Annotated in this window: 36 protein-coding genes (1 of these 36 running past the window's edge); 18 read left to right on the top strand and 18 right to left on the bottom strand. The window is 68.6% G+C overall.

From position 1 onward, the window contains the following. Positions 1-140: 140 nt before the first annotated feature. The 5 genes from J7495_RS02560 to J7495_RS02540 form a co-directional block, all read right to left on the bottom strand. Positions 141-1790 carry a carboxylesterase family protein gene (locus J7495_RS02560; protein WP_294054497.1) on the bottom strand — a complete coding sequence of 550 codons (1650 nt, stop codon included), beginning with the start codon at positions 1788-1790 and terminating at the stop codon, positions 141-143. Then, complete coding sequence (locus tag J7495_RS02555) at positions 1787-3061, bottom strand: MFS transporter (protein WP_294054496.1); 1275 nt, start codon at positions 3059-3061, stop codon at positions 1787-1789. The genes J7495_RS02560 and J7495_RS02555 overlap by 4 nt, the downstream gene beginning before the upstream one ends. Position 3062: 1 nt before the next feature. Further along, complete coding sequence (locus tag J7495_RS02550) at positions 3063-4661, bottom strand: AMP-binding protein (protein ID WP_294054495.1); 1599 nt, start codon at positions 4659-4661, stop codon at positions 3063-3065. Between the two features lie 75 nt (positions 4662-4736). Continuing rightward, the gene (locus J7495_RS02545; RefSeq protein ID WP_294054494.1) at positions 4737-7427 is read right to left on the bottom strand and encodes a TonB-dependent receptor; all 2691 of its coding nucleotides are present in this window, start codon (positions 7425-7427) and stop codon (positions 4737-4739) included. 121 nt (positions 7428-7548) lie between these two features. Further along, entirely contained in the window at positions 7549-8676 is a 1128-nt protein-coding gene (locus J7495_RS02540; RefSeq protein WP_294054493.1) for an AraC family transcriptional regulator, read from the bottom strand. A gap of 185 nt (positions 8677-8861) precedes the next feature. On the opposite strand from J7495_RS02540, the gene J7495_RS02535 reads away from it, so the two are divergent. After that, on the top strand, positions 8862-9308 hold the full coding sequence (locus tag J7495_RS02535; protein WP_294054492.1) for a hypothetical protein: 447 nt from the start codon (positions 8862-8864) through the stop codon (positions 9306-9308). A 68-nt stretch (positions 9309-9376) separates the two neighbouring features. Here J7495_RS02535 and J7495_RS02530 read toward each other — a convergent pair whose 3' ends face one another. The 6 genes from J7495_RS02530 to J7495_RS02505 form a co-directional block, all read right to left on the bottom strand. After that, a complete protein-coding gene (locus J7495_RS02530) occupies positions 9377-11524 on the bottom strand; it encodes a TonB-dependent receptor (RefSeq protein ID WP_294054491.1) in 2148 nt (715 codons plus the stop codon). 163 nt (positions 11525-11687) lie between these two features. Continuing rightward, positions 11688-12623 (bottom strand): fumarylacetoacetate hydrolase family protein, encoded by a 936-nt coding sequence (locus J7495_RS02525; RefSeq protein WP_294054490.1) that lies wholly within the window; start codon positions 12621-12623, stop codon positions 11688-11690. 21 nt (positions 12624-12644) lie between these two features. Then, a complete protein-coding gene (locus J7495_RS02520; RefSeq protein WP_294054489.1) occupies positions 12645-13652 on the bottom strand; it encodes an MBL fold metallo-hydrolase in 1008 nt (335 codons plus the stop codon). Positions 13653-13733: 81 nt separating this feature from the next. After that, positions 13734-14390 (bottom strand): TetR/AcrR family transcriptional regulator, encoded by a 657-nt coding sequence (locus J7495_RS02515; protein ID WP_294054488.1) that lies wholly within the window; start codon positions 14388-14390, stop codon positions 13734-13736. Between the two features lie 65 nt (positions 14391-14455). Beyond that, positions 14456-15004 carry a carboxymuconolactone decarboxylase family protein gene (locus tag J7495_RS02510; RefSeq protein ID WP_294054487.1) on the bottom strand — a complete coding sequence of 183 codons (549 nt, stop codon included), beginning with the start codon at positions 15002-15004 and terminating at the stop codon, positions 14456-14458. A gap of 13 nt (positions 15005-15017) precedes the next feature. Further along, complete coding sequence (locus tag J7495_RS02505; RefSeq protein WP_294054486.1) at positions 15018-16562, bottom strand: AMP-binding protein; 1545 nt, start codon at positions 16560-16562, stop codon at positions 15018-15020. 186 nt (positions 16563-16748) lie between these two features. Between J7495_RS02505 and J7495_RS02500 the strand changes: the two genes are divergently transcribed. Further along, complete coding sequence (locus tag J7495_RS02500; RefSeq protein WP_294054485.1) at positions 16749-18095, top strand: MFS transporter; 1347 nt, start codon at positions 16749-16751, stop codon at positions 18093-18095. Beyond that, the gene (locus J7495_RS02495) at positions 18092-19261 is read left to right on the top strand and encodes an acetyl-CoA acetyltransferase (RefSeq protein WP_294054484.1); all 1170 of its coding nucleotides are present in this window, start codon (positions 18092-18094) and stop codon (positions 19259-19261) included. Before J7495_RS02500 ends, J7495_RS02495 begins: the two co-directional genes overlap by 4 nt. A 409-nt stretch (positions 19262-19670) precedes the next feature. Here the strand turns inward: J7495_RS02495 and J7495_RS02490 are convergent, their stop codons facing one another. Then, complete coding sequence (locus tag J7495_RS02490) at positions 19671-19835, bottom strand: hypothetical protein (RefSeq protein WP_294054483.1); 165 nt, start codon at positions 19833-19835, stop codon at positions 19671-19673. 61 nt (positions 19836-19896) lie between these two features. Between J7495_RS02490 and J7495_RS02485 the strand changes: the two genes are divergently transcribed. Genes J7495_RS02485 through J7495_RS02470 form a run of 4 tightly spaced genes read left to right on the top strand, consistent with a single transcriptional unit; the run spans position 19897 to position 25713 of the window. Continuing rightward, the gene (locus J7495_RS02485; RefSeq protein WP_294054508.1) at positions 19897-23181 is read left to right on the top strand and encodes a response regulator; all 3285 of its coding nucleotides are present in this window, start codon (positions 19897-19899) and stop codon (positions 23179-23181) included. A gap of 2 nt (positions 23182-23183) precedes the next feature. Continuing rightward, entirely contained in the window at positions 23184-24008 is an 825-nt protein-coding gene (locus J7495_RS02480) for a protein-glutamate O-methyltransferase CheR (RefSeq protein ID WP_294054482.1), read from the top strand. Beyond that, a complete protein-coding gene (locus J7495_RS02475; protein ID WP_294054481.1) occupies positions 24005-24577 on the top strand; it encodes a chemotaxis protein CheB in 573 nt (190 codons plus the stop codon). The genes J7495_RS02480 and J7495_RS02475 overlap by 4 nt, the downstream gene beginning before the upstream one ends. Continuing rightward, complete coding sequence (locus J7495_RS02470) at positions 24574-25713, top strand: hybrid sensor histidine kinase/response regulator (protein WP_294054480.1); 1140 nt, start codon at positions 24574-24576, stop codon at positions 25711-25713. Before J7495_RS02475 ends, J7495_RS02470 begins: the two co-directional genes overlap by 4 nt. Positions 25714-25956: 243 nt before the next feature. Here the strand turns inward: J7495_RS02470 and J7495_RS02465 are convergent, their stop codons facing one another. After that, complete coding sequence (locus tag J7495_RS02465; protein WP_294054479.1) at positions 25957-27099, bottom strand: hypothetical protein; 1143 nt, start codon at positions 27097-27099, stop codon at positions 25957-25959. Positions 27100-27506: 407 nt separating this feature from the next. Between J7495_RS02465 and J7495_RS02460 the strand changes: the two genes are divergently transcribed. The 5 genes from J7495_RS02460 (at position 27507) to J7495_RS02440 (ending at position 34304) form a co-directional block, all read left to right on the top strand. Next, entirely contained in the window at positions 27507-29750 is a 2244-nt protein-coding gene (locus J7495_RS02460) for a TonB-dependent receptor (RefSeq protein ID WP_294054478.1), read from the top strand. An 11-nt stretch (positions 29751-29761) separates the two neighbouring features. Further along, a complete protein-coding gene (locus J7495_RS02455; protein ID WP_294054477.1) occupies positions 29762-30763 on the top strand; it encodes a 4Fe-4S dicluster domain-containing protein in 1002 nt (333 codons plus the stop codon). Beyond that, complete coding sequence (locus J7495_RS02450; protein WP_294054476.1) at positions 30760-31974, top strand: MFS transporter; 1215 nt, start codon at positions 30760-30762, stop codon at positions 31972-31974. The genes J7495_RS02455 and J7495_RS02450 overlap by 4 nt, the downstream gene beginning before the upstream one ends. A gap of 167 nt (positions 31975-32141) precedes the next feature. Next, the gene (locus J7495_RS02445) at positions 32142-32312 is read left to right on the top strand and encodes a hypothetical protein (protein WP_294054475.1); all 171 of its coding nucleotides are present in this window, start codon (positions 32142-32144) and stop codon (positions 32310-32312) included. An 81-nt stretch (positions 32313-32393) separates the two neighbouring features. Beyond that, the gene (locus tag J7495_RS02440; protein WP_294054474.1) at positions 32394-34304 is read left to right on the top strand and encodes an asparagine synthase-related protein; all 1911 of its coding nucleotides are present in this window, start codon (positions 32394-32396) and stop codon (positions 34302-34304) included. 7 nt (positions 34305-34311) lie between these two features. On the opposite strand, the gene J7495_RS02435 is transcribed toward J7495_RS02440, so the two are convergent. The 3 genes from J7495_RS02435 to J7495_RS02425 are packed head-to-tail and all read right to left on the bottom strand — an operon-like array spanning position 34312 to position 36910. Further along, positions 34312-35151: a sulfotransferase domain-containing protein gene (locus J7495_RS02435; RefSeq protein WP_294054473.1), complete on the bottom strand. Its 840-nt coding sequence runs from the start codon at positions 35149-35151 to the stop codon at positions 34312-34314. Further along, the gene (locus tag J7495_RS02430) at positions 35148-36086 is read right to left on the bottom strand and encodes a hypothetical protein (RefSeq protein ID WP_294054472.1); all 939 of its coding nucleotides are present in this window, start codon (positions 36084-36086) and stop codon (positions 35148-35150) included. The genes J7495_RS02435 and J7495_RS02430 overlap by 4 nt, the downstream gene beginning before the upstream one ends. Continuing rightward, positions 36086-36910 carry a hypothetical protein gene (locus J7495_RS02425; protein ID WP_294054471.1) on the bottom strand — a complete coding sequence of 275 codons (825 nt, stop codon included), beginning with the start codon at positions 36908-36910 and terminating at the stop codon, positions 36086-36088. Before J7495_RS02425 ends, J7495_RS02430 begins: the two co-directional genes overlap by 1 nt. Positions 36911-36970: 60 nt before the next feature. Between J7495_RS02425 and J7495_RS02420 the strand changes: the two genes are divergently transcribed. Next, a complete protein-coding gene (locus J7495_RS02420; RefSeq protein ID WP_294054470.1) occupies positions 36971-37240 on the top strand; it encodes a PqqD family protein in 270 nt (89 codons plus the stop codon). Between the two features lie 74 nt (positions 37241-37314). Here the strand turns inward: J7495_RS02420 and J7495_RS02415 are convergent, their stop codons facing one another. Further along, positions 37315-39333 (bottom strand): alkaline phosphatase D family protein, encoded by a 2019-nt coding sequence (locus J7495_RS02415; RefSeq protein WP_294054469.1) that lies wholly within the window; start codon positions 39331-39333, stop codon positions 37315-37317. A gap of 356 nt (positions 39334-39689) precedes the next feature. Between J7495_RS02415 and J7495_RS02410 the strand changes: the two genes are divergently transcribed. The 3 genes from J7495_RS02410 (at position 39690) to J7495_RS02400 (ending at position 43571) form a co-directional block, all read left to right on the top strand. After that, complete coding sequence (locus J7495_RS02410) at positions 39690-40733, top strand: ATP-dependent DNA ligase (protein ID WP_294054468.1); 1044 nt, start codon at positions 39690-39692, stop codon at positions 40731-40733. Positions 40734-40815: 82 nt separating this feature from the next. Further along, complete coding sequence (locus J7495_RS02405) at positions 40816-41328, top strand: hemerythrin domain-containing protein (protein WP_294054467.1); 513 nt, start codon at positions 40816-40818, stop codon at positions 41326-41328. A 2-nt stretch (positions 41329-41330) separates the two neighbouring features. Continuing rightward, a complete protein-coding gene (locus tag J7495_RS02400; protein WP_294054466.1) occupies positions 41331-43571 on the top strand; it encodes a hypothetical protein in 2241 nt (746 codons plus the stop codon). Between the two features lie 6 nt (positions 43572-43577). Here J7495_RS02400 and J7495_RS02395 read toward each other — a convergent pair whose 3' ends face one another. Then, the gene (locus J7495_RS02395) at positions 43578-43874 is read right to left on the bottom strand and encodes a plasmid stabilization protein (RefSeq protein ID WP_294054465.1); all 297 of its coding nucleotides are present in this window, start codon (positions 43872-43874) and stop codon (positions 43578-43580) included. Between the two features lie 127 nt (positions 43875-44001). Here J7495_RS02395 and J7495_RS02390 point away from each other — a divergent pair, with 127 nt between their 5' ends. Continuing rightward, positions 44002-44784 (top strand): SDR family oxidoreductase, encoded by a 783-nt coding sequence (locus J7495_RS02390; RefSeq protein WP_294054464.1) that lies wholly within the window; start codon positions 44002-44004, stop codon positions 44782-44784. Next, on the top strand, positions 44781-45380 hold the 5' portion of the coding sequence (locus J7495_RS02385; protein WP_294054463.1) for a glycosidase. 525 nt of this gene lie beyond the right edge of the window; the window shows 600 of its 1125 coding nt (coding positions 1-600); its start codon is at positions 44781-44783; its stop codon lies off the right edge, out of view. The genes J7495_RS02390 and J7495_RS02385 overlap by 4 nt, the downstream gene beginning before the upstream one ends.

Raw genomic sequence — 45380 nt, 5'->3', positions numbered from 1 at the left:
GTATCGCTCGACGGACTGCCTCAGTCGTGCGGGCGCTCCCGTGTAGAACCTGACCCATAGCTCCTCCCACCATGCGTGATGGTCAAACGTACCACCACACTGCGGGATCAAACACCTAGTCGCCCGAAACCCCGGTGCGGTCAGCGCCCGGCTGCGCACTGCGGCACCGCCGTGGGAAGGACAGGCGCGGTGCTGCCCGAGCGCCAGGTCCACGACTGCGTCCCGCTCGCCCGGCGCCGGCACATCGCTTCCTCGTGGAGCGCGTACATGCCGGGCATGAAGTGCCGCGCCAGCTCCGGGGCGTCGGCGAAGCGCATCGCCGTCTCGTTCGGCGCAAAGGCTTCCCAATCGGGCCCGCCGGCGCTCTTCGGCGAGCCGGTGCGCGCGAAGCTGGTCCAATAGTCGAGCATCGCGCCGGAAAGCCCGCGCTGCTCGGGCGTGCGGGGGATCGCCGGCCAGTAAGCGGGCGTGCCGTCGAGCGTCCCGAAGACGAAGGGCACTTCGCTGGCGTGGAAGCCGGTGAGGTTCGCCGCATCGGCGCTCGGATAGCTGTGGTCGAAATAATAAAGGTAGGACCGCTGGCCGATCGCCGCCTGCTTGCGCACGAGCCGCTCCGAGGCCCAGCCGAACACCACGTCGCGCGTGGTGGCGAGCAGGGTCCGCTCGAAGTCCTGTGCAGGGTAGAGGCGGAGATACGCGTCGGCCAGGTCGCCGTAGCGCGCGCGGACCTCGCGAGTGTAGGCGTCAGCGTCGGCCGGCATCGGCGGCAGCAGGAAGCGCAGGCTGCGGATCTCGCCGCTGTTGAACCCCGCGACCAAGGGAACAGGCGCCTGTTCGCCGCGATCGAAGGTGTCGACCAGCTGGCGCTTCAGGATCTTGCCGTCGATCGTGCCATAGGGCGCGTAGCCGGCCGCCGCGACGGCATCGACCAGCTTGCCCGCGTCCATCGCCCGCAGCGCCGCGATGTCCGGCGCCCCCAGCTTGGTCGCCAGTGCCGCCCCGATGCCTTCGGCGGACTGTTCCTCATAATGCGCGGTCCGCAGCTCGGGCATGGTGAAGGCGTAGCCGCTTTGGATGATCGCCTTGTCGAAGGTCCCGCGCGCGACCGGCGAAGCGAGCAGATATTCGACGCTGAGCGCACCAGCCGATTCGCCGAAGATCGTGACGTTGCGGGCGTTGCCGCCGAACGACGCGATGTTCCGCCGCACCCAGCGCAGCGCCGCGATCTGGTCGAGCAGGCCGTAGTTGCCCGAGACGCCGTCCTTCGATTCGCGGCTGAGCTCGGGATGCGCGAGATAGCCGAGCACGCCCAGCCGGTAGTTGATCGAGACGAGGATGATGCCGCGCTTCGCGAATTCGCGCCCGTCGTACATCTTGGAATGGCCGGTGCCCCAGATCAGCGTGCCGCCGTGAATCCACACCATCACCGGCGCGTTGCGGGCATGCGCGGGCATGGTAACGTCGAGCGTGAGGCAATCCTCGCTCATCGCCTGCTTGCCGCGGTCATAGGGTCCCGCGGCCATCACGGGCTGCATGCAGGCGACACCCGGCGCCTGCGCCGCGCGCACGCCGGTCCAGCGCGGCATCGGCTGCGGCGGCTGCCAGCGGTGCGGGCCGATCGGCGGCGCGGCATAGGGGATGTTGCGGAACACTTCGGCGGCGTCCTCGCGCACGCCCCTCACGGCGCCCGCCGGCGCGCGCACGACGGGGCCAGCGTCCTGTGCCGCCGCGGCACCGGCCGAAGCGAGGAGCAGCGCCAGGGCGCCGGCGAGGCTGATCGGGAATTTCATCGCGGGGTTCCTTGTTCGTGGCGTCGGATCATGCGGGCGAGTGCGAAGAAGAGCAGGGCGGCAATGAGGTACATCGGCGCGAGCGCATACAGCGCGGTCTGGAGCGCATGGGCGCCGTGCGCAGGCCGGAAGAAGTCGCTCGCCATGCCGACATAGGTCGGCCCCAGCCCTAGCCCGATGAGGTTCATCACCAGAAGGAGCAGTGCGCCCGAGATCACGCGCTGGTCGGGCCGGACCTCGTTCTGGACGAAGGCGACCGTGGCGGGCAGGAAGAAGGAGTTGAGGAAGGTGGGGCCGATCAGGAAGAGGATCGCCAGTTTCCAGCCCGGCGCCCAGACAAAGGCGACGAAGAAGGGCAGCGCGAGCAGCAGCGACAGCGCCGGGATGCTGGCATGCGCGGCCTTGCTGCGCGCGGCGAACCGATCGATCAGCCGGCCCGATGCGTAGATGCCCGCGCTCATCCCGATGCCGACGACAAGGGCGTACCAGATCGCGACTTCGCCAAGCGCCATGCCCTTTTCGCGCATCAGGAACAGCGTCGCGAAGTTGCTCAGGCCATAAGTGATGAAGTTCGCGGCCCCGCTCGCCAGCGCGGCGAGGCTCAGGATCGGATTGGCGAAGAAGCGGGCGATCACCGCGAAGAAGCCAACCCTCGGCGCCTCTGCGGCCGGCTCCTGATCGCGCCCGCCGCGCTCGGGCTCGTCGACCAGCAGGTAGACGATCAGCGCGGTCGCCACGCCGACGCCGCCGATGACGTAGAAGGGGACGCGCCAGTTGAACGCCGCCGCGAGCGACGCGCCCATCGCTACGCCCAGCGCCGAGCCGAGCGGCGGACCCAGGTTGAAGATCGCCAGCGCGGTGCCGCGCCGCTCGCGCGGGAAATAGTCCGAGATGATCGCATAGGAGGGCGGCACCCCGCCCGCCTCGCCTACGCCCACTGCCATGCGCGCGACGACGAGCTGCGCGTAATTGTTCGCCAGCCCGCACGCCGCGGTCGCGCCGCTCCAAAGCGCGCAGGCGACCGAAAGCACCGTCACGCGGTTGGTGCGGTCGGCCAGCCAACCGACGGGGATCGCGATGAAGCAATAGAAGAGCGCGAAATAGAGGCCGGTGATCCGCCCGAGCTGGCTGTCCGAGATGTGCAGCGTGTCCTGGATCGGCTTTGCGAGAATCGAGATCAGCTGGCGGTCGAGGAAGTTGAGCACATAGACGAAGCACAGCATGCCGAGCACGAGCCCGCCGCGCGCGGGGGAGGCGGAGTTGCGCACCATCTCAGCCCCGCGCCGTCACATGCGCGGCGAGCGCGCCGCTCTCATAGTCCGCGCGCAGGCGGACCTTGTCGATCTTGCCGGTCGCGGCGAGCGGCATGCGCGGGAGGGCGACGATCTCGTCGGGCAGCCACCAGTCGGCGATCCGCCCCTTCAGCGCCTTGATCAACGCCCGTCCGTCGGCATCTTCGTCGCGGCGCAGCTCGACGACGAGCACCGGCCGCTCGCCCCATTTGGGATGCGGCTTACCGATCACCGCGACCTGCGCCACGCGCGGATCGCGGCCGACGATTTCCTCGATCTCCGCGGGGTTGATCCATTCGCCGCCCGATTTGATCAGGTCCTTCGAGCGGCCGCAGATCGTGAGCGAGCCGCTTTCGTCGATCGTGGCGAGGTCGCCGGTGTCGAAATAGCCTTCGCCGTCAAGCGCGCTCGCCTCGGCGTTGTAATAGCGGTCGATCACCGAGGCGCCCTTGACCTTGAGATGGCCGACGGTGCCGCGCTGCTCGGGGAGCCTCGTGCCCTCGGCATCGGTGAGCTTGAGGTCGACACCAATCGGCGGGCGGCCCGAGGCGCGCTCGGCGGCGGGCGGAAGCAGCGGCGATTCGACGGTCCCGATCGGCGACATCTCGGTCATCCCCCAGCTCGTCTGGACGCGGACGCCCAGGCGCGTCTCAAGGCGCTGGATCAGCGCGTCAGGGCATTTCGATCCGCCGATGATCACCCTCTCGAGGCTGGGCACTTCGCCGCCGGTAGCGTCGAGGTGGTCGAGCAGGCCCAGCCAGACGGTCTGGACGCCACAGGCCACGGTCACCTGCTCGTCGCGGATCAGCGCGGCGAGGCTGGCGCCGTCGAGGTCGCGGCCGGGAAGGATCAGGCTGGCACCGACCGCGGGCGCCGAAAAGGGCAACCCCCAGGCGTTGGCATGGAACATCGGGATCGCGACGAGGATCCGCTCACGCGCCGAGAGGCAATAGACGTCGGGCTGGATCGACATCAGCGTGTGGAGATAGTTCGAGCGGTGCGTGAAGGTCACGCCCTTGGGCCGCCCCGTCGTTCCCGAAGTGAAGCAGAGGCCTGCGGGCGCGTCCTCGGGGAAGCCACCCCATTCCACCGCCGCGCCGTGCTTCGCGACGAGCGCGTCCAGGCCATCGACCGGCACCGCCAGCGCGGCGGTATCGACGGCCTCGTCGAGCACGATCACGCGCTCGATTGTCGGGCAGAGCGGCAGCAGTTCGGCGAGCATCCCGGTGAGGCTTGCGGCAATCGCGAGCACACGGTCGGAGGCTTCGTTGACGATCGCGGCGAGGTGCGCGGGCGTCAGCCGCGGGTTGAGCGTGTGGCAGACCAGGCCCGCGTTCATCGTGGCGTAGTAGAGCTCGAGATGGTGCTGGGTGTTCCATGCCAGCGTGCCCACCCGGTCGCCCGTGCGCAGTCCGAGCGCGAGCAGGGCGCCCGACAAGCGGTTGCTGCGCGCGCGCACGTCGGCATAACCGATCCGCCCGGTGACCGTCCCGCGCGCGGCAGTGACGATCTCGGCGGCGCCATGCCACTTGGCGGCATGGTCGAGGAATTTGTCGAGTGTCAGCGGGTAAGCCTGCATCTGGGAAACACTAACCAGTCGTTGGAGGGGTGCTGCGGGAGAAGCGCCTCTCCCGCAGCGATTGCATTGGCGAGATCAGAAGTTGGTCCGCAGGCCGACTGCCACGTACCGGCCGAGATTGTAGCTTCCGCCGATGCCGTCCGTCGCCGGGAAGAACGGCGGCCTCTGATCGAACACGTCGTTCACCTGGAACGACAGCTCGGTTCCCTTGGCGGGGCCGGTATCCGGCAGCTTCACCGACAGGCGCAGGTCGACCGTCGTGTAGGAACCGGCGCTGTAGGTGGCGGTGCCGGTGGGCGTGGCGTAGAGGCCCGTGACGCCGTGACGGTAGTTGACGAAGCCGACGGCCGTCACCCGGCCGACCTGCGTGCCCAGCGTTCCGCGCATCGTCGCCTTCGGGACGCCGAGGTCGAGCTGGTTCGACACCGCGGAGGTCGACGAAAGCTGCGTATCGTATTTGAGGATGTAGTTGCCGGCCAGATCGGCGAAGACCCAGCCGAAGCTGGTCGGCTGGCGATAATTGATGTCGAAATCCAGGCCGTTGGTGTTGCGCACCCCGAAATTGCCCTGGCGGAAGTCGAGCAGGTTTCCGATCGGGGGAAGCGCGCCCGCGGCGAAATTCACCGGCACCGCGATCGACAGAAGGCCGTTGAGCTGGGCAGTGGTGGGATTGCGGAACACGACCGAGGCGAAGGTCGGGTCGGTGAACGCGACGCTGCCCCCCGGCGTGCCGATCACGTCGGTATAGTGGATGTCGTAGAAGGTCAGGCTCGCGCGCAGGTTCGGTGCGAAGACCGGGTGGAGATCGGCGCCGATCGACCAGGTCCGGGCCTTTTCGGGCTGCAGGCCGCGATTGCCGCCGTAGAGCACGACGGTGTCGACCTGCGCTGCGCCGCGCGTCGGATCGCGCAGGACGCTGCCGGCGATCGCGGCCGCGTTGAAATAATAGGCCCCGACCGTGGCCCCAACGTCGCGCAACCCCGGGGCGCGGAACGAAGTGCCGTAGGTGCCGCGGAGCGTGAACCCGCGCACCGGCTCCCAATTGACCCCGACCTTCGGATTGGTCGTCGAGCCGAAGTCGCTGTAATCGTCGTAGCGGGCCGAGAGCGACACGGCGAGGCTGCGCATCAGCGGCGCCGAATTGCCATCGCCGAAGATCGGCACGAACAGCTCGCCATAAGCCGACTTGATGCTGCGATCGAGGCTCTCGGGCACCTGGCTGCCGCCATAGATTCCGCGCTGCCGGAAGGCTTCGTGCCGATATTCGCCGCCCACTGCGATCTTGAGCTGCCCGCCGGGCAGATCGGCGAGCGGGCCGTCGATCTTGGCGGCGCCCAGATAGGTGCGCTGGTGGATGGTCAGGTCGCCGGCATAGTCGAGGATCTTGGCCACGACCGCGGGCGCAGTGCCGTTGCCGAACGGATCGAGCGCCGTCGCGGCGGTGCTGGCCGAGGCGGCCGCGTCGAGCGCGGCGGGGTTGATCGCGGGCAGATAGGCGTCGTTACGCGCCCAATCCATCGTGCCGTAGACGCTCAGCTTCAGGTCGCCGGTCAGCCTGGCGTCAACTCCGGCGGATGAATTGCCCGCCCTTACCCGGAACCGGTTGTCGATATGGTCGGCACCATAGAGATTGTCGGTGCGGAACTGGACGAACTCGATCGTGGCGCCGCTGCCCGGCGGCGTCTTGAAGAACGGGTTCGTCGAGTAGCCGGGGATATTGTAGAGGATCACGCCGCCGGAAGCGCCCGCGCCCGGTGGAGGCGGCGCCCGGTCGACTTCCTTGCGGTCCGAATAGAGCAGCTCGCCCCACAAGGTGACGCGGTCGCTCAGGTCCTGATGGGCCGTGAGATAGCCGCTGTGCAGCCGCGCTTTCGGAACGATGTCCGTCACCGCGCCATTGTCGCAAAGGTTGCGCGTGTTGGGCGCGAGCGTTGGCGCGGCGTAGTAGATGGCATAGGCGGTCGTGTTCACCGCCACGTTCGCCGCCGGGCAGACCGTGCTGCGCGAATCGACGCCGCCATAGGGCCGGAAATCCACGACGCGGAAGTCGCGATCGCCACCGGTGATGTTGCCGTTCTCGGCGTATTGATAGGCCGCGACGATCGATCCGCTGCCCCAGTCCTTGCCGAACAGGCCGCTCGCGCTGAAGGTGTGGTAATCGTCGGCGACGCCATAGCGTACCGAAGTCTCCAGCCCGGAGGCCCGCTGGCGGGTGATGAAGTTGATCACCCCCGCGACCGCGTCCGATCCATAGATCGCCGATGCGCCGTCCGCGACGATCTCGAGACGCTCGATCGCAAGGTCGGGAATCGCCGGATAATCGGGGTTGGTCTCCTTGGTGCTCGCCGCGACGAGCCGGTGTCCGTTCATCAGCGGCAAGGTCGCCGTCGCCGGCAGGCTGCGCAGGCCGGGCGCGAACGAACCTGCGCCGCCGCTGCTGGCCCGGGGCGTGGTGTTGAAGCTGTTGAGCTGGGGCACGGTGGCCAGCAGCCCGGCGGTGGTGTTCGCACCGATCGTCTTGGCGTCCTCGCGCGTGACGCTGATCAGGTTCGAGCCCGTTGGCGGCACGCCGCGGATGCTCGATCCGGTGACGACGATCTCGTTGCTGTCCGTCGTATCGGGACTGTCGGCTTGCGACTGGGACGGCGCCTCGCCCTGCCCGCTCGCGTCCTGCGCCCAGGCCGGTGCCGCCGCGCACAGCATCGCGGCCGCCAGCGACACGCCGGACAAAGCGAATTGCTTCCTGAGCTTCCAAGGCTCGATCATGACATCCTCCCACAACTGTTTTTCGTTGTTGGGAGCTGGATGATCCAGGCGGAGGCGCTTTGCCCATGGCGCGTCTGACGGCAAGATTTAACCCAAGTGACCAACCCTCACACCATTGCGGTCAGGAATTGGTCCGTTCGGTCAAAAGCATGGTGGCTGCGGTCACCCGCGCATTCTCGGACTTGTACCGTGCGCGATAGTCGGAGGGCGTCATGCCCGCCCATTCGACGAAGTTGCGCGTGAAGCTGCCGGGCTCGCTGAACCCCACGCGATAGCCGACCATGGTGATCGGCAGGTCGGTGACGAGCAGATAAGCTGCGGCAAGCTCGCCGCGCAGCCGCGTCCGGATCTGCTGGAAGCTCTCGCCTTCGCGCGCCAGGTCGCGCCGTAGCCGGCGGGGCTGGCTGCGGAGCCGCCCGGCAATGGTTTCGATCGAAGGCGACCAGGTTTCGGACCGCTGGAAATCGACGAGAGCATGCTCGGTCCGCGCGCGCCAGGTCAGCCCGCCGCTCGGCGTCGCGAACCAGTCGGGGTTGCTCGCCTCATGATCCCTGTATTCGGCGAGCGTGCCATGGACCAAGCGCGCACCCAGGTCCTTGCGGTCGTAGCACAGCGCGTCGATCGGCGCGTTATAGTGGATGGGGCAGCCGAACAGCGCGAACCGGTCGAACCCGTTGGCCTGCACCGGCCGCGGGCCGCGCACGTAGACGCCGCGCAGCCGTAGCGGTCGCCCGATCAGCCAGCTGAACAGATGGAAGATCCATACGAAGCGCAGCCAGACGAAGATGTCGCGATCCACGCCGTCGATCGTGTGGTAGACGCAGACGTGCTTCACGACCGCGCGATCCTCGACGAGCTGCGGTCCGATCTCCGCGGACAGCGCCTGGGTGAAGCGGATGCTGACGCGAAGCGATTCGCCGAAGGTCTCGCAGTGCAGATGGGCAAGCGTCCGCTCCATCTCGAGCGCCAGCCGGCATCGCTCGGCGAGGAAGCCGATATAGGCATCGTCGAGCGCGAGCTGGATCTGCTGGACCAGCCGGAAGAGCTCGCGGCCGTCGATGGATCGGTGCGGATCGCCATGGACCGAGGGATCGATCGCCGCCTTGCGAAGGAGATCGTGCGGATCCTGGCGCTTCAACGCTGCGCCGCGAAGCAACGCCGCGACCGCCACGCCGTCCAATCCCGCCGGCCGCTCGGGCTCAGCCGCAGCATTCGAAGCCGGATCCAGCGGGTCGGTACTATCAGCCATGGCCGGGTGGGACTTCGCACGATCGCCGGTACCGCGTCAAAGCCGGGACGCTTCGGAAATCGGCAGGGGTCCTGCTTCCCGGTTACGTCGCGCGCCCGCGAAGGCACGGCGTGCCCGTGCGGAAAGTCGGGAACTTCCTTGCACCGCCGGGCGTCGACGTCCGCCACTTCGACCTCGGGGGAACCATGTTCGATCCTTTCACCGCATGGGCAAGATTTTCGGCCATCGGCTTCTCGATGATCGACACGGCGTTTCGGACCGCGGAGACGCTCGGAGCCGCACCGGGCGTCATCCGGGCTCGCACCGGGATGATGCGCGCGGATGCGAGCCGCGCCGAACGCGCCGAGCTGGCGCGGATGGCCCCGGAGAAGCTCGACGCCTTCTCCCGGTCCGCGGTGGCGGCGGCGAGCGAATGGGTGAAGATGCAATCGGCGTTCCTTGCCGAGGCGCAGCAGCTGTACGCGCAATCGCTTCGCGGCCGTCCGCCCACCCCGGCCGAGCTGGCGGCCTTGTCGGCGCGACAGGGGGCCTATCTGCTCGGCGTGATGGAAGCGTCGGCCCGTCTCGGGAGCGCGGCACTGGCGCCGGTCCACCGTACCGCGACCAGGAACGCCCGGCGGCTCGCGCGCTGATCGCGAGCCGCGTTCGACGGCGACGGGTGACCCGGGGCCGGCCCCCGGGCTCCCGTGCCGGTATCCGGCTACATCCCCCAGTGAAGCGAAATCCCGTAGGTGGCGGGATCGCCGGGAACGGCCAGGCCGGTCGTCCCGGAGACCGTGATGTTGCGGAAATAATGTTCGCCGGTGATGTTCTTCGCCCAGAGCGAGACGTCCCAGCCCTGCCGTTCCGAGCCGAACGAGATCCGGCCGTTCAGCAAGCCGTAGCCGGGCTGGTACAGCCCCGCGGTCTCGGTGTTGGCCGCATCGAAGAAGCTCTTCGACTGATAGGTATATTCGGCACGGAGCGTCAGCGCATGATCGTCGTCGACCGCGATCGGATATTCGGCGCTGTACGACCCGGCGAAGTCCGGCGAGCGCAGCTGGGCCTTGCCCGCATAGCTGGTGACGCCGGTGATGTACTGGCGGAACCGGGCATGCTGGTAGGTGGTCGCCGCATCGATCCTGAGCTTGCCCAGCGCGACGTTGAAGATCGTGTCGAGGCCGGTGGTGCGGGTCTGGCCGGCATTGTCGATCACGTTGGTCGAATTGCCGAGCACGCGCAGGATCTGCTGGTCGGTCACGTCGGAGCGGAACAGCGCGAAATTGGCACGCAGGTGGCGATCGAACCATTCGCTCTTCAGGCCGAGCTCGTAGGAGCGCACCGTTTCCGGCGCGAACGGTGTCGCCGCGAGCGTCGCCGAGGCGGGGAGCAGCGTCTGGAAGCCGCCGCTCTTGAACCCCTGGCGATAGGAGGCATAGGCCATCACGCGCGTGCTCGGCTGCCAAGAGAGCGTTGCGGCGGGATCGAACGAGCGCCACGTCGCCTCGGGGCTCACGCTATAGGCCGGGGTGGTGAAGCGCTGGACGAAGCGGTCGTCGCTCTTCTTGTCCTGCGTCCAGCGCCCGCCGGCGGTGAGGCTGAGCTGCGGCGTGAAGAAATAGCTGGCCTGGCCGAAGAAGGCGATGCTCTCCACGGTCAGGTGGCTGCGATCGATGCTGGTCAGGTTGCGCGAGGCGACCGGCGCATAGTCGGGACCGGTGATGACCGTGTCCTGCCGATCGGTCTTGTCGTGATAATAATAGGCGCCGGCCACCCAGTTGAAGGACGCGCTCTGGTCGGACAGGCGAAGCTCCTGGCTGATCGAGCGATCGCGCTCGAACGAGTCGAGCTCATAGGCCTGGGCGATCGTGCCGTCCTGGTCCTGCGCGCGGTTGAACTTGTTGAAGCGATAGGCGCTCACCGAAGTCAGCGTGCCGATCGGGGTCTTCAGCTCGATCCGGCTCGTGAGCCCGGCCGCGTCCTGGTCCTCGAAACCGTCGACATTGTAGTAATGCGTGTAGAAATCCTCGCCCGCTGGAAGCGCCGCGATCGCGGCGGGGCTGAGGAACGCCGCCTTCACCGTGGTGGCGAGGAACTGGTTGGTCATGCCGTTGCGCGCGCGATAGTAATTGCCGGTGAGCAGCCAGCTCAGGTCGCCCTTCACATATTCGAGCTGCGCTCGGCCGCCAGCGCTCTTCACCGTGCCCGGATCGTCGCCCGCGAGGTTCTCGGTGAAGGCGCTGCGATCCTGGATCACCCCCGAAACGCGGAAGCGCAGCGCGTCGTCCGCGGTCAGCGGGCCCGAGATCGCGCCGCGCGCCACGCGCAGGTCGTAGTTGCCGACGTCCACCGAGGCGTCGGCGCTGAACGTCGCGGTCGGCCGCCGCGTGGTGATGCTGATCGCGCCCGCGGCGGCGTTGCGGCCGAACAGCGTGCCCTGCGGGCCCTTCAGCACTTCGACCCGGTCGACGTCGAACAGGTTGAACTGCGCGCCCGCGGTGCCGGTCACATAGACTTCGTCGACGAAGAAGGCGACGCTGGGATCGGAGCCCGAATCGATCTGGTTGGTGCCGCTGCCGCGCAGATAGGTGTAGCTGACGAAGCCGCTGCCCACCGTCGCCATCTGCAGGCCGGGCGCGTATTTCTGCACCGCGTCCAGGCTCGCCACGCCGGACTTTTCGAGCGTGTCCGAATCGAGCGCGCTGATCGAGATCGGCACGTCCTGGGCGTCCTGCTTGTACTTCTGCGCGGTGACGACGATCTCGCCGATCGGCGAATCCTGGTCCGCCGCGGCGTCCTGCGCAAAGGCGGGGGTGGCGATGGCAAGCGCGGCGATACTGGCCGCTGAGAGCAGATAACGGGCAGTCATGCGGTTTTCCTCTCCTGAGGCGCGGCGTCTCTGTGGACGGCTCGGGCCGGTGCGACAACCGCCGGTTGTTCCGGCTTCATCGTGGATTTGATGGGGCCGGGCGGCCCCGCCCGGGAAGGGCTCCTCCATGGACGCCCGTCCACGGAGGCGTGCGCCTGACGGCTCAGGCCTCCGCCGCGATGACGACGCGGTTCACGAGCCGCCCCAGCCCCGAGACCTCGAGATCGACCAGGTCGCCGTGGCGCAGCCGTTCGCCATGTTCCAGCCCGCAGCCGCCGCCCACGGTGCCCGAGGCGAAGAACTCGCCCGCGTGCAGCGTCTCGTCGACCGAGGCATAGGCGATGATCTCGGCGAAGCTGTGCAGCATGTCCGCGCTCGTCCCCACCGATCGGACCTCGCCGTTGATCCGCGTGGTCATGGTCAGCGTCTGGTCGTCGGGGATCTCGTCCTTGGTCACCAGCCAGGGGCCCATCGCGTTGCCGGTGTCGAAGTCCTTGCCCTTGCTCGGCCCGAGCATCGCCGGCATTTCGCGATATTGCTGATCTCGCGCGCTGAAGTCGTTGAAGATGCAATAGCCGAAGATGCGGTCGGCGGCTTCGTCGACGCTCAGGTCCTTGCCCGAGCGCGACAGGAACACGCCGAACTCGAGCTCATAGTCGAACCATTCGGAGTAGCGCGGGCAGATCACCTCGGTGCCGGTGCCGACCACCGAGAAGCGGTTCGGCTTGTAGTAGACCGGCCGCTCCTTGAACACCGGCGAAAGCGGCGAGAGCGGCGCGGCGCCGACTTCGCCGACCACCAGATGGCGGTTGGCGCGGGCCTGCATCAGATGCTTCTCGAACGTCAGGCAATCGTACATCTGGCGCGGCACGGGCACCGGGGCGAGCAGCCGGACGCCGTCCAGCGATCGCTCGACGGCGGGCCTCGCCACGAGCGCGCGGGCTGCGTCGAGCGCGGGTTCGCCGCCGTCGATCAGCGCGAGCATATCGGCGAAGTGGGCCGCGCCGCTCGCCGCGGTGAAGTCGGAGAGGCTGGTCTCGCCCGGCAGCAGCGCGCCGACGTGAGCCGTGCCGTCGACGGCGAAGGTGATGAGCTTCATGGGTGGATATCCCTTGTCGGATCAGTGGATGTGGCTCGGATCGGTGCAGCCGGGGCAGCCCTGCGCGTCGGCCCGGCGCGCGCGGCGGCGCTTGTAGTAGCGGCCCATCTGCGCCCAGAGCTGCTCGCGCGGCAGCACCGGGCGCGTGCCGCTCAGCTCGCCGTAGATCGTCATGACGTTGGGGACCATGCGCTCGGCGTCGCCCCAGTCGTCGAACTCGCCCAAGGCGATGTCGAAGGCGCAGTCGAGGAAGTCCATGCCCGCCTCGTAGCGCTTGCGCGTCTCGTCCCAGACATAGTTGAGATAGGCCTTGAACGCGCGGACCTCGTCCTTGCCGACGATCGGGCCATGGCCCGGCACGATCACGTCGACGTCCCAGCCGAGCATCAGGTCGCACGCCTTGATCCAGTTGGCGACGGGGCCGGACCAGATCGCGGGATGCGCGCCGGCGAACAGGATGTCGCCGGTGTAGACGACCCTGTCCTCGGGCACATGGACCAGGATGTCGCTCCGCGTGTGCGCGGGCCCCACGTCGACCAGCCGGACGTGCTTGTTGCCGACCTGCAGGCCCATCGACCCCTCGAAGGTCTCGGTGGCGTGGGTGATGGTGATGCCGCGGAAATCGAACGCGCCGAACACCTGGTGCATGAAGTCGCCGCCTTCCCACTCGCGCCAGCGGCCGAGCATGTCGACCAGCGTGTCGGGCATGACATGCTCCATGTCGGCATCGACCGAACTGGTGGTGAGGATACGCGCGCCGGTCACCAGCTCGTTGCCGAAGGTGTGGTCGCCGTTCGAATGGGTGTTGATCAGCGTGCCGATCTGCGCGGCGGCGGGCACGGCGTCCTTCATGATCGCCAGCATCTCGGCGGTGATCTTCAGATCGAACAGCGTGTCGACGAGCAGCGTCTCGCCGCTGTCCTCGATCAGCCCGGCATTGCTCCAGCCCCAGCTGCCGTCGGGCAGGATATAGCCCCAGCAGCCGTTGCCGATATCATGCAAACCCTTGGTGAATTGCCATGCGGCCATCGCCGAACCCTCTCCATCTTGCCCCGTTTTCGGGGGAGGGCTGCAATGGATAGGTGGGCCGGACCGCGCGACAACAAGCGGCTATGGACGCTTGTCCAAGCCGGGCGCGCCGCCGATGCCCTGCATCCCGGCGACCGCGAAGTTGACCAGATATTCGGCCACCGTGTCCGGGTCGTCGGTGCCGGGATCGAGGATCTCGTCGTAGCGATTGTCCATCATCTCATAGGAATAGAGCGCGCCGACGATGAACGAGAAGCCCCAGACCGCCTGGGCGGTGGAAAGGCCGGGACTGGCCGCGCGCACCGACTCGATCCAGGTGCGCAGCGAGGCGTTGCTGAAGTTCTGCCGCCGCATTGCCTCGCGCACTTCGAACGGCGCGGTGAACCATTGGCGCATCAGCCGCGGCGCGCGGCGAGTCGCCGGATCGCTGCTCCGCGCGCGCGCCACCAGGGGCTTGGTCAGCGCGGTGACGAGATCGCGCAGGTCGGGCACCAGCACGCCGCGCATCGCCAGCCGCTCGGCGAGCATCGCGCGGCGCTCGGCCTCGATCTCGCGCCAGATGCCCTGCATCACCGCCACGAACAGATCGGCCTTGGTGCCGAAATAGGCGTTGATCGTGCTGAGCGGCAGGCCGGCGCCCGCCGCGATGTCCCGCAGCGAGGCGCCTTCGTAGCCGTGATGCGAGAACACCGTCGTCGCGCTGTCCATCAGCGCCGTGATCGCATCCGCCTTCGCCATCGAGCCCGACCATAGGCCGCGGCTGTCGCGCGGCCAAGCGGCATGGTGCGCTTTCGGCCCGGTGCTCAAGCCGCGACCGGCGTCTCGAACTCGATCCCCAGCCCCACCAGCACGCGCGAGACCATGTTGTACGAGGCGACCACCATCATCAGCTCGAAATAGGCGGCGGGATCGGGGAAATGCGCCTGCATCGCCGCCACGGTCGCGGGGCTGACCCGCACGTCGCGCGTGCTCTCCAGCGTGAAGGCGAGGACAGTGCGCTCGGCCTCGTCGAACAGCGCTTCGTTCCGCGCCGCCGCCTCGACGTCGTCCAGCGCGTCGAGCTGTTCCTGCGTCCCGCCGTCGCGCAGCCAGGGGCCGGTGTGGTGGCGGAACTCGTAATCGGCGCCGTTGAGCTTCGCGACGGCGCAGATCGCCAGCTCGCGGTGGCGCGGCGAGACGTGCGGGCTGGCGCGGACCGGCGCCATCAGCGCGCTCCAGCCGGCGGCGATGCGGGGGCTGTGGAGCAGCATGCGATCGAGGTTCAGCAGCCGGCCGCCGCGGCGCTCGCGCAGCGCCGCGACCACGTCGAGCGCATCCTCGGCATAATCGTCCTTGTAGGGAATGGGGGGCATCGCCTTCTCTCCTTCAGCCGACCGCGCGCTCGCGGCCGTTCCAATATCGATCGCGGATCTCGCGCTTGAGCACCTTGCCGACCGGACTGCGCGGCAGCTCGGCCCAGAAGGTCACGGTCTTGGGCGCATGGACGCTGCCGAGACGGGCCTTGACCAGCGCGATGATCTCCTCGGGCTCGGCGCGAGCATCCTCCTTGAGCTCGACGGCGGCATTCACCGCCTCGCCCCACTTCGGATCGGGCACGCCGAACACCGCGCAGTCGCGGACCGCCGGGTGCGACAGGATCACTTGCTCGACCTCGACCGAATAGACGTTGAAGCCGCCTGTGATGATCATGTCGCGCGCGCGGTCGACGATGTGGAGGAAGCCCATCTCGTCGCGCACGCCGATGTCGCCGGTGCGGTGCCAGCCCTCGTGGCGCGCCGCAGCGGTCGCTTCCGGATCGCGGTAATAGCCGCGCGTGACAAGGTTGCCGCGCGCGACGATCTCGCCGCGCTCGCCGTCGGGCAGCATCGCGCCGGCGGCGTCCATGATCTCCAGCCGCGTCGCCAGCGTGCTGCGCCCGCAGCTCGACCAGCGCGACTCCGGCCCGGCGACGAGATCGCGGCTGGGCAGGAAGGTCATGAACATCGGCGCCTCGGCCTGGCCATAGGACTGGCAGACCACGGGCCCGAACACCTCCACGGCCTCCTTGAGCCTGGCCGGAGAGATCGGCGCCGCGGCGATCACCAGATAGTGCAGCGAGCCATAGTCGCGCTCCCGCACGCCCGGCTGGTCGAGCAGGCTGTAGACCAGCGTGGGCGGCAGGTAGAGGTGGGTGACGCGGTAGCGCTCGATCGCGTCGAGGATCGCCGCCGGATCGGCCTTGGGCAGGATCACGTTGGTGGCGCCCCCCGGCAGGCAGCAGAAGGCGAGCACCCCGGCGGCGTGAGTCATCGGTCCGGCGACGAGATGCACCGGTGTCGTCTCGCACGGCATGCACTGCCAGAAAGTGGCGAGCATCGTCTCCCAGGTCTGCAGCGTCCATTCGGCGGCCTTGGACAGGCCGGTGGTGCCACCGGTGGGGAAGACGCTGGCGAGCGTGTCGGGCGCGTGCGGGGGCAGCGGCGCGGGCCCCTGCGCCTCGGCCTCGAACGCCTCGAGCCGGTCGAGCCGGACCAGCAGCGCGTCCTCGGGGAGCGCCGGGCGCAGCCGCTCGGTCTCCGCTTCCAGCGCGGGGTGGAAGAACAGGCAGCGGCATTCCATCAGCGCGAGCCAGTGGCGGTTCGCCTTCTCGCTGTTGCGCGCGTTGATCGGCACCCATACCGCGCCCAGCCGGAAGGCGGCGAGGATGGCGAAGAAGGCGTCGATGTCGTTGGGGCTGTACACGCCGACCCGCATGCCCGCCGCGATCCCGCGTGCCGCCATCGCCGCCGCGACGCGCTCGACCCGGGCCTGGGCGGCTTCCCAGGACACGCGCTGCTCCCCGGCGATGAAGGCCGGCGCGCCGACCCGGCGGCGAAAGCCTTGGTCGAAATAGTCCATCATCCGCATCGCGCGCAGCCCCTCCCCCGCCATGGTTTCCGCGTGGCTGGCGCACCGCCGCCGCCCCAGGCAACCGCAAAGGCTGGACAACTGTCCGAACGCGCATTCGGACGAGCGTCCAAATCGAGTGCTGGACCGGAACCCACGGTGCCCGGATAGGCAGTCGCAAGTCGCAAGAAGGCAGAGGCGCGATCCCGCGCGGGACGACAGGGAGAGAAGATGCGAATCGAGGCCGCGGCGAGCCCGCCCTATCCCTCGCGCCGGTCGGCCTGGTACGTCTGCGGGCTGGTGTTCCTGGCGACGATGTTCGGCTTCCTCGACCGCCAGATCCTCGCGATCCTGGTCGGGCCGATCAAGCACGACCTGGGCGTCAGCGATTCGGGGATGAGCCTGCTCTACGGCTTCGCCTTCGTCTTCCTCTACAGCACGCTGGGGCTACCGATCGGGCGCTGGGTCGATCGCGGGCGGCGCAAATATGTCCTCGCCGCGGGCGTCGGCACATGGAGCGTGATGACGATGCTCTGCGGCACGGCGCCCGACTATTGGTGGCTGTTCGTTGCGCGGATGGGCGTTGGCGTGAGCGAGGCGTGCCTGACGCCGGCCGCTTGCTCGCTGATCGCCGATTGCTTCCGCCCGCGCGAACGCGGCCGGGCGATGAGCTTCTACCTGCTCGGCGTCTACGTCGGCATCGGCCTGTCGCTGGTCGCGGGCGGGCTGCTGCCCGGCTGGCTGGCCGCTGGCCCAGCGCTTCCGCTGATCGGCGGGCTGGCGCCCTGGCGCACGGTGTTCGTGGTGGTCGGAGCCCCCGGGCTGGCGATCGCGGCGCTGGTGCTGACGATGCGCGAGCCCGCGCGGCAGGATATGCCGATGCCGGCAGTCGAGACGGAGGCATCGGCGCTGGTCGAGCCCGGCTTCCTCGCCTATGTCCGCGCGCATGCCCGGGTGATGGCCGGGGTGTTCCTCGCGCACGGGCTCCTCGCCTTCACCTCCTATTCGGTGATGGCCTGGGCGCCGAGCATGCTCATCCGCCAGTTCGCCCAGCCCGCTGCGAGCGTGGGCGTGATGCTGGGAACGATCTCGGCGCTGGGCGGCATCGCCGGTGCGCTGCTCGGCGCCTTCGCAGCCGATCACTGGACCCTGCGCGGGGTGACCGCTGCCAAGTTCCGGATCTGCGCGGCAGGCGCGGCGGGCGCGGCGCTCGGGCTGGCGCTGCTGCCCTTTGCCGGCAGCGCGGTCCTTGCGATCGCCTGCGTCGCGCTATGCCTGACCGCGCTGCCCTTCGCCTCGGCGAGCGGACAGGTGATGGTGCAGGAGATGTTTCCCAACCGGCTGCGCGGCCAGGGGTCGGCGCTGATGGTGCTGCTCCTCGGCCTCGGCGGGGCGGGCTGCGGGCCGCTCGTCGTGGGGCTGGCCAGCGACCATCTGTTCGGCCCGAAGCAGCTCTCGTTCGCCGTGCCCTTCGCCGCGTTGCCCGCCGCGCTGGCGGTGATCCTGCTCTATTTCGCCAACCGCGACGGTTTCGAGGCGTTGCGTCGCAGCCGGCTCGCGCCTGGGGGCGCCGCATGAGCGAGGCCTGCATCGTCGGCTGGGCGCATAGCCCGTTCGGCAAGCTCGAGGACATCGACGTCGAGCAGCTCATCGCGCGTGTCGCCCGCCCGGCGATCGACGATGCCGGGATCGCCGCAGGCGAGGTCGACGGCGTTTTCGTGAGCAATTTCAACTCAGGCTTCAGCCGCCAGGGCTTCCCGAGCTCGCTGCCGATGCAGTCGGTGCCCGAGCTGCGGATGAAGCCGGCCGTGCATTGCGAGAATGCCTGCGCCTCGGGCTCGGCGGCGATCCATGCGGCGCGCGACTTCATCGCGGCGGGGCGCGGCCGGCTGGCGCTGGTGGTGGGGGCGGAGAAGATGACCTCGGCCTCCAGCGCGCAGGCCGGCGACCATCTGCTGAGCGCTTCCTACCGCGCCGAGGAAGGCGATACGCCCGCCGGGTTCGCCGGCCTGTTCGGCCGCGTCGCCGAGGCCTATTTCGAGCGCTATGGCGACCAGTCCGACGCGCTGGCGCGGATCGCCGCGAAGAACCACCGCAACGCGCTCGACAACCCCTATGCCCAGCTCCGCCGCGACCTGGGTTTCGACTTCTGCCGGACGCCCTCGGACGGGAATCCCTTTGTCGCGGGGCCGCTCAAGCGCACCGACTGCTCGCCGATCAGCGACGGCGCCGCGGCACTGGTGCTCGCCGACGTCGAGACCGCACGGACGCTGCGCCGCGCGATCCGCTTCCGCGCCGCAAGCCAGGCGAGCGACTTCCTGCCGATGTCGCGGCGCGATCCGACTTGGTTCGAGGCCGGCGCGCTCGCCTGGCGCCGCGCGCTCGACACGGCGGGCGCGGCGCTTTCCGACCTCTCCTTCGTCGAGACGCATGACTGTTTCACCATCGCCGAGCTCATCGAATATGAGGCGATGGGGCTCGCGCCCCGCGGCCAGGGCGCCCGTGCCGCGCTGGAAGGCTGGACCGAGGCCGGCGGCGCGCTTCCGGTGAACCGCTCGGGCGGCCTCAAGGCCAAGGGCCACCCGGTCGGCGCTACCGGCGTCTCGATGCATGTGGTCGCGGCGATGCAGCTCGCGGGGGAAGCGGACGCGATGCAGCTGCCCTCGCCGACGCTCGGCGCGGTGTTCAACATGGGCGGCGTGGCCGTCGCCAACTATTGCTCGATCCTCGAGCGGTATCGTTGAGCGCGGGCCTGCGACCCGATCTCGCGATTGCAAGCCGGGCCTGGAACAGCGGCGTATCGTGCTCCGCGCGCGCTTGAAGCCCCACGATCGCGGACCCATATTCCGTCGATCGTCAACAATCGAAAGGAGGTGGTCAGATGTCTCATTGTCCCATGCCGCTCGCGGCAGATCGTCTGAGCATGGCCTCCCCCGCGGAGGCCTGGCTCGGCTGAGCCCGCCGCTTCGGCGAAGACAATGGAAAGGCCGTCCCGCAAGGGGCGGCCTTTCGCGCAATGGCGCTCAGGCGTTCGGGAAGATCCGCTCCCGGCCGATGGTCGCCTCGAGCGGCATCCCCGACTTTCGGCAGCCCCATTCTAACCTGGGATAACCTATCCCACGCCAAAAGCGGCGAGGCTGCGTCGTACCACCATCAGCCACGCGAATAGTTTTGATTTTGCGGGCAAATCGCCGATATGCGCGCCCGGGAATATCCAAGAAACGGGATGGGATCGATGTCGCCTTCAGTCGCGCGCAGCGCTGCCGCGCCAAGCTCTGGCGTGAATCTTCGGGCGGGCCTCGGCTTGGCGGCCGTCATCCTGTTCTTCCTCGTGAGCGGCGTGGTCGCCTACCAGAACATCCAGACGCTTCGCGACGACATGCACAAGATCCTGCATTCGCACGAAGTGATCGCGTCGCTGGATGAGCTGCTTTCCACGCTCCAGGACGCCGAGACCGGCCAGCGCGGCTATCTGCTGACCGGCAACGACCAGTATCTCGCGCCCTATGAGGAGGCGCGCGCGCAAGCCGGCCCCAGGCTCGACGCCATCGCGACGCTGACCCGCGACAACGCCACCCAGCAATCGCGCCTCGCGACGCTGCGCCGCCACGCCGACGCCAAGCTCGGGGAACTGAAGGACACCATCGACCTGCGCCGTAGCGGCGGCGCCGCGGCGGCGCTCGCGCTCGTGGCCAGCGACCGCGGCAGGGTCGAGATGGACGCGATCCGAAACCAGCTCGACCTGATGCAGCAGGAGGAGGCGCGGCTGCGCCAGATGCGCATCGACGAGATGGAGGGGGCATATCGCACTGCCTGGGCCGCGGGCATCCTCACCGGCGTGCTCGGCGTCGGCCTGACGCTCCTGATCGGCTTCCTCATCCGCCGCGCGACGATCGTGCGCGAGCGCCAGCAATGGCTCCAGGCAGGCGAGGCGCAGCTCGCCGCGGCGATGCTCGGCGACAAGGCCAAGCCCGAGCTGGGCGAGAACATCCTCGCCTTCCTGGCCAAGTTCCTTGGCGCGCAGGGCGGCGCGATCTTCGCGGGCGACGGACAGCGTTATCGCCGCATCGCCGCGCACGGCTTGGCCGCGGACGCCAAGATCGTCGACACCTTCGACGTCAAGCAGGGCCTGCTCGGCCAGGTCGCCGCCGATCGCACCTCGATGCTGCTCGGCGACATCCCCGAGGGTTATCTGACGATCGGCTCGGCGCTCGGTCACGACAAACCGCGCCACCTGTTGATCGTACCCGCGCTCGCCGACGGGGTCGTCACCAGCGTGATCGAGATCGGCTTCCTCCAGCCGGTGGGCGAGGACGTCCTGGCCTTCCTCGAGCGCGCGTCCGCGTCGATCGGCATCGCGATCCGCTCGGCTCGCCTGCGGGCCGAGCTGCAGAACCTGCTCGAGGAGACCCAGCGCCAGGCCGAGGAACTGCAGGTCCAGAGCGAGGAGCTCCGCGTCTCGAACGAGGAGCTCGAGGAGCAGGGCCGAGCGCTCAAGGAATCGCAGGCGCGGCTCGAACAGCAGCAGGTCGAGCTCGAACAGACCAATGCCCAGCTCGAGGAGCAGGCGCAGCAGCTGGAAGTGCAACGCGACGACCTGACCCGCTCCAACGCCGCCGTCGAGCTGAAGGCGCGCGAGCTGGAACAGGCGAGCCGCTACAAGAGCGACTTCCTCGCCAACATGTCGCACGAGCTGCGCACCCCGCTCAATTCGCTGCTGATCCTGTCCAAGCTGCTCGGCGACAATCCCGACGGCAGCCTTTCGGACGAGCAGGTCAAGTACGCGCAGACGATCCAGTCCTCGGGCAACGACCTGCTCGCGCTGATCAACGACATCCTCGACCTGTCCAAGATCGAGGCCGGCCAGGTCGAGGTGCGCCCCGAGACCGTGGCGGTCGAGCGTCTCACCGCCGACCTCCGCCAGGTCTTCCAGCCGATCGCCGGAGAGCGGAAGCTCGATTTCGAGATCGCAGTCGCCGAGGATTGCCCGGAGACGATCGAGACCGACCGCCAGCGTCTCGACCAGATTCTCAAGAACCTGCTGTCCAACGCCTTCAAGTTCACCGAAACCGGCAGCGTCCGCCTCTCGATGGAGCGCGCGGGCAAGGAGCAGGTCGCGCTGACCGTCGCCGACACCGGCATCGGCATCGCCGAAGACCAACAGCGCGAGATCTTCGAGGCGTTCCGCCAGGCCGACGGCACGATCAGCCGACGCTATGGCGGAACGGGCCTCGGGCTCTCGATTTCGCGCGAGCTGGCTCGCCTGCTGGGCGGCGGCATCACGCTGGCAAGCGAGCCCGGCAAGGGCAGCCGGTTCACGCTGACGCTGCCGGTCGCGTACGATCCCGCGCGGGTCGCGCCGCGCGAGGAGCCCACCGCCCGGCCGCGGGGAACCGAGGCGCCGACTCAAGCCGGAACCCCGCCCTCCCCGCTTCCGCGCCGCGTGGACGATGATCGCGACGATCTCGGCGCGGGCGAACGCATTCTCCTCGTGGTCGAGGACGACACCAGCTTCGCCGCGATCATCCGCGATCTCGCGCGCGAGATGGGCTTCCAATGCCTGGTCGCCGGCACGGCCGAGGAAGCCATCGAGCTGGCGCGCCGCCACCGCCCCAGCGCAGTTGTGCTCGACGTCGGACTGCCCGACCAGTCCGGTCTTTCGGTGCTCGACCGCCTTAAGCGCGATACCGAAACGCGGCATATCCCGGTCCATGTCGTCTCCGCGCACGACCATATCCAGACCGCCATGTCGCTCGGCGCGATCGGCTATCTGGTGAAGCCGGTGAAGCGCGAGGAGCTGGCGGGCGTGCTCGAGACGTTCGCCGCCCGGCTGGCGCGCACGATGCGTCGCGTGCTGATCGTCGAGGACGACGAGATCCAGCGCAACGCGGTCGCCGCCCTGCTGGCGTCGGACGAGGTCGAGACGGTCGAAGTCGGCACCGCCGCCGAATGCATCGAGCGGCTGCAGAACGAGACGTTCGACTGCATCGTGCTCGACCTGTCGCTGCCCGACGCCTCGGGCTTCGCGCTGCTCGAACAGCTCCATGCCGAGGGCGACAACGGCTTCCCGCCGGTTATCGTCTACACCGGGCACGATCTGTCGCCCGACGACGAGCAGAAGCTCCGGCGCTATTCGGACTCGATCATCATCAAGGGCGCGCGCTCGCCCGAGCGGCTGCTCGACGAAGTCTCGCTGTTCCTCCATCGGGTCGTGACCGACATGCCGCCCGAGCAGCAGAGGATGATCCAGCAGGCGCGCAACCGCGATGCGATCCTGGAGGGCCGGCGTATCCTCGTGGTCGAGGACGACGTGCGCAACGTCTATTCGCTGACCGGGATCCTGGAGCCGCGCGGCGCCGAGATCGAAATCGCTCGCAACGGTCGTGAAGCGATCGACGCGCTCGCGCGTTCAGCCGAGGACGGAGGCAAGAAGATCGATCTGGTGCTGATGGACGTGATGATGCCGGTGATGGACGGCCTGACCGCCACGCGCGCGATCCGCGAGGACGCGCGCTGGAAGAAGCTGCCGATTCTCGCGCTCACCGCCAAGGCGATGCCCGACGACCAGCAGCGCTGCCTCGACGCGGGCGCGAGCGACTATATGGCGAAGCCGCTCGACGTCGACCGGCTGCTGTCGCTCGTCCGGGTCTGGATGCCGCGCTAGGAATGACCGACGCGATCGAGGACATCGAGATCCGGCTGCTGCTGGAGGCGCTGCACCAGCGCTACCATTATGATTTCCGCAACTACGCCCAGGCTTCGATCCGCCGGCGGCTGCGCCAGGCGCTCGGGCAGCTCGGCTTCGCCAATTTCTCGGCGATGCATGAACGGCTGCTTCACGACGAGGCGCTGTTGCCGCGGCTGCTGGGCTACCTTACCGTCCAGGTCAGCGAGATGTTCCGCGACCCCGGCTATTTCCGGGCGCTACGCGAAAAGGTCGTGCCCCGCCTCAAGACCTATCCGTCCCTGAAGGTGTGGATCGCAGGCTGCAGCACCGGCGAGGAGGTGTACTCGCTGGCGATCCTGTTCCGCGAGGAAGGACTCGAGGACCGGACGCAATTCTATGCGACCGATATCAGCGCCGAGGCACTCGAGGCGGCCTCGCGCGGCATCTACGCGCTCGACCGCATCGCCGGCTTCACGCGAAACCACCAGGAAGCCGGGGGCAAGTCCTCGCTCTCCGATTATTACGCCACCGCTTATGGCAGCGCGGTGTTCGACAAGAGCCTGCGCGAGCGGGTGGTGTTCTCCGACCACAGCTTGGTGACCGACGCGGTGTTCGGCGAGATGCACCTCATCTCGTGCCGCAACGTCATGATCTATTTCGACCGGGACCTGCAGGACCGCGCGATCGGCCTGTTCAAGGATTCGCTCGTCCGAAACGGCTTCCTCGGCCTGGGCTCGAAGGAGAATCTGCGCTTCTCGCCACATGCCGGCGCGTTTGGCGACTTCGTCCGCGCCGAGAAGATCTACCAGAGACGCGACGCATGAGCGGCACTCCCTTCCGCGCGGTGGCGATCGGCGCGTCGGCGGGCGCGATCCAGGCGCTTTCGGTGATCCTGCCGACGCTGCCGGCCGACTATCCGCTGCCCATCCTGATCGTCGTCCATGTGCCGGCAGACCGCAGCAACATCCTGGCCCCGCTGTTCCAGGCCAAATGCCGGCTTGTCGTGCGCGAAGCCGAGGACAAGGAGCCCGCGCTCGCCGGCAACATCTACTTCGCGCCCGCGGACTACCACCTTCTCGTCGAGAACGACGGCTCGCTCTCGCTCGCGAACGACGAACCCGTCCAGCACTCGCGGCCCTCGATCGACGTGCTCTTCGAAAGCGCTGCGGACGCGTTCGGCGCGGCGCTCATCGGCATCATCCTCTCCGGTGCCAATGCCGACGGAGCGCTCGGCCTCAAGGCCGTGGCCGACGCCGGGGGAACGACGCTGGTCGAGGAACCCGCCACCGCCTACGCCGACACCATGCCGATCGAGGCACTCAAGGCGTGCCCGAGCGCGCGCGCCCTAACCCTCGCAGGAATCGCGCAATTCTTGATGGAAGCCACTGCATGAGCAACGGGATCGAACCGGTGCATTTCCTCCTCGTCGACGACCTGGACGAGAATCTGCTCTCGCTCGAGGCGCTCCTTCGGCGCGACGAGGTCGTCCTGCTCAAGGCGCGTTCGGGCGACGAGGCGCTCGAGCTGCTGCTGCGCCACGACGTCGCGCTCGCGCTGCTCGATGTTCAGATGCCCGGCATGGACGGCTTCGAGCTTGCCGAGTTCATGCGGGGCAACGAACGGACGCGGCACGTACCGATCATCTTCGTGACCGCCGGCGTCGCCGATGCGCAGCGCCGCTTCCGCGGCTATGAGGCGGGCGCCGTCGATTTCATCCAGAAGCCGATCGAGGGTGACGTGCTCCGGAGCAAGGCCGAGATATTCTTCGACCTGTATCGCCAGCGCCAGTTCCTCGCCGCCCAGCGCGACGCTCTCGAAGCGGCGTCCGAGGCCTTGAAGGACGCCGACCGCCGCAAGGACGAGTTCATCGCAGTGCTGGGGCATGAGCTCCGCAATCCGGTCGCGGCGCTGCTGGCCGGGATGCACCTGCTTCGCAAGCCGCGCACCGCCGACCAGGCCGAACTGGTCAAGGAGCGCATGGAGCGCCAGCTCGTCCACCTGTCGCGATTGATCGAGGATCTGCTCGACATCTCGCGGATCACCGAGGGCAAGATCTCGCTGCAGAAGGAGCGAGTCCAGCTGGACACTATCCTACGCTCGGCGATCGAGGCCAGTCAGCCCAATCTCGAGGCCGCGGGCCACAGCTTCGCCCTCGATCTTCCGACCGAACCGATCTGGCTGGAAGCCGACCATACCCGTGTGGCCCAGATCGTCGCGAACCTCCTCAACAACGCCGCGCGATATACGCCCGAGGGCGGCGAGGTGACGCTCGCCGCGCGGCGCGACGACGAGCAGGTCGAGATCGAGGTGCGCGACAACGGCGTCGGCATCCCGCCTGCGATGCAGGCCAGGATCTTCCAGATCTTTGCCCAGGTCGACGATCACCGCGATCAGGCCGCAGGCGGCCTGGGCATCGGCCTGGCGCTGGTGCATCAGCTGGTCGGCCTGCACGGCGGCACGATCGCAGTGCACAGCGAAGGCCAGGGCAGAGGCAGCACCTTCACCGTGCGCATCCCGCTTCGAGGATAGGCCCGGCGGACACCGTCCCCGCGGCGGGCCTTCTCCCGGCCTCCCTCCGCCCGCCGCGCCAAGGGTGCGGCCCGCGCCAATGGCAGGCGATCGAGCGCGACGACTTGGTGATCCAGCCGACGATCTGCTCGTCGCGCTCGGGCTCGCCCTGATCGATCCAACGCGGCGTCCTGAGCCGGCCGGCGCACGGCGCCAGGCGATCTCGGTCAGGACGGGCGTCGGCCGGCAACGAAACCGGAGCCGTCAGTGCGCGAGCACGCCGCGCTCGTTTCCAAGCACCGTCGGATGCAGCCCCTCGCTCGCGACTGCCTCCAGCGCCGCCCGCTGCGAATCCTCCAGCCGCTGCATCCGCGGTGCGTCGGCCGAGAAGGCGTAGGGCGGCACCAGCCCCATCAGCAGCATGTAGTTGGCGCAGGAATGCTGCGCATAGGCTTCCTGGAACCATTCGAGCCCGAAGATCGGATCCTGCAGCTGGATGAAAGCCCCCGGCAGCGGCGGAATGTTGCTGGGTACGGGCGCATAGGGGTAGGCCAGCACGTCGAGCGCGGCGATCGTCGTCCCAGCCCATGCATAGACCACGGGATCGGTGTACCACCAGCCATAGATGTCCGGAATGGCGCTCACGTTCCACCATGCCATCGGCACGATATCCATCGGATTGACGTAGATCTGCCGCAGCGGACAGGCGGCCACCAGATCGTCCGCAAAGCCCTGGTTGCCTGCCGTAGGCCCCGCGAAGGTGATCAGAGTCAGCCAGGCCGCCTTGGCGGCAGGCAGGTTGGCGACCAGCCAGGGCGCCAGCACCGATGCGATGCACCCGCCCAGGCTGTGGCCGGTGACGAGGATGACCGGCTCATGCCCGTCGACCGGCGACAGCGCGCAGAGATAGTCGAGCACCGTCTTGCCGTTCGAGACGAGCGACGTGACCGTCGAGAGCGCGGAGTCGCTGCCGTTCGCGATCCAGGCATTGGGATCGTTCAGCCATTGGTCCTGCGGAACCGGCGTCGCATCCTCGTAGAGGTCCGAGAGAAACCCTTCGACGCTGGGCGCAGCGGTGCCGCGGTTGACCACCGCCACGGCGAAGGGCGAGGACTGGATCGGGTTGTCGGCGCTGCCGGCGAACAGGCCCGCGACGTAGAGCAGATTGCCGTCGTCGCTATCGATCACCGGCCCCCAGACGCATTGCCAGTGCGTGTCGCTGATCGGCGGGAAGACCTTGCCCGGATCCGCCACATCGCTCGGAATGGTGTCGATCGGCTCGTTGTAGGCGAAATAGGAAAGCTGAACCATGCTCGTCGCGATCACGCTGGTTGCAGCCGCCGCGTCGCTGGCCTGGTTCGCGTTCAGGCCGGCAACCAGTGCGTCGATCCGCTCCTTGGTCGTCATCGTCCCCCTCCATCGCTTGTCGTCGCGGGCAGCGGTCCGGCGTCGCTCGTTCGCGGACCACGCGCCGCCTGACTGCCTGAGTCCGCGGCGGCCAGTCTCCCTGATTCCGGCATCGCGGCACAATGGAAATCGACACCGATCCGGATGATGCGCGGCCGCTGCTCTCCACGCCACCTCGCCGGCCGCCGGTGCCTCCGATTCGCCTCCCGTGACAGCCGGATGGGCCATCAGAACGGGCCAAAGCCGATATAAAATGTAGGTATGTTACTACATTGTTGCCGCCAGGCAACAAAAGTGAGGCCCCTCCCGGAAATTGCGCGGGCGCTCCCAGAAAGCCCCTTGCCTCCGTTGTCAAAGCCTCTCCATCCTTTGCCCGCCCGAGGCTTCGGGTGGAGGGGAAAACCATAATGAAGAGCCATTGGACTCCGCTTGCGGGCGGACTGTCGCTGGTTGCGCTCGTCGCGGCCGCGCCTTGTTTCGCACAGACCAACGAGACGCCCACCGCCGTCGCCGGCGACGATTCGGCGGGCGGCAGCGGCGACGACATCATCGTCACTGCGCGCAAGCGCGCCGAGACGCTGCAGGACGTGCCGCTGGCCGTCACCGCGCTGAGCGACACCGATCTCCAGACCCGCGACATTCAGGACGTGAACGGCCTGTATGGCGAAGTACCCGGGCTGTTCAGCGCGCCTGGCAGCGTCAACAACAGCGCCGACGCCGCCTATCTCACGATGCGCGGCGTGGGCTTCAATGCGGGGCTCGAGCCTGCGGTCGGCGTGTTCCTCGACGGCATGTACATCCCTCAGCTCGGCTTCGACATGGCCTTTCTCGACCTCGAGCGCGTCGAAGTGCTGCGCGGGCCGCAGGGCACGCTGTTCGGCCGCAACACCCAGGGCGGCGCGATCAACCTCGTCAGCCGGCGCCCGGGCGAAGAACTGCGCGGGCGCGCCGAGCTCGAGGCGGCCGAGTTCGGCAGCGTTCGCGCGGCGGGCTCGGTCAGCGGCCCGGTGACCGATGGCCTCTATGCCGGAGTCAGCCTGCAGCATAGCCGCACCGACGGCTATCTCGACAACATCGTGCTCGGCGGACACCAGGACTGGTCGCGCCAGACCGCGGTGCGCGGCGTGCTGCGCTGGCTGCCGGCCGAGGGCATCGAAGTGATGCTGGTCGGCGACTATACCAACCGCAACTACAATGAAGCGATCCGCGGCGTGCGCCTCGCCACGCACCGCTACGAGAGCGTGGTCGACCAGGACGCGCCCGACAACAAGTCGAACCACGGCGTCCAGCTCAACGTCTCGGCCGAGCTAGGCGGCGGGATCACGCTGACGTCGATCACCGGCTACCGCTATTCGAGCGCCGACGTGTTCACCGACATGGACAGCCGGATCAGTGTCCAGCAGACCGCGACGCTGCCGGCCTTCCCGCCGGTCTCGACTACCCCGCAGACCTTCAAGGGCGCGACGCTCGACGTCCAGACCCGGCAGAAGTTCAAGAGCCAGGAGCTGCGGCTGAACGGCAGCGCCGGGCCGGTCGACTGGCTGGTCGGCGGCTATTATTTCAGCCAGGATCAGGACTTCGACCGCTATCGCCGCGTCGGGCCGGGCACCGTCCCCTTCCCCGCCGCGCTCTACATCTACGAGAACCACATCGACGACCGCGACGGCTATGCGGCGTTCGGCCAGGCCAGCTGGCAGGTCACCGACAAGGTGGAGCTCACCGCCGGCGGGCGCTGGTCGCACGAAGCGGTGGTCGGCACCGGCGATCGCGGCCAGGTGTTCGGCCCGCCGCTCAACGTGAAGCAGCCGGTGCACCGCGACGCGCGCGCCAAGTACAGCAACTTCTCGTGGATGGCCTCTGCCTCGTACAAGCTGACGCCCGGCGTGCTCGCCTATGCCACCTATGCCGAGGGCTGGAAGGCCGGCGGCATCAACCGATCAGGCAGTGCCGCAGCCAATTCGCCCTATGCCGACGAATCCTCGCAGAACTACGAGCTGGGCTTGAAGGCCGCCACGCGCGACCAGGCGCTGACCTTCAACCTCGCGCTCTACCGGATCGAGATCCGCAACCAGCAGGTGACCAACGTCATCCCCGATCCGGGCGGCGGCCCGACCCCGGTGAGCGTGGTCGAGAATGCCGCGGGCAGCCATGTGACGGGGCTCGAGGCCGAGCTCTCGATACGGCCGGTGGAGGGGCTGCGGCTGCGCGGCGCGCTTTCCTATTCGCGCTCGCGCTTCGACAGCTTCGTTCGCGTGTTCACGCCCACCGACAAGACCGACTTCTCGGGCACGCCGTTCGAGAATGTCCCCGAGACGACGGCGTTCGCGGCGGCGGACTATCACCTGCCGCTGGTCGGCGAGCGCGGGCTCGATTTCCATGCGGAATATCGGTTCGTCGATTCGATCATCATCCAGGACAACACCCGCGCTTCCAAGTCGGGCGACCAGTTGACCGCGCCTTCCTACGACCGCGTCAATGCGAGCATCAGCTTCGACGCGGGGCACGGCGTACGGTTGACTGCCTTCGTCAACAATCTGTTCGACACCTTCGACGCCACCTTCCCGTCCAGCGACCCGCTGGTCGGCGGGGACGTGTTCGTCGTGCCGCTGCCGCCGCGCCAGTTCGGCGTGCGCGCCGCGGTCAGCTTCTGAGGGAGGACGCGATGGCACGACGCGAACCGCGCAGCTACACGCCTTCGGACCAGGTCACGGCTTCCTGGCCGGGCACGGCATCGGGCAACACGATCAACGGGCTCGGCGAGCGCGAGCCGCGGCGGGCCTCGCCCTTCTTCTGGCACCCGGCGGACCAGCATCCGTTCGGCGCGCTCCAGGCGATCGCGAGCGCGGGCTGCCGCGTGAACGACGCGGCGACCGCGGCCTTCGCCGCCGCCAACACCTACCCCGACCTCGAGCCCGTCAACTCCGAGCGCGCCGACCGCACGCCAGAGGCCTGGGCGACGCTCGCCCGCGCCTTCGCCCTCGACAATGAAGCCGATCTGTTCGGCGCGACGGCGATGAAGGACCATTATATCGTCGACGGCTATTCGGTCGACGAGCCCAACGTCATCGTCCTCGGCATCGCGCACGACTATGAGGAGCTGCGCCAGGTGACCGACAGCCCCGAGAGCGGGCGCGGGATCACCGAGGTCGGCCGCCAATATGCCCGCGGCACGCGCACCAGCTATGCGCTGGCGAACTGGATCCGGCGGCAGGGCTATATGGCGAAGCCCTTCCCCGGCCCGCGCGCCGCGTCGCTGCTGCTGATCCCGGCGGCGATCGACGCGGGGCTCGGCGAGCTCGGCAAGCATGGCTCGCTGATCAACCGAAGCTATGGATCGAACCTGCGGCTGGCAGGGGTCACCACCGACATGCCGCTGTCGCTCGACGGGCCCGACGAGTTCGGATCGGACGGCTTCTGCGCCCATTGCCGCGTCTGCACCGATGCCTGCCCGCCGGGCGCGATCTCGGAAGAGAAGCAATGGGTGCGCGGAGTCGAGCGCTGGTACGTCGATTTCGACAAGTGCATCCCGTATTTCGCCGACCACGCCGGCTGCGCGATCTGCATCGCGGTCTGCCCCTGGGCGCGGCCGGGGGTGGCGGACAATCTGCTGGTCAAGATGGCGCGCCGCCGCGAGGCGCAGGCCGCGCAGGGCGACGCCTCGTGAGCGAGCCGCCTGTGTCGGCGGGGCGCGTCTTCGCGCTCTGCTTCGCAACGGGGCTGTGCGAAGGCTATGACATGCTGGTCGCCGGCGTCGCCGCGCCGCACCTCTCGCGGGTGCTGGGGCTGGGCGCGCAGCAGGTCGGCTGGGTGTTCGGCGCAGCGGGGATCGGGCTGCTGATCGGCGCGCTGGCCGGCGGACGCATCGCCGACCTCGCCGGGCGGCGGCGGGTACTGGTGGCGTCGCTGGTCGTGCTGGGGCTGTTCAGCATCGCCAGCGCGCTGATCCGCGACCTGCCTGCGCTGCTCGCGATGCGCTTCCTCGCTGGGCTGGGGCTCGGCGGCGCGCTTCCCAACATCCTGGCGCTGGTGAACGAGACGAGCCCGGCAGGCAGGACCACGACGCGCGTGACGATGCTCGGCTCGGCGATGCCGTTCGGCGGCGCCTTTCTCGGGGCGCTCACCGTGACGATGCCCGGCCTCTCCTGGCAGGCGATGTTCTGGATCGGCGGCCTCGCGCCGCTGCTGGTCGCGCTTGCCTGCCAGTTCCTCCTGCCCGCCTTCCCGCCGAATAGCGGCGACCGCCCCCGCGAGACCACCGTTGGCTTCGCGCTGACAGGCGAGCAGCGCGCGGTGCCGACCGCACTGCTCTGGGTCACGACCCTGTGCGTCGCGATCTCGGTCGCGATGATGGTCAACTGGCTGCCATCGCTGATGATCGCCCGCGACTTCGACCGTGCCGCGACCGGGCGGATCGTGATGACGCTCACCCTCGGCGGCGCGGCGAGCGGCTTCGCCTTCGGTGCCCTCGCGCGCCGCCTGAACGCGACGGTGGTCCATGGCCTGGCCTGGGCCGGCATGATCGCGAGCGTGCTGCTGATGCTCGTCGCGGGACGCGCCGAGCTGGCCGCCGCGGCGGCCTCCTTCGGGCTCGGTTTCTTCCTGAGCGGCGGCCAGTTCCTGCTCTATGGGGTCGCGACCGATCTCTACCCGCGGACGGTACGCGGCACGGGTACAGGCTTCGCGGTGAGCGTCGGGCGATTCGGCGCGGTGCTGGGCCCCCTGCTCGCGGGGGCACTCCTCGCGCGAACCGGCAATCCCGATCACGCGATCCTGGCCTTGCTGCCGCTGCTCCTGCTCTCGTTAGCCACCGTGCGGTGGTTGTCGCGCACCCGGGTTCCGGACCCGTCCGAGCGAGTCTCGACCGGCGCGGCGTGAGTCGGGCCGCGCGCGACGACCGCGGGCCCGGCCGGGCCGACCTCGGCGGGCTCGGGCCGGCGCGATCTCGAAAGCGCTGCCGGTTTCGAGCCACGGGCGGCCTGCTCATCTTGTCATGCCCTGACTGCTTGGGTAAGGGCGCCAACGGCCGACAGAGGGATTGTGCAATGTCCGAAAACCACGTTCATCCTCGCCCTGCCCAACTCCGCTCGGACGCGGACGCGGCGAAGCCGGAATGGGCAGCGCCCCAAATGTCGATCGTGCCGATGTCGGTGACCGCGAACAGCGGCACCTTCGTTTGCGATACCGCGACGATCGCGTCCGATCCGACCTCCTGACGCGCTTCCCTCCCGCTGCAAGACCGCGGTGATTGCCCCGCGGATTGCCGTGGGCGATCTGTTTCGACAGCCGGTCGCGCAATGACGATCCTGCTTGGCGGCGTCCATCGCCGGCAAATTCCGGCCGATTGGAAGCGGGGTTTCGCCGGGTTGGTGGCCAAGGCGAGCGGTGAGCCGTCCTCGTGGTTCGACCGGCATGCGATCCTGGTCCAGCACGCGGTTCCGACGACGCCCGAAGACGTTGGCGGCGCGTTGCCGCTCATCCTGGGCCGAGGCGCGGCCGCCTTCGACGGTCGGATCGACAACCGGCATCCGCTGATCGAGGCGCTGGCGCTGCCGCCCGGGGCCGGCGCGGCCCCGGACGGCGACCTGCTCGCCGCGGCGTGGGAGCGATGGGGAGCCGAGGCTCCGCGGCATCTGCTGGGCGATTTCGCGATCGCGGCGTGGGACGGCGTGGATCGCCGCCTCACCCTGGCCTGCGACCAGACCACCGGCGGCCGGCCGATCTTCTGGTACGCCGGCGCGGATCACATCCTGTTCGCCAACGATCTTGCCGTCCTGCTGGCAGTGCCCGGCGTGCCGCGAAATCCGGACATGGCCGCGATCGAAGGGTTCGCAGGCGGCAACTGGCCGAGCGACGGTCGCACCTTCTTTCAGCACATCCGCCAGATCCCGCCCGGCGGAAGGCTCTCCTGGTGCGACGGCACTGCCCGCGCCGATCGCTATTGGCAGCTCGACTGGGCGAAGCAGCTCCACTTGCGTCGTGACGGAGATTATGTCGAGGCCGGCCGCGAGTTGCTGGACCGGGCAGTCGCTGCGCACGCCCGCGTCGCCAGGCCGTTGGTCTGCCAGCTCTCCGGGGGGCTCGATTCGAGCGCTGTCGTCGCTACCGCCGCCCGGCTCGCTCCCGGCACTCAGCTGCACGCGCTGACCGCGGTGCCCGAGCCCGGTGCGCCGCTGCCGCCGATGCCGCGCGGCATCTTCTTCGACGAAGCGACACCAGCCACCGCGACCGCCGACCATTATCCCAACGTCGCCCCACACCACATCCCCGCCGAACCGATCGCGCGCGAAGATCTCGACCCGACCGCCATCTTCGCCACGACCGCGCTCCCGCAGCGCAGCCTGCTCGACCTGAGCTGGTTCGCCCCGCTCCATCGCCGCGGCGCCGAGATCGGCGCGCGTACCGTCCTGGTCGGCCATGCCGGGAACCTCACGCTCTCGCACAGCGGGCTGCATCATCTGCGCGACTTGCTGTGGGCGGGGCGGCTGCGCGCGCTCTGGCAGGAAGCGGCGGCGCTGGATCGATCGCGGGGAGGCTCCAGCGTCTGGCGACTGCTTCGGCAATCCGCCCTGCCGCCGCTGCTTCCCCCATGGCTCCGCCCCGCCGCGAATGCCATCCGCGGACGGCAGGACGCCGCTCTCGAGGAGTTCTTCCGCGACATGCCGTCGCCGGCCAAGGCGCGCGGCGAGGCCCGATCGGCCACCCTGCAGCATCTGGTCCCGCTGTTCCGCAACACGCTCGAGGGCCGCCGCATCGCCAATATCGGCCGCCGCCGCCGCTTCGGCACCGAGACGCGCGATCCGCTGGGCTATCTGCCACTGCTCGAATTCTGCCTAGCGGTGCCGCAGGAACAATATCTGCGCGGGGGCGAGCTCCGCTCGCTCGCACGGCGCATGCTCGCGGACCGACTGCCGCCCGCGGTCGTCAACGAGCAGCGCAAGGGACGGCAATGCCCCGAATATCGTCACCGCGCCGCCGGCGCGCGCCTTTGGATCGGGGAGGAGCTGGCGCTGCTCGGGGATTCGGCCCTGGCCCCGCAGCTGGTGAACCTCCCGGCGCTGGACGCGTTTGTGGGGCCGTGGTCGCGCGACATGGACGCGGCCACCGATCCCGTGCGACTGCGCAAGGCGCTGCTCGCGCTGCACATCGGCCAATATCTGCGCTGGATCGAGCGCGATTGTCCCGGATTGCCGACCTGGACCGGCTGACCCGCCTTCAGAGATAGCCCAGCCGGACCATCACGGCACCATGGTCGCGCTCGATGCGCGCTGCCTGCCCCGCGGTCAGTGCCGAGCGCCAGCCACCCGCTTCGCCGCGCCGGAAGAACCGGTCCATTGCCGCCGGCCGCTCGCGGAACCCGTCGCGATCCTCCTGTCGCCGCAATTCCTCGAAAAGCGTCGCCTCGGCCGCGCGCCGCGCGGCCGCCGGCGTCGCCGCGACGTCCACGCGCCGGCCGATCGTAGCCAGGATCTCGGAGAGCTGCGCGGTCATTTCCTCATAGCGGACCAGCAGCGGCACGCACGGGCCCTGATCGAGCCAGCTCAGCACATTGGCGCTCCAGCTGCCCAGCCATTGCGGAAGGTGGCGGCTGCCGGGCTTGCCCGCCGGACTCAGCGTGAAAGCCGGATCGGCCATGATCGCGATCGCATCGTCGATCGTGTTCCCATAATGATGGCTGAGCGAGACCGCGACGTCGCGCGGGTCGCGCACGATGCATATGACGTCGAGGGTCGCCTCGGGCGGGAAGAGCAGACCGCCGTCCGGAACCTGCCGGCTGGCGTCGTGGACCTTCCAGAAGCCCGGCTGGGCGAGCATCCCCGCGACGCCGCGATAAAAGGCGGGCCGCAGCATCTGCACCTCATGCGGGCTGAGTTCCGCGGCATCCAGGTCCAGAACCCGGTCGAACAGGCGCCGGGAACAGGCAATCGCATCCTCTTCGCCAGTCGCCCGGTTGATATCGACCGGCGCACCGCCCGCGCGCAGGCTCGCCAACGCCATCCGCATCCAGGTGTTCCCCGACTTGGGATAGGAGGCGAGCCAGACGATGCCGCTCATCGTGGCGCGGCCAGATCCGGCTCGGTGAGCATGTAGGCGAGCCGCTGCGCGAGCGCCGGCAGCGACGCAAGCGAAGCCGAACGAGCCACCTGAATCTGCCGCACCTGGCTCGCCAGCCGGCCGCAATCGATCAGCAGCCGCTGGTCGAGCCCCAGCCTTCCCGCCGCGTGCGGCCGAAAGACATGCTCGCGCAGGCCGTGGACCGCCCGCGCGCCGGCGAGTTCCGAATGCCAGGGCTCCTCCGGGCCCTCGGCACCGAGATGGCAGATCATCATCAGCCTGCGAGGCGTCGCGGCGAAGCCGGCACCGGCGGCGGGGTAGAATTTCCGGACGCTCGCGCTCGCGCGGACGACTTCGCCGCGGGCGAGGCCGAGCGCATCGATCGCATCGTCGCACAGCTTCTGATGCGCGAAGGCCGGCAAGACCATCGGGCCGTCGCGATGGCCGAGGTCGATCACCGTCATGTCGTCGGCGAGGAGCGTGCCGCCCTGCTTCTCCAGCGCCGCGGCGAACGTCGATTTGCCCGCACCCGACATGCCGGCGAAGGCGATCGCCCGGTCTCCGATCGCGACGGCGCTGGCGTGGAGCGGGAGCAGGCCACGCTGGTGGAACAGGATGCCGACCGGCGTCGCCAGCAGGAACAGCCGCACCTCCGCTTCGGCCGCGTGCGGCGCGGGCGCGACGACGATCTCCCGTCCACCCCGGATCAGGAATGCCGCGACGGACGGGACTTCATGCCGGGCCGCGCCGCTTGCGTCGACCTGGAGCGTAGGGCCCTGGTAGACAGCGTCAGGGAGCCGGCCCGGGACCGCGCCGATGCGGACCACGACATCGATCGGCCGTGCGGCGTCTCCGTTCCAATCGAGCGCCGAGGGCAAGGCGACCTCGGACGCGAACCGCAGCCCGCATATCGAATAATGATTGCTCGCGGGCATCACGCCGCATCCGGCCCCGTGGAGCCCTCGTCAAACGCGTAGGTGACGCCTGCGGGAAAGAAGGGCCTGCCATAGGCCTGGCTCGACACGTCGCCGATCTGGGCTGCGATCGTGATCATCCGCAGCCGGCTCGCGGCATCCCGCATGGCGGCCGGAACCGTGGGAGTGCGTTCCGCAAAGCCATCGTGCAGCGCATCCTCGACGGCTTCCAGCGCCGGATCGATCGCATAGCGATCGGACGGGCCGCAATGGCGCTCGTAGTTCTGGCAGCCGCGGCGCACGAACAGCGCGACGTCCGGGCCGAGCTCGGCGTGGTCGTCGATGGCTCGCCGCAGCCCACGCGCCGTTCGCACCGCGGCATCGCGACCTTCGACATAGAGGATGGTGCCATAGGCGCGCGGCGTGAGCGGATTGAACGCTTCCACGGCCGATTTGGTCGTCTCGCCGGTCGCCTCCGCCAGCGGCTTCATCACCATCAGCTGGTGAAAGCTCCGCGGCGCCGCGACCAGCTTGTAGCAGTTGCGGCAGCCGAAGGGCACCTGGGCCCGGCCATAGGCGATGGTGAAGGTGAAGCTGTTGAGGAAATGGCAGTGCGGCCGGAAGCGCCCCGCCGTCAGCAGATGCGGCCGATCGACCGCCACGCCCATGGCATCCTGTGCGCTCGGCGGCAGGCGATACCGCCCGTCTCCCGCGCGGAGGATCGCGCCCTCGGCTTCCGCGCGATCGAGATTGTCGCCGATGGTTCCCCCGGCAACCCGAACGGCGCGCACCGCCGCGTCGATTTTGAGCATTTCCGCAAAGCCCTTTTTGGTCCAAATGGCCACGCCTTGCCGCTCTTAGGCCGGCCGGGCACCACTCGTGAAGGTCGAAACCGGATGCTTGCCTTGTCTTCCCGCGTCGTTCGCGCCCATGAACCGCTCTCGACCGAGGTGCATGGCGAGACGATCATGATGGACTCGCAGCTCGGCCGTTACGTCAACCTTGACGGGGTCGCCACGGCCATCTGGCGCGAGCTGGCGGAACCAATCGACGTCGCCACGCTGTGCGATCGACTCCAGGCACGCTACGCGGGCGACAGCGAGACGATCCGCCGCGACGTCCTCGCGTTCGCGGCCCAGCTCATCGAAAATGGGCTGGTCCGCGAATTGGACTGACGCGGAGCCGCCCGGACCGATAACAGGGTCCGGCCTTTTGCGCCTGGGCTTTCCCGCCTTCGATCGAAACGCCGTCAAACCGACAGCGCCGCATTCCCTTCGAGCAACCGCTGCTCAAGCTGCGGCGCAGTGCCCGGCCGCCACAGCTGCGCGCGGTGCGACACCCGATACCGTAGCGGACCGCCGTCCGGCGTGGTCGCGCGCGCGATCGGCCGGACGATGCAGACGAACTCGGTCTCGATCGCTTCCGGCCCGGCGCTGACCACCGAATAACCGTGCCCGGCCATGTCGACGAACTCGACATGCGGCGCGACATCGGGATTGGTCTGCGCCCGCGCCTTGGCGATGTCGCCGTTCGCCGCATATTCGAGCGCCGCGCGCACGCCGCGCTTGAGCGTGAGGTTGATCGTATGCTCGGGCGCGGCACCCTCGGGCTTGCGCACGAACAGCCCGAGCAGGGGGAACGGCTTATAATATTCGGATGCTTCGCCGAGCCCCGGCGCGGAGATCGAGCCGGTGATGAAGCTCAGCCCCACCGGAGCGAACCCCGCGGGCGGCAGCCTGGGCGCGGCATAGCCTGCCCAGAAGCTGTGCCGGTCGCCCGATACGGTGACGAAGCCGGACACCTTGCGATCGCGGACGAGATCGTAGATTTCGGCGCGCTCGGCAAAGGCGCCGCTGAAGTCGCCGCCGCCGAAGGTGCCGTAGTCCCTGCCCGGCCATTTATCCTTCACCAGCCCCGCGGGCAGGTTCTGCGGATCGGTCCGCATATCGAGCGTGCCGTTGGTCACGCCCCAGATTTTCCAGGTCGCGGTCGATCCGGTCAGCCGCGCCTTCAGCCATGCCTTCTGCTCGCGGCCGAGCACGGTGTGGGCGGGCTCGTCCTTGCGGAAATTGGGGATGCGCTTGTCGCCTACCGCGATCGTCGCGGGCGGGTTGCCTCCGGCGTAGTCCTTGCCGCCGTCGACGATCTCCATCCATTCCTGGGGGAGGACGGGATAGTCGCCCGAGTCGAGCGCCGTCGCCTCCGCCCGGTCGGTCGGGTCCGCCGCCTTGTAGCTGTGGAGGTCGGTCAGGATCAGATCGACATGCTTGCCGTAGCGCAGCGCGCGATAGGCAGTCATGCTGCCGATCGCGGCGACGCTGTTGGGCTCGGTAGCGAAGCCGTGATCGTCGAAGGTCTCGATCGGCGCCTTCTCGACCGTGGGCGGACCGAACTGGTCGAGCCCCGCACCCGAGGCCTTGCGGACGCGCGACGGGATATATTCCCACCACGCCTGGTTGGCGGCGACGCGCAGCGGCTGGGCGGGCTCGACCTTGCCGCCATATTTGATGAAGCTCTGCCAGCCCTGCCACGAGAATTCGTGGTTGTCGCCGATGCAGACGAACGGGAAATGGGCGCGGGCGTCCTGGATGTCGGAATCGTCGATGTGCGCCCGGTAGACGTGGCGATAGCCGGCGAGATCGGTCGGCACGTAGAAATTGCCGACCTTGCGGCCATTGGGGATATGCCCGAGATCATAGACGGTGCGCGCATAGCGATGCGGCACTTCCTCGGGATATTCGACGACTTCGTAGATGAAGTCGCCGAGATGGAGCACGAAGCCGAGCTTGCGGCCGGCGGGCGCGCGTTCGTCTTCCCAGATCATGCGCGCGTAGGCGTTCTGGGCACCTTCGTTGACGCTGTTGCACGAGACGAAGGCGAAGCGGACGGGGCGCGGATCGTCGGCGCGCGGGGCGGTGATCGTGCGGCCGATCCGGCTGCCGGCGCCGGTCGCGTCGGTGAAGCGATACCAATAGGTCGTCGCGGCTGACAGGCCGCCGACCAGCGCGCGGCAGGTCCAGTCGGCGGCGGCCAGCACCGGCGCGCGCGCCGTGGCCACGACGCGGCGAAACTCGGAGTCCAGTGCGACCTCCACCGTCAGCGATTGCGCGGAGCCCCGGTCGAACGGCCGGCGGGTCCACAGCACCACGCTATGTTCGTCCGGATCGCCCGACGCGACGCCCTGAGGATAAAGCGCGCGATCCTCACGCCACGCGACGCGCGACGGCTTCGCGGCTGATCGCGGCGCCCAGACGGGGCTGAGCCCCATGGCAGCTGCGCTCGCAAGAAACTGCCGTCTGTCCATCTTGCTCTCCCTGCCCGAACGGCGCGATCATTTCGCCGCGCCGAGGCGAGTCAAGCCGGCCGATGGCGAACTGGGGGAGCGTGTGGCCGAGTTGGAGATGACCGGCTCGATGCGGGATCGCGACCTCCGGTCCGGCGATGAATCGATAGGTCAGAGGTTGCGATGGGTCTGGTCGGCGCCAGCCGCGCGGCGGGAAAGCCTTCTGATCGGGACGGCGGAGCGGCTCGGGCATTCCCGCGGAACAGATGCTTATCCGCGACAGCCGCATTGCCGGTTCGCCCGCGGGGAACGCCTGATCGCCGCGCTCGTTCGCGCTGGACATGGCCGACGATCCCGCCATCCCGGCGCCGATGGAGGCGAAGCTCGTCGCGGCGCTGCCCGAAGGCGACGACTGGCAGTTCGAGCCCAAATGGGACGGCTTCCGCGCGCTTGCCCGCCGCGAGGGCGACGCGATCGAGCTCCGCTCCAAGTCAGGCAAGCCGCTCGGCCGCTATTTCCCGGACGTCGTCGCGATGCTCGCTACGCTGCCCGAGCGGCACTTCCTGCTCGATGGCGAGCTGATCATCCCGGTCGATGGGCGCCTCTCCTTCGCGGCATTGCAGGCGCGGCTCCACCCTGCCGCCTCGCGCGTCGCCAGGCTGGTGAAGGAAGCGCCTGCGCAGCTCATGCTCTTCGATTGCCTGGCGATCGGATCGGAGTCGCTCGCCCAAGCACCGCTGGCCGAGCGGCGGCGGGCGCTCGAGGCCTTCCATGCCGGTCTCGACGCGCCGGGGCTGCTCCTCTCCCCTGCGACGCGCGACCGCGACGTCGCGCTCGGCTGGCTCGAGCACAGCGGCGGCGCGCTCGACGGTATCGTCGCCAAGCAGCTCGACCAGCCCTATCGTCCCGGCGAGCGTGCGATGCTCAAGCTCAAGCAGCTGCGCACCGCCGATTGCGTCGTCGGCGGCTATCGGCGCACTGCCAAGGGCGAGGTCGCGTCGCTGCTGCTCGGGCTCTACGACGAAGCGGGCCTGCTCGACCATGTCGGCTTCACCTCGGCCTTCCCCGCCGCCGAGCGCGCCAGGCTTCGCGCGATCGTCGCGCCGGTCGAGGGGCCGCCCGGCTTCACCGGCAGCGCGCCCGGCGGGCCGAGCCGCTGGAACGGCGGCGAAGCGCACGACTATGTCCCGCTGCGCCACACGCTGGTCGCCGAAGTCGCGTACGACCAAGTCACCGCGGGCCGCTTCCGCCATGGCACGCGCTTCCTGCGCTGGCGGCCCGACAAGGCGCCCACGCAATGCACGCACGACCAGCTCGCCGCTGCGCTCCAGCCCGCCGAACTGGCGTCGCTGCTGGCGAAGGACGCATATCCACACATAGGTTAACCGCGCGAAGGATTTCGCCCTCCCGCCGGAACCCCAGCCCCGTCCCGCGCTTATTCCCGCGAAACCAGCAGGGAGCTTTTCCATGGCAGACCAGGAATTTACCGACGCGATCGCGTTGCTGAAGGCGGACCATCGCAAGGTCGAGGATCTCTTCGAGCAATATGAGGGCGCGAGCGGCGCCGCGGCGAAGAAAAAGCTCGCGCGCCAGATCTGCCTCGAACTCAAGGTCCACACCGCGATCGAGGAGGAAATCTTCTACCCCGCCTTCCGCGGCAAGATCGAGGACGATACGCTGGACGAAGCCTATGTCGAGCACGACGGCGCCAAGGTGCTCGTCAACGACATCGAGGCGGGCAGCCCCGGCGACGATTTCTACGACGCCAAGGTCCATGTCCTCTCCGAGGAGATCAAGCACCACGTCCATGAGGAGGAGATGCCGTCGGAAGGCATGTTCGCCCAATGCCGCAAGACCGACGTCGATCTGGTCGCGCTGCGCGATGCGATGCTCGCGCGCAAGCAGGAGTTGATGGCGCAGGCGGAGCGTACCGGGCTGCCGCCCGCGGAGCCGCGCGCGGTGAACCTCCAGCCGGCTTGAGGATGGCGGCCAAGACTGCCCGCCGGCGCCGAGCGACGGCGGGCCCCGCCGGAGTCACCCCGGGTGTCGTGCTGCTGCGCGAGGAATTGCGCGGCGGCACGATGCGCCGGATCGGGGAGCTGGCGCTGCGCGAGCACCGCATCGAGCTTTGCAGGGGGCATGACGCGCTGTGGATCCTCGTCCGCCGCCCAGGCCGCGGCGGCGTGGCGATGCGCACTGCCTTCCTTCCCGCCGGAATTCGCGAAGTGCGGACGATCCGTCCGCATGCCGGCGAGGCGGCACGGATCGAAGCCACGAGCCCGCTTGGGACGCACCGTGTCGCGGTCCGTCTCCACGAGGACGCGATCCCGCTGATCCGCGTCACCACGAGCCTCGAGCCGCGCCTTCCGTTGCTCACTTCCTTCGTGCCGCGCGACCTCTACCCGCTCGACGCCCACGACGATCCGATGGGCGCCCGAGGTAGCGTCGAGGCAGCGCAGCGCGGGTTCAACAGCGGCGCGGTCTATTTCCGGATCGAGGATCCCGGCTTCGGCAGTATCCTCTATTTCCAGAACCTCACTGCGCTGAACGCCTATTTCGCCGCGACCGACACCAAGCCCGATGGCGCGGTGGGCGGCGTATGGCCCGAGATCGGTTTCCTCCTCCCCACCCCGCCCCAGCGCGGCACCCCACCCGTCGACCCGCTGCCCGCGGGCGAGGAGACAGTGATCTCCGATGCGCTGCTCGCCTTCCATGACGATTCCGCGGGCGACGAGCAGGACATGGCCCGGCGCTATCTCTCGCTGCTCGGCGCGGTGCTCCGCCGGATCGAGCTGCCCGACACCGGCTATCATGACTGGGTCGACCGTGCCGAGCGCACCCTCGCCGATCTCGCGCGCGCTCCCGAAGCGACGGTGCGCCATTACGGCCACCGTTACCTCCACCCCTATACCGCTGCCGAATATCCTGACTCGATGGTGCAGCTCACGGTGCTCTCGTCGATCCGCGACTATGAGGTCTGGTCTGGGCGGACCGCGCCGATCGGTGCCGAGCTCGCCGCCGGCTTGGGTAAATTCTACGATCCCCGGCTGAAGACCTTGCGCCGCTACCTCCCCAATGTCGGCAAGGAGAAGGACCGGAACGCCGTCGACAGCTGGTATCTCTACCACCCGCTCTCGAAGCTCGGCCGGCTCGCGATCGACGGCGACAAGCGGGCGCTGCGGCTGTTCGAGAGATCGATCGACTACGGCATCAAGGCCGCGCACCACTTCAAGTATAAATGGCCGATCCAGTACGATCTGCGCGACTTCCGCGTGATCCAAGCCGCGCGCGACGACCAGGGCCTCGGCCAGACCGACGTCGGCGGGCTCTACGCCTATGTCATGCTCCAGGCATTCGAGCTGACCGACGACTGGCGCTACCTCGACGAGGCGCGCGCCGCGATCGACGCGGCCAGGGGCATGCGCTTCGAGCTCAACTATCAGGCGAACCTCACCGCCTGGGGAGCGGCCGCTTGCATGCGCCTGTGGCGCGTTACCGACGACCAGGCCTATCTGCGCCAGAGCTACGTCTATCTCGCGAGCTTCTTCCACAACACCGCGATGTGGGAATCGGAGATCGGTCACGCACACGAATACCGCAACTTCCTGGGCGTCACCGCGCTCCACGACGCACCCTACATGGCGATGTACGAATGCTTCGACAGCTTCGCCGCCTTCGAGCGCTACCTCAAGGACGGCGGCCCCGACCTCGACCCTGCGGTGCGCATGCTCCTCTCGGAATATTGCCGATACGCGCTCGACCGCGCCTGGTTCTACTATCCCGATGCACTGCCCGAGGAAGCGATCGCGCCCAAGCAGCGCGAATCGAACGGCCACGTCGACCGCCGTCTCTCCTTCCCGGTGGAAGACCTCTATATCGACGGGCAGCAGGCCGGCCAGGTCGGGCAGGAGATCTACGGCGCCGGCGCGGCCTTCGTCTTCGCGAGCCGCGCCTTCCACAGCGTCCGCGACGCGCCGTTCCGCATCTTCTGCGACCATTTCCTGCTCGCGAGCGAACGCCCGTCAGACCGCGCGCTGAGCTTCCAGCTCGGCGGAGCCGAAGGCTGCGAGGCCGGGCTGAGCCTGGTCCGCACAAGTCGCGCGAGACTGCCCGATTTCACCGTTACCACACTCGCCGGCGAGACGGTGCGGCCGCGTCGGACCGCGGTCGATCGTATCGACTATCGCATCCCCGCCGACGGACGCATCACCATCGCCTGGTGAACTCGCTCATGCGTGCGACTGGTGGCGGCGCGTCTCCCAGCCTTTCTTGGCCGCAGCCGAGCGCGTCGCGTGGCTCTGCGAGGTGCCGCTCTTGTGCCCGCCCTTGCGCGAGCTTTCATGGTTCTCGGCATGGCCGCGGCCGGAGCCGGACTTCTTGCCGCCGCCCGATTCCTTGTTCACGGTCGCCCAGGCGCGGCGCTCGGCTTCGTCCTTGGAGACGCCGCGGTCCTCATAGCCTTCCTCGATATGCTCGGCCTTGCGCTTCTGCTTGTCGGTATAGCTGCTCTTGTCGCCCTGGGGCATGGCGTCCTCCTCCAAATCAAGTTGCTGGAACAACGTGTGTTTCCTGCGCTGGGTTGCCACCGATAACTCAAGTTGCCTCCGGAACTCGGGCGCCCCCGCTTGGTTCGGACCGGCAAAGGAGACCCACATGCCCGACCTCACCGAGCCCCCGGTCCGCGACTTGTCCGACGCGCATACCGAGATGCCTGCCCTTGCCGGCCGCAAGGCGATCGTGACCGGCGGCACCACCGGCATCGGCCGCGCGATCGCCGTGCTGCTCGCGAGCGAGGGCGTGAAGGTCTATGTCTGCGGCCGCGACCCTCAGCACCTCGAGGACGGGCTCGACCGAATCCGCCAGGTCGGCGACGGCGACGGGATGAGCGTCGACCTGGCCGACGCGGACGGCGTCGACCGGTTCATCGCTGGCGCCAGCGACTATCTCGGCGATTTCGATATCGCGATCGTAAACGCCGCAATTCCGGCGCAGGGCCTGACCCAGATGAGCGCTGAAGAGCTCCGCTACGCTATCGCGACCGACTTCACGGCCTATCTCGCCACCGCCCATGCCGCGGCGGCGATCATGAAGGACCATGGCGACATCGTCCTGATCGGATCGATGAGCGCGCATGTGCTGGGCCCCGGCTCGAGCGTTTATGCGGGGATGAAGGCGGGCATCGCCGGCTTCGCCGAGGCGCTGCGCAAGGAGCTCGGCCCCAAGGGGATCAAGGTCTGCAACGTCGAGCCGGGCAAGACCGGCGCCGACTTCCAATATCCCAGTTTCAGCGCCGAGGAACAGGCCGAGCAGATCAACAAGGACTGGATGCTCCGCGCCGAGGACATCGCGGTCGCCTGCCATTACCTCCTCACCCAGCCGCGCCGCGCGGTGGTCCAGCAGATCACCATCGCCCCGCGCACGCAGGAAAAGGAATGAGCGGCTTCGCGGTCGACCGGCTGGTCCTCGGCCCCGACGACATCGACCTCGCGCGCTCGCCGCTCGCCGGGCATTTCGACGCCGAGACCTTCGTGCTCGGCGCGTTCAACCCGGCGCTGACGCGGTTGCCCAGCGGCAATCTCGCAATCTTCGTCCGTGTCGCCGAGGCGCTGCGCGAGCCGATCTTCGACGGGCACATCCATGCGATCCGCTGGTGCGAGGGCCGCTATGTCCTGGACGCCTGGCCGCTCGAGCTGGTCGACACCGGCGACCCCCGCAAGTTCCTGATCCGTGGCGGTCGCTGGAAAGTGATGGCGCTGACCTCGCTCTCCTGGATCCTCCCGGTCGAGCTCAGCCCGGACGGGCTCGAGATCGTCGAGATCCACTATGCCAAGGCGATCGCACCGCAGGGCAGCTTCCAATGCTATGGCGTCGAGGATGCGCGCGTGTCGAAGATCGGCGACCGCTGGCTGATGACGACCTGCTCGGTGAGCCCCGAGCGCCATTCCACGACGCTCTACGGCTCCGGGAATGGCCTCGACTTCGCCTTCGAGGATATCGTGCTCGATCACCAGAACAAGGACATGCTCATCTTC

It is taken from the genome of Sphingomonas sp., assembly GCF_017745215.1.
In the GTDB taxonomy this organism is placed as follows: Bacteria; Pseudomonadota; Alphaproteobacteria; order Sphingomonadales; family Sphingomonadaceae; genus Sphingomonas.
Note: the sequence above shows the minus strand (reverse complement) of the source record. Positions and strands in the feature narration are given on the sequence as shown.

Excerpts from the sequence above, each read along its gene's own strand:
- J7495_RS02560 (WP_294054497.1), bottom strand. The coding sequence starts at position 1,790 with ATGAAATTCCCGATCAGCCTCGCCGGCGCCCTGGCGCTGCTCCTCGCT.
- J7495_RS02555 (WP_294054496.1), bottom strand. The coding sequence starts at position 3,061 with ATGGTGCGCAACTCCGCCTCCCCCGCGCGCGGCGGGCTCGTGCTCGGC.
- J7495_RS02550 (WP_294054495.1), bottom strand. The coding sequence starts at position 4,661 with ATGCAGGCTTACCCGCTGACACTCGACAAATTCCTCGACCATGCCGCC.
- J7495_RS02545 (WP_294054494.1), bottom strand. The coding sequence starts at position 7,427 with ATGATCGAGCCTTGGAAGCTCAGGAAGCAATTCGCTTTGTCCGGCGTG.
- J7495_RS02540 (WP_294054493.1), bottom strand. The coding sequence starts at position 8,676 with ATGGCTGATAGTACCGACCCGCTGGATCCGGCTTCGAATGCTGCGGCT.
- J7495_RS02535 (WP_294054492.1), top strand. The coding sequence starts at position 8,862 with ATGTTCGATCCTTTCACCGCATGGGCAAGATTTTCGGCCATCGGCTTC.
- J7495_RS02530 (WP_294054491.1), bottom strand. The coding sequence starts at position 11,524 with ATGACTGCCCGTTATCTGCTCTCAGCGGCCAGTATCGCCGCGCTTGCC.
- J7495_RS02525 (WP_294054490.1), bottom strand. The coding sequence starts at position 12,623 with ATGAAGCTCATCACCTTCGCCGTCGACGGCACGGCTCACGTCGGCGCG.
- J7495_RS02520 (WP_294054489.1), bottom strand. The coding sequence starts at position 13,652 with ATGGCCGCATGGCAATTCACCAAGGGTTTGCATGATATCGGCAACGGC.
- J7495_RS02515 (WP_294054488.1), bottom strand. The coding sequence starts at position 14,390 with ATGGCGAAGGCGGATGCGATCACGGCGCTGATGGACAGCGCGACGACG.
- J7495_RS02510 (WP_294054487.1), bottom strand. The coding sequence starts at position 15,004 with ATGCCCCCCATTCCCTACAAGGACGATTATGCCGAGGATGCGCTCGAC.
- J7495_RS02505 (WP_294054486.1), bottom strand. The coding sequence starts at position 16,562 with ATGGCGGGGGAGGGGCTGCGCGCGATGCGGATGATGGACTATTTCGAC.
- J7495_RS02500 (WP_294054485.1), top strand. The coding sequence starts at position 16,749 with ATGCGAATCGAGGCCGCGGCGAGCCCGCCCTATCCCTCGCGCCGGTCG.
- J7495_RS02495 (WP_294054484.1), top strand. The coding sequence starts at position 18,092 with ATGAGCGAGGCCTGCATCGTCGGCTGGGCGCATAGCCCGTTCGGCAAG.
- J7495_RS02490 (WP_294054483.1), bottom strand. The coding sequence starts at position 19,835 with ATGACGGCCGCCAAGCCGAGGCCCGCCCGAAGATTCACGCCAGAGCTT.
- J7495_RS02485 (WP_294054508.1), top strand. The coding sequence starts at position 19,897 with ATGCACAAGATCCTGCATTCGCACGAAGTGATCGCGTCGCTGGATGAG.
- J7495_RS02480 (WP_294054482.1), top strand. The coding sequence starts at position 23,184 with ATGACCGACGCGATCGAGGACATCGAGATCCGGCTGCTGCTGGAGGCG.
- J7495_RS02475 (WP_294054481.1), top strand. The coding sequence starts at position 24,005 with ATGAGCGGCACTCCCTTCCGCGCGGTGGCGATCGGCGCGTCGGCGGGC.
- J7495_RS02470 (WP_294054480.1), top strand. The coding sequence starts at position 24,574 with ATGAGCAACGGGATCGAACCGGTGCATTTCCTCCTCGTCGACGACCTG.
- J7495_RS02465 (WP_294054479.1), bottom strand. The coding sequence starts at position 27,099 with ATGACGACCAAGGAGCGGATCGACGCACTGGTTGCCGGCCTGAACGCG.
- J7495_RS02460 (WP_294054478.1), top strand. The coding sequence starts at position 27,507 with ATGAAGAGCCATTGGACTCCGCTTGCGGGCGGACTGTCGCTGGTTGCG.
- J7495_RS02455 (WP_294054477.1), top strand. The coding sequence starts at position 29,762 with ATGGCACGACGCGAACCGCGCAGCTACACGCCTTCGGACCAGGTCACG.
- J7495_RS02445 (WP_294054475.1), top strand. The coding sequence starts at position 32,142 with ATGTCCGAAAACCACGTTCATCCTCGCCCTGCCCAACTCCGCTCGGAC.
- J7495_RS02440 (WP_294054474.1), top strand. The coding sequence starts at position 32,394 with ATGACGATCCTGCTTGGCGGCGTCCATCGCCGGCAAATTCCGGCCGAT.
- J7495_RS02435 (WP_294054473.1), bottom strand. The coding sequence starts at position 35,151 with ATGAGCGGCATCGTCTGGCTCGCCTCCTATCCCAAGTCGGGGAACACC.
- J7495_RS02430 (WP_294054472.1), bottom strand. The coding sequence starts at position 36,086 with ATGCCCGCGAGCAATCATTATTCGATATGCGGGCTGCGGTTCGCGTCC.
- J7495_RS02415 (WP_294054469.1), bottom strand. The coding sequence starts at position 39,333 with ATGGGGCTCAGCCCCGTCTGGGCGCCGCGATCAGCCGCGAAGCCGTCG.
- J7495_RS02410 (WP_294054468.1), top strand. The coding sequence starts at position 39,690 with ATGGCCGACGATCCCGCCATCCCGGCGCCGATGGAGGCGAAGCTCGTC.
- J7495_RS02405 (WP_294054467.1), top strand. The coding sequence starts at position 40,816 with ATGGCAGACCAGGAATTTACCGACGCGATCGCGTTGCTGAAGGCGGAC.
- J7495_RS02400 (WP_294054466.1), top strand. The coding sequence starts at position 41,331 with ATGGCGGCCAAGACTGCCCGCCGGCGCCGAGCGACGGCGGGCCCCGCC.
- J7495_RS02395 (WP_294054465.1), bottom strand. The coding sequence starts at position 43,874 with ATGCCCCAGGGCGACAAGAGCAGCTATACCGACAAGCAGAAGCGCAAG.
- J7495_RS02390 (WP_294054464.1), top strand. The coding sequence starts at position 44,002 with ATGCCCGACCTCACCGAGCCCCCGGTCCGCGACTTGTCCGACGCGCAT.